The 57,671-nt window shown below is 47.6% G+C and carries 53 protein-coding genes, 1 pseudogene and 1 riboswitch (1 of these 55 running past the window's edge); of the genes and pseudogenes, 5 read left to right on the forward strand and 49 right to left on the reverse strand.

The features are described 5' to 3' along the window. Window positions 1–527: 527 nt before the first annotated feature. The 13 genes and pseudogenes from AC1DLM_RS20940 to AC1DLM_RS21000 all read right to left on the reverse strand — a co-directional run bounded on the left by AC1DLM_RS20940 (window position 528) and on the right by AC1DLM_RS21000 (window position 14,508). The gene (locus tag AC1DLM_RS20940; RefSeq protein WP_477571066.1) at window positions 528–1,928 is read right to left on the reverse strand and encodes an ABC transporter substrate-binding protein; all 1,401 of its coding nucleotides are present in this window, start codon (window positions 1,926–1,928) and stop codon (window positions 528–530) included. Between the two features lie 108 nt (window positions 1,929–2,036). Then, complete coding sequence (locus AC1DLM_RS20945) at window positions 2,037–2,990, reverse strand: DUF3048 domain-containing protein (RefSeq protein WP_441990437.1); 954 nt, start codon at window positions 2,988–2,990, stop codon at window positions 2,037–2,039. A gap of 294 nt (window positions 2,991–3,284) precedes the next feature. Continuing rightward, the gene (locus tag AC1DLM_RS20950; protein WP_477571067.1) at window positions 3,285–8,909 is read right to left on the reverse strand and encodes a fibronectin type III domain-containing protein; all 5,625 of its coding nucleotides are present in this window, start codon (window positions 8,907–8,909) and stop codon (window positions 3,285–3,287) included. 250 nt (window positions 8,910–9,159) lie between these two features. Continuing rightward, window positions 9,160–9,552 carry a DUF302 domain-containing protein gene (locus AC1DLM_RS20955; RefSeq protein ID WP_436233911.1) on the reverse strand — a complete coding sequence of 131 codons (393 nt, stop codon included), beginning with the start codon at window positions 9,550–9,552 and terminating at the stop codon, window positions 9,160–9,162. 82 nt (window positions 9,553–9,634) lie between these two features. Next, a complete protein-coding gene (locus AC1DLM_RS20960) occupies window positions 9,635–10,417 on the reverse strand; it encodes a sulfite exporter TauE/SafE family protein (protein ID WP_441990439.1) in 783 nt (260 codons plus the stop codon). Window positions 10,418–10,429: 12 nt separating this feature from the next. After that, window positions 10,430–10,669: pseudogene (locus AC1DLM_RS20965) on the reverse strand (thioredoxin family protein); the annotation flags it as partial. A gap of 15 nt (window positions 10,670–10,684) precedes the next feature. Beyond that, window positions 10,685–11,071 carry a rhodanese-like domain-containing protein gene (locus AC1DLM_RS20970; protein WP_441990440.1) on the reverse strand — a complete coding sequence of 129 codons (387 nt, stop codon included), beginning with the start codon at window positions 11,069–11,071 and terminating at the stop codon, window positions 10,685–10,687. A gap of 37 nt (window positions 11,072–11,108) precedes the next feature. After that, window positions 11,109–11,591 (reverse strand): DsrE/DsrF/DrsH-like family protein, encoded by a 483-nt coding sequence (locus AC1DLM_RS20975; protein WP_441990441.1) that lies wholly within the window; start codon window positions 11,589–11,591, stop codon window positions 11,109–11,111. A 131-nt stretch (window positions 11,592–11,722) separates the two neighbouring features. Further along, entirely contained in the window at window positions 11,723–11,947 is a 225-nt protein-coding gene (locus AC1DLM_RS20980) for a sulfurtransferase TusA family protein (protein ID WP_441990442.1), read from the reverse strand. A gap of 46 nt (window positions 11,948–11,993) precedes the next feature. Continuing rightward, entirely contained in the window at window positions 11,994–12,392 is a 399-nt protein-coding gene (locus AC1DLM_RS20985) for a DsrE/DsrF/DrsH-like family protein (protein ID WP_056612801.1), read from the reverse strand. A 23-nt stretch (window positions 12,393–12,415) separates the two neighbouring features. Then, entirely contained in the window at window positions 12,416–12,988 is a 573-nt protein-coding gene (locus AC1DLM_RS20990) for a sulfurtransferase TusA family protein (RefSeq protein ID WP_477571068.1), read from the reverse strand. A 28-nt stretch (window positions 12,989–13,016) separates the two neighbouring features. Next, the gene (locus AC1DLM_RS20995; protein ID WP_477571069.1) at window positions 13,017–13,325 is read right to left on the reverse strand and encodes a rhodanese-like domain-containing protein; all 309 of its coding nucleotides are present in this window, start codon (window positions 13,323–13,325) and stop codon (window positions 13,017–13,019) included. Between the two features lie 34 nt (window positions 13,326–13,359). Continuing rightward, a complete protein-coding gene (locus tag AC1DLM_RS21000; protein WP_477571070.1) occupies window positions 13,360–14,508 on the reverse strand; it encodes an MBL fold metallo-hydrolase in 1,149 nt (382 codons plus the stop codon). A 499-nt stretch (window positions 14,509–15,007) separates the two neighbouring features. Between AC1DLM_RS21000 and AC1DLM_RS21005 the strand changes: the two genes are divergently transcribed. Beyond that, the gene (locus AC1DLM_RS21005; RefSeq protein ID WP_441990446.1) at window positions 15,008–15,379 is read left to right on the forward strand and encodes a DUF2512 family protein; all 372 of its coding nucleotides are present in this window, start codon (window positions 15,008–15,010) and stop codon (window positions 15,377–15,379) included. Window positions 15,380–15,430: 51 nt separating this feature from the next. Here the strand turns inward: AC1DLM_RS21005 and AC1DLM_RS21010 are convergent, their stop codons facing one another. Together AC1DLM_RS21010 and AC1DLM_RS21015 are read right to left on the reverse strand one after the other, a co-directional pair. After that, a complete protein-coding gene (locus AC1DLM_RS21010) occupies window positions 15,431–15,820 on the reverse strand; it encodes a rhodanese-like domain-containing protein (protein ID WP_477571071.1) in 390 nt (129 codons plus the stop codon). 25 nt (window positions 15,821–15,845) lie between these two features. After that, window positions 15,846–16,106 (reverse strand): metal-sensitive transcriptional regulator, encoded by a 261-nt coding sequence (locus AC1DLM_RS21015; RefSeq protein ID WP_056612786.1) that lies wholly within the window; start codon window positions 16,104–16,106, stop codon window positions 15,846–15,848. A 160-nt stretch (window positions 16,107–16,266) separates the two neighbouring features. Between AC1DLM_RS21015 and AC1DLM_RS21020 the strand changes: the two genes are divergently transcribed. After that, on the forward strand, window positions 16,267–16,680 hold the full coding sequence (locus tag AC1DLM_RS21020; RefSeq protein WP_477571072.1) for a thiol-disulfide oxidoreductase DCC family protein: 414 nt from the start codon (window positions 16,267–16,269) through the stop codon (window positions 16,678–16,680). A gap of 72 nt (window positions 16,681–16,752) precedes the next feature. Here AC1DLM_RS21020 and AC1DLM_RS21025 read toward each other — a convergent pair whose 3' ends face one another. Continuing rightward, on the reverse strand, window positions 16,753–17,550 hold the full coding sequence (locus AC1DLM_RS21025) for a DODA-type extradiol aromatic ring-opening family dioxygenase (protein ID WP_477571073.1): 798 nt from the start codon (window positions 17,548–17,550) through the stop codon (window positions 16,753–16,755). Between the two features lie 92 nt (window positions 17,551–17,642). After that, window positions 17,643–18,566 carry an N-acetylmuramoyl-L-alanine amidase family protein gene (locus AC1DLM_RS21030; RefSeq protein WP_477571074.1) on the reverse strand — a complete coding sequence of 308 codons (924 nt, stop codon included), beginning with the start codon at window positions 18,564–18,566 and terminating at the stop codon, window positions 17,643–17,645. A 94-nt stretch (window positions 18,567–18,660) separates the two neighbouring features. Between AC1DLM_RS21030 and AC1DLM_RS21035 the strand changes: the two genes are divergently transcribed. Then, window positions 18,661–18,789, forward strand: a complete 129-nt coding sequence (locus AC1DLM_RS21035) for a hypothetical protein (protein WP_441990451.1) — start codon at window positions 18,661–18,663, stop codon at window positions 18,787–18,789. A gap of 129 nt (window positions 18,790–18,918) precedes the next feature. On the opposite strand, the gene AC1DLM_RS21040 is transcribed toward AC1DLM_RS21035, so the two are convergent. The 13 genes from AC1DLM_RS21040 to purE all read right to left on the reverse strand — a co-directional run bounded on the left by AC1DLM_RS21040 (window position 18,919) and on the right by purE (window position 33,254). Continuing rightward, window positions 18,919–19,107, reverse strand: coding sequence for a hypothetical protein (locus AC1DLM_RS21040; RefSeq protein WP_171637543.1), 189 nt, complete (start codon window positions 19,105–19,107; stop codon window positions 18,919–18,921). A 531-nt stretch (window positions 19,108–19,638) separates the two neighbouring features. Beyond that, on the reverse strand, window positions 19,639–20,904 hold the full coding sequence (purD, locus tag AC1DLM_RS21045; protein ID WP_477571075.1) for a phosphoribosylamine--glycine ligase: 1,266 nt from the start codon (window positions 20,902–20,904) through the stop codon (window positions 19,639–19,641). 67 nt (window positions 20,905–20,971) lie between these two features. After that, on the reverse strand, window positions 20,972–22,519 hold the full coding sequence (gene purH, locus AC1DLM_RS21050) for a bifunctional phosphoribosylaminoimidazolecarboxamide formyltransferase/IMP cyclohydrolase (RefSeq protein ID WP_477571076.1): 1,548 nt from the start codon (window positions 22,517–22,519) through the stop codon (window positions 20,972–20,974). Between the two features lie 304 nt (window positions 22,520–22,823). Beyond that, a complete protein-coding gene (purN, locus tag AC1DLM_RS21055; protein ID WP_477571077.1) occupies window positions 22,824–23,435 on the reverse strand; it encodes a phosphoribosylglycinamide formyltransferase in 612 nt (203 codons plus the stop codon). Next, entirely contained in the window at window positions 23,435–24,475 is a 1,041-nt protein-coding gene (gene purM / locus AC1DLM_RS21060; RefSeq protein WP_441990456.1) for a phosphoribosylformylglycinamidine cyclo-ligase, read from the reverse strand. The genes purN and purM overlap by 1 nt, the downstream gene beginning before the upstream one ends. A gap of 70 nt (window positions 24,476–24,545) precedes the next feature. Beyond that, window positions 24,546–26,078 carry an amidophosphoribosyltransferase gene (gene purF / locus AC1DLM_RS21065; protein ID WP_477571078.1) on the reverse strand — a complete coding sequence of 511 codons (1,533 nt, stop codon included), beginning with the start codon at window positions 26,076–26,078 and terminating at the stop codon, window positions 24,546–24,548. Then, window positions 26,063–28,306, reverse strand: a complete 2,244-nt coding sequence (purL, locus tag AC1DLM_RS21070) for a phosphoribosylformylglycinamidine synthase subunit PurL (protein ID WP_441990458.1) — start codon at window positions 28,304–28,306, stop codon at window positions 26,063–26,065. The genes purF and purL overlap by 16 nt, the downstream gene beginning before the upstream one ends. Further along, window positions 28,284–28,979: a phosphoribosylformylglycinamidine synthase subunit PurQ gene (gene purQ, locus AC1DLM_RS21075; protein ID WP_056612769.1), complete on the reverse strand. Its 696-nt coding sequence runs from the start codon at window positions 28,977–28,979 to the stop codon at window positions 28,284–28,286. The genes purL and purQ overlap by 23 nt, the downstream gene beginning before the upstream one ends. An 84-nt stretch (window positions 28,980–29,063) precedes the next feature. Next, window positions 29,064–29,303, reverse strand: coding sequence for a phosphoribosylformylglycinamidine synthase subunit PurS (gene purS, locus AC1DLM_RS21080; RefSeq protein WP_065850552.1), 240 nt, complete (start codon window positions 29,301–29,303; stop codon window positions 29,064–29,066). Window positions 29,304–29,328: 25 nt separating this feature from the next. Beyond that, window positions 29,329–30,210: a phosphoribosylaminoimidazolesuccinocarboxamide synthase gene (locus AC1DLM_RS21085; RefSeq protein WP_477571105.1), complete on the reverse strand. Its 882-nt coding sequence runs from the start codon at window positions 30,208–30,210 to the stop codon at window positions 29,329–29,331. A gap of 65 nt (window positions 30,211–30,275) precedes the next feature. Further along, window positions 30,276–31,571, reverse strand: a complete 1,296-nt coding sequence (purB, locus tag AC1DLM_RS21090) for an adenylosuccinate lyase (protein ID WP_056612767.1) — start codon at window positions 31,569–31,571, stop codon at window positions 30,276–30,278. 25 nt (window positions 31,572–31,596) lie between these two features. Beyond that, window positions 31,597–32,769 carry a 5-(carboxyamino)imidazole ribonucleotide synthase gene (gene purK, locus AC1DLM_RS21095; RefSeq protein WP_477571079.1) on the reverse strand — a complete coding sequence of 391 codons (1,173 nt, stop codon included), beginning with the start codon at window positions 32,767–32,769 and terminating at the stop codon, window positions 31,597–31,599. After that, on the reverse strand, window positions 32,766–33,254 hold the full coding sequence (gene purE, locus AC1DLM_RS21100) for a 5-(carboxyamino)imidazole ribonucleotide mutase (protein ID WP_171637560.1): 489 nt from the start codon (window positions 33,252–33,254) through the stop codon (window positions 32,766–32,768). The genes purK and purE overlap by 4 nt, the downstream gene beginning before the upstream one ends. A 114-nt stretch (window positions 33,255–33,368) precedes the next feature. After that, a riboswitch (purine riboswitch) is annotated at window positions 33,369–33,470 on the reverse strand. Window positions 33,471–33,795: 325 nt separating this feature from the next. Here purE and AC1DLM_RS21105 point away from each other — a divergent pair. Beyond that, window positions 33,796–34,356, forward strand: coding sequence for a YdeI/OmpD-associated family protein (locus AC1DLM_RS21105; protein WP_477571080.1), 561 nt, complete (start codon window positions 33,796–33,798; stop codon window positions 34,354–34,356). Between the two features lie 18 nt (window positions 34,357–34,374). Here AC1DLM_RS21105 and AC1DLM_RS21110 read toward each other — a convergent pair whose 3' ends face one another. From AC1DLM_RS21110 to AC1DLM_RS21160, 11 genes are all read right to left on the reverse strand, one after another. After that, window positions 34,375–34,647 carry a Fur family transcriptional regulator gene (locus AC1DLM_RS21110; protein WP_441990463.1) on the reverse strand — a complete coding sequence of 91 codons (273 nt, stop codon included), beginning with the start codon at window positions 34,645–34,647 and terminating at the stop codon, window positions 34,375–34,377. A gap of 717 nt (window positions 34,648–35,364) precedes the next feature. Then, the gene (locus tag AC1DLM_RS21115; protein ID WP_477571081.1) at window positions 35,365–36,336 is read right to left on the reverse strand and encodes a pectinesterase family protein; all 972 of its coding nucleotides are present in this window, start codon (window positions 36,334–36,336) and stop codon (window positions 35,365–35,367) included. Continuing rightward, entirely contained in the window at window positions 36,333–37,871 is a 1,539-nt protein-coding gene (locus AC1DLM_RS21120; RefSeq protein ID WP_477571082.1) for an ABC transporter substrate-binding protein, read from the reverse strand. The genes AC1DLM_RS21115 and AC1DLM_RS21120 overlap by 4 nt, the downstream gene beginning before the upstream one ends. Window positions 37,872–37,968: 97 nt before the next feature. Continuing rightward, window positions 37,969–39,597 carry an extracellular solute-binding protein gene (locus AC1DLM_RS21125; protein WP_477571083.1) on the reverse strand — a complete coding sequence of 543 codons (1,629 nt, stop codon included), beginning with the start codon at window positions 39,595–39,597 and terminating at the stop codon, window positions 37,969–37,971. A gap of 55 nt (window positions 39,598–39,652) precedes the next feature. After that, window positions 39,653–40,534: a carbohydrate ABC transporter permease gene (locus AC1DLM_RS21130; protein WP_477571084.1), complete on the reverse strand. Its 882-nt coding sequence runs from the start codon at window positions 40,532–40,534 to the stop codon at window positions 39,653–39,655. 25 nt (window positions 40,535–40,559) lie between these two features. Further along, window positions 40,560–41,477 carry an ABC transporter permease gene (locus AC1DLM_RS21135; RefSeq protein ID WP_056612748.1) on the reverse strand — a complete coding sequence of 306 codons (918 nt, stop codon included), beginning with the start codon at window positions 41,475–41,477 and terminating at the stop codon, window positions 40,560–40,562. A 157-nt stretch (window positions 41,478–41,634) separates the two neighbouring features. After that, entirely contained in the window at window positions 41,635–43,386 is a 1,752-nt protein-coding gene (locus AC1DLM_RS21140) for a sensor histidine kinase (RefSeq protein WP_477571085.1), read from the reverse strand. A gap of 1 nt (window position 43,387) precedes the next feature. Then, complete coding sequence (locus AC1DLM_RS21145) at window positions 43,388–44,884, reverse strand: response regulator transcription factor (RefSeq protein WP_477571086.1); 1,497 nt, start codon at window positions 44,882–44,884, stop codon at window positions 43,388–43,390. A gap of 535 nt (window positions 44,885–45,419) precedes the next feature. Next, entirely contained in the window at window positions 45,420–46,358 is a 939-nt protein-coding gene (locus AC1DLM_RS21150) for a polyprenyl synthetase family protein (protein ID WP_441990470.1), read from the reverse strand. A 15-nt stretch (window positions 46,359–46,373) separates the two neighbouring features. Continuing rightward, entirely contained in the window at window positions 46,374–47,006 is a 633-nt protein-coding gene (locus AC1DLM_RS21155; RefSeq protein ID WP_441990471.1) for a response regulator, read from the reverse strand. Then, complete coding sequence (locus AC1DLM_RS21160; RefSeq protein ID WP_441990472.1) at window positions 47,003–49,312, reverse strand: ATP-binding protein; 2,310 nt, start codon at window positions 49,310–49,312, stop codon at window positions 47,003–47,005. The genes AC1DLM_RS21155 and AC1DLM_RS21160 overlap by 4 nt, the downstream gene beginning before the upstream one ends. A gap of 77 nt (window positions 49,313–49,389) precedes the next feature. On the opposite strand from AC1DLM_RS21160, the gene AC1DLM_RS21165 reads away from it, so the two are divergent. Continuing rightward, window positions 49,390–49,590 carry a hypothetical protein gene (locus AC1DLM_RS21165; RefSeq protein ID WP_056612737.1) on the forward strand — a complete coding sequence of 67 codons (201 nt, stop codon included), beginning with the start codon at window positions 49,390–49,392 and terminating at the stop codon, window positions 49,588–49,590. A gap of 126 nt (window positions 49,591–49,716) precedes the next feature. Here the strand turns inward: AC1DLM_RS21165 and AC1DLM_RS21170 are convergent, their stop codons facing one another. From AC1DLM_RS21170 to AC1DLM_RS21205, 8 genes are all read right to left on the reverse strand, one after another. After that, window positions 49,717–50,694 (reverse strand): Rieske 2Fe-2S domain-containing protein, encoded by a 978-nt coding sequence (locus AC1DLM_RS21170; protein ID WP_477571087.1) that lies wholly within the window; start codon window positions 50,692–50,694, stop codon window positions 49,717–49,719. A 22-nt stretch (window positions 50,695–50,716) separates the two neighbouring features. Continuing rightward, window positions 50,717–51,847: a BMP family ABC transporter substrate-binding protein gene (locus AC1DLM_RS21175; protein ID WP_477571088.1), complete on the reverse strand. Its 1,131-nt coding sequence runs from the start codon at window positions 51,845–51,847 to the stop codon at window positions 50,717–50,719. A gap of 7 nt (window positions 51,848–51,854) precedes the next feature. Next, the gene (locus AC1DLM_RS21180) at window positions 51,855–52,340 is read right to left on the reverse strand and encodes a (2Fe-2S)-binding protein (protein WP_477571089.1); all 486 of its coding nucleotides are present in this window, start codon (window positions 52,338–52,340) and stop codon (window positions 51,855–51,857) included. Then, on the reverse strand, window positions 52,333–54,621 hold the full coding sequence (pucD, locus tag AC1DLM_RS21185) for a xanthine dehydrogenase subunit D (RefSeq protein ID WP_477571090.1): 2,289 nt from the start codon (window positions 54,619–54,621) through the stop codon (window positions 52,333–52,335). The genes AC1DLM_RS21180 and pucD overlap by 8 nt, the downstream gene beginning before the upstream one ends. Further along, entirely contained in the window at window positions 54,611–55,600 is a 990-nt protein-coding gene (locus AC1DLM_RS21190; RefSeq protein WP_477571091.1) for an FAD binding domain-containing protein, read from the reverse strand. The genes pucD and AC1DLM_RS21190 overlap by 11 nt, the downstream gene beginning before the upstream one ends. Before the next feature lie 55 nt (window positions 55,601–55,655). After that, window positions 55,656–55,964, reverse strand: coding sequence for a hypothetical protein (locus AC1DLM_RS21195; protein WP_477571092.1), 309 nt, complete (start codon window positions 55,962–55,964; stop codon window positions 55,656–55,658). A 173-nt stretch (window positions 55,965–56,137) separates the two neighbouring features. Next, window positions 56,138–56,941 (reverse strand): nucleotidyltransferase family protein, encoded by an 804-nt coding sequence (locus AC1DLM_RS21200; protein WP_477571093.1) that lies wholly within the window; start codon window positions 56,939–56,941, stop codon window positions 56,138–56,140. Beyond that, window positions 56,887–57,671 carry the 3' portion of an XdhC family protein gene (locus tag AC1DLM_RS21205; protein ID WP_441990479.1) on the reverse strand. 232 nt of this gene lie beyond the right edge of the window, so 785 of the gene's 1,017 nt are visible here — the last part of the coding sequence; its start codon lies off the right edge, out of view; its stop codon occupies window positions 56,887–56,889. Before AC1DLM_RS21205 ends, AC1DLM_RS21200 begins: the two co-directional genes overlap by 55 nt.

Genomic DNA, 57,671 nt, shown 5'->3' on the forward strand with positions numbered 1-57,671 from the left:
CTTGCGCACAATATTTGTGCGCTAGCGTCCGACGGACGACGGAGGTACTTCCCTTGCGCACAATATTTGTGCGCTGGCGTCCGTCGGACGACGGAGGTACCCCACTTGCGCACAATATTTGTGCGCTAGCATACGTCCGACGGCGGAGGTACTTCCCTTGCGCACAATATTTGTGCGCTGGCGTCCGTCGGACGACGGAGGTACCCCACTTGCGCACAATATTTGTRCGCTAGCGTCCGACGGACGACGGAAGTACTTCCCTTGCGCACAATATTTGTGCGCTAGCGTCCGTCGGACGACGGAGGTACCCCACTTGCGCACAATATTTGTGCGCTAGCGTCCGTCCGACGACGGAGGTACCTTAGGTTTTATCACCAATATGAAAGCAGGTTATGGTGCCCGGAAACTTATACTTTCTAATATAGTGAGAAAGAACCCGAGGCTCTGCCTCAGGTTCTTTTGTGTAGCGCACTGTAGCACGGGTGGGAGGACCCTACTAGAGCCGAATTTACCTGGCTTCCATTACTTTACTTCAACGTCCTATTATACGCATCAATTTTGGCGTTAATTTCTAAGGCTGCTGCATCGAGTGCTTCCTGCGGCGATTTCTGCCCGCTGAGTGCTTGCCCGATGGCATTCTCCGTCAGCTTTCTCGCTTCTGGATAGACTCCCAGAACACCGCCTTGTGTCGCTTGATTCTGCTTGGCAGCGTTATGCTGATCAATGGCTGTCTTGAACTGTGGAAACTGTTTCATATTATCTTGTACAATCGGCAGCTCATAAGCCTTCTCCGTAATGGGGAAGTAGCCTGTGTTGACATGGAAGAACGCCTGCTGCTCAGGCTCGGACAAATACTTCATGAATGCCCATGCCGCTTGCTGCTCCGCATCCGACTTGCTATTCATGACCCAGTTGCTAGCCCCGCCTACCACGACACCGCCGCCGCTTGCTTCGAATGACTTAGGGAAGAAGCCCGTCCCAACTTCGAACTTACCATCGACAGAATCGAGGATATCGCGCAGCGCTGCCGTCGTATCGAAGATCATAGCGACCTTCCCTTCGGCGAACATCTTCTTGGATTCATCGCCCTTACCCGCTGAGTGAATGGCAGCCTTGCTGTCAACTAACCCCTTCCACCAAGTAAGCGCCTTAACGCCCGCTTCACCATTCAACTGCCATTCTGTGGCTAAGCCATCGCGCCCGTTGCCAGAGTTGACCATCTCAGCGCCCTGATTGGCAATAAGCTGTTCCATATACCAACTGTGTGTGCCGAAGTAGGCACCATACACACTGTCTGTTGTTAACTTTTTCGCTGCTTGGGTGATATCCGCATAGAGAACCGGTGGTTTCTCGGGGTTTAATCCTGCCGCTTTGAACAGATCCTTGTTGTAATACAGAATAGGATTAGATGCGTTAAAGGGCATCGAATACAATGTATTTTCCACCCTATAGTAATTGAAAATAGCTTCATCCATTTGGGACACATCATACTTGTCCTGATCCACGAAGTTCTGAATCGGTGTGATTGCCTTAGAATCGATCATGAATCGTGTGCCGATATCGTACACCTGAACCATGGTTGGTCCTAAATTGGAACCGATAGATGCTTTCAACTTGGTCAAACTATCGAAGTAGGAGCCCTGAAATACAGCCTCCACCTTAATATCCTTATGTGCAGCATTGAAGTTGGTTACGAGCCTGTCCACCACTTGCCCGTTCTCGCCGCTCATGGAGTGCCACCAGACTACTTTCTTAACGCCATTAACCAATGGATCAGCAATTTCAGCAGCTTCAGCAGCATTCCCTGCCTCCGTGCCTTTCACCACATCATCTTGCCCCCATACCGAATAAACGCCCAATAGGCCGAACACCAGCACAATGATGATGAAATAAGCGGGTATCGAAATTTTACGTTGCAATGCCTTCATCTTATCCCTCCTATGACTTGTAATCATAGGATCTCAATGTTTGCCTGTGATTAAGGGAATGTAAAGGGATTGTTAAACATGTTAATTATGATTAAACATGACCTACTCCTACTCCACCTTCAACTTCGTCCCCTCCGGCACGATCTGCACCCACGTGTTGCCCGGCAGCAGCGGTACTTCCTGGCCATCGCTGGCATAGGCGCGGAGCATGCCGTTCTTGCGTTCCCACGTGATCGCTTGGGACATGCCCTCTTGGAAGATCATGCCCTTGTTCGGCCCGAATACGTCGACAATTCGGCGCCCCTCTTTGTCAATGATCTGATGCTTGCTCTCTAGGACAAGCAAATTCTTGGTCTGCAGCTGCTTGCCTGTTTCCTTGTCGAGATGCGGCTTCCCTTCCATAGAGCGCTTGTACACGCCGCCAGCAGCATCATAATCATACGAAGCGAAATACCCCATGAGATAGGGAATTTGAATATAATGAACAGCTGCGCCCGTGAGTTTGCCCTGCCCTGCTTTGGTGAACGTGAGCAAAGGCCCATTCCACTCGGTGCGGAACTTGCGCGCCTCGGCACCTTTTTTCATTTTATCCACAGAGGTATAGAGATTGTGCGGTGCCTTCCGGTCGGTGGAGCGCCAATAGTAGGCGCCATCGCCATACACTTCATCGAGATGGGCCAGATTGCGGCCTGCCATCATATCCATCGCATCCTGGCTCCAACCAGCATGTACAATAATCGCATCCAACGCATCGCCGATCTCCACAAAATAAGGCCGAATGCTGCGCACCGGACCAATCACGCTAGCTGCTTGACTCTGGAACACCGAGACGAATCTAGTAATCTCGCCCTCGGCAAGGATTTCATAGACGATGTCCGCCTGATCGAGGCCGGTTTGGGGCCGGGCTTGCGGCGCATTTTCGACCATAACCATATAGGGACGAGTCTTCACCTCGTGATCGGCTGGCAAACCAGTTAACGGGAATTTGAATGGGAGCTGCGCTTCGACTGTTGGCGTTGCAGGCTGCTGCGTCGCAGGTGTCGGGCTGACCGTAGTCGTCACAGGGACGGTTTCCGGAGTGGCGGTTGATATAACGGAAGTCGCATCACTACAACCAGCAAGGGTCAGGACAGAGCATCCAAGTATGAGCCATGTGCTCAGAGTTCTTTTACGGATTAAAGGCAATGTTATCAAAAGGGCTGCACCTCTTCTTCTCGTGGACTATCGATCTCTCAGAAGTATATGCTAGAAGGTTGGGGAATAGAAGTTAGCAGGGTTACTCGATCGTCTATATGTAAAATTACCCATCCAAACAAAAACTGAACCTACGCCTCAGCGTGGTCCAGTTTCCCCTTATTACATTTGAAAATTTACCGCCAAGTTCAACGAGGTGTTCCCTAAAATCTCCTTATACACACCACCATAAGACAAACCGAACGTATAGACGCCAGGCAGCAATTCCTTATGAATCTCGCCGCTAACCGTACTCCCGAGAGCCCGCCAACTTCCTGCGTAATAACTAACGGCACCGCCATCAAGCGGATTACCTAGACTATCCTTCAACTGCACGTTCACGTTGACCGTCTGGAAGACGACCGTCGGGTCCGTTCCGATATTTTGCAGCTTTTCCTTGATCCCTCCCTCATAACTCATGGAAAAGGTATAAGAGCCCGGCAGCAATTCCTTGTGAATCTCGCCGCCAACCGCATTGACGAAAGTCCGCCAATTCCCGGCATAATAACTTACGGCGCCTCCATCAAGTGTATTGCCCTGACTATCCTTCAACTGCACGTTCACGTTGACCGTCTGGAAGACGACCATCGGGTCCGTCCCGATATTTTGCAGCTTTTCCTTAATCCCTCCTTCATAAGTCATGGAAAAGGTATAAGAGCCAGGCAGCAATTCCTTATGAATCTCGCCGCCAACTGCATTGCCGAAAGTCCGCCAATTCCCTGCATAATAACTCACGGCACCTCCATTAAGCGGATTGCCCTGACTATCCTTCAACTGCACATTGACGTTAACCGTCTGGAACACGACCGTCGGGTCCGTTCCTGTGTTTTGCACTTTCTCCGTATACGTACCTTCGTAGGTCATGGCAAACGTATACGCTTTATCCGGCAAAGACTTGCTTACAGTTCCAGAAGCATTCGTGACGCCGAAATCTTTCCATCCCCCGTCATAGTAGGATACGACGCCACCACTGATGGCATTTCCGCTGCTGTCTTTCAACTGAACGCTTACCTCATCAGCCACTGGGGCCGGATCCTGCAACAAGATTTTACCGTATTGACTTACGTTTTTCGCTCCACCAATCCCGCTGGCCCATTCCAAATATCCAAGACGACCGTTGCCATTGTTATTATTAACAAGCAGCGATACAAAGATAGGTTTCGTCGTATCTAGCATGTAAGGATATAGTTCTGACCAAGCAACGTGAATCTTATATATTTTCTTTCCGCTTTGGGAACTGTCGACGAGCATACTTCCGTTTTGAACGAATTGGCCGGCAGGTGTCCAGTTGGATGGCAGATCTCCTCCAATATACGGCGCAGTCCCCTTGTAGAGTACAGGACCGTTAGCAGTCAGTGCGGCTTGGAATTCCACTTGTGCCCCGACCATGCCGACGCCTGATGTATCCAAGCCAAATTGAATACTGTCACCGATATAATAGTTACCTTTGGTCTCGTTTTGCACGAAGCTGGCGTCCGATACCTCGATGACTAGATCGAATCCATCCGTCGCCGCCCCCACTGCAGCTCGAGCCRCAAACCCTGCAGGCTGCTCGGAGGTCAAGTTTATTAAATTCCAATTATTGGTTATCCAATGAATATCCGTGCTCAAAGCTCCTGTCATACGGTCAAACAAGTTGCTCTTACTCCCTGCGGCGACAGGAATGTTCGTATTTTGTACGGCTTTCTCATAGTCGGACAAGAGGACATCCTGCGTGGAAGTCAGTCCAGCTAGATAAGCGGCATTTACATGGCTGATGTAATACATTTTGTTCGGTTTCACTTGCAGCGTAGGAGCTGCTGCCTCTGTACCGCCGGTCCAATCCCGAACTACGGTGTTACTTGTAAAAGCATTGGCAAGTGCTGGAGCGATTGTATCCGCATTCGCATCCTCGGACCATACGACGAGAATCGGTGATCCGTCACTTTCGAAATAGACAGCTTTCTGATTTCCGCTTAGCGCATACTCACCTTTGTAGACAATATCATTCCCCAGTGTCTCGATAAATCGATGCATGACCACAGAACCTAATCTCGGTTCAAGCTGCGGTTTCTTGCGGAATAATCCAGAAGATTCCGTAAACCAACCTTCGGCATGGGCGAATGGGATGGCTTCGATTTCCGTATTATTAACCATGTCAAAATAGGCGATTTGTTCGACCCCATTCTTCATCTGGTACATATAATCGTACAGCATCTTTCTTGCAATCACGGGTTCTGATTGGATAGATGATGATTCTGAAGCATTCACAAGACCAGCATGACTTTCCGAACTCACCCACGGCTTTGATGGTACATTATACCTTTGATCATAAGCTTGATACTCTTTGGGATCGGGTAACTTCCCATGAAGCGCCAACTTATCATAGTAGTTCGCTCCGCCAAGACGCAGCAGCTCATTATAAAAAGGCAAATATCGATGACCGCCCATGCCTCCAATCCAAATTTCAGAATTCGGCTGAACACTTTTAATCGTCTCATAGCCGGTACGCAGCAATTCCACGAACTTCTCTGGTGTATCATTCCAAAAAATACTTCCGCCTTTCAAATGAGGTTCATTCCATATCTCCCATTTGGTAATCCGATCGCCATACCGCGCGACAAGCGCCCGCAGGAAATTAGCAAAATCATTCAGGTCGGTTGGGGCATAAGCAGCATAACCAGGAACGCCGATATAAATAGTTGTATCTTCCGGGTGCGAAGACGCCCATAGCGGTGTAAATACAATATTTCCGATGATGTCCATGCCATAGCTTTGCAATTTGTTGACATGTTCATCAAGTCCTGCCCAATTAAACACACCACGACTCTTTTCAATAGCCATGTTCGTATCGCCGAATTGTCCTCCCCATGGGATCGTATGAATTCTCGCAAAGTCAAAACCAATTAAATCTGCGAGTTCTATCGCTCTTAAATCACTGAAACCATTACTAAAACCAAATAGCGGATTACGATCCGCTTTGCTTATGGACTGACTTTCTACGACAGCCACGGACGTTCGATTACGTACAAATTCTGCTGCTGTTTTCTTCGGATTAGAAAAGATCCGGTACGATTGTTGGAGCGGAAGCGTTCCCGCAATCCCTTGTTTCGTATAGTCAAAAGCGATTTCGTAGTAACCTTCGTGACTAGGTGTCCAACTCCAACCCGATGTCAGTAACGTTGACCGATCTACCGTAACTTGCCCAACAACCTGATTATCCGTATCATAAACCGTCCCCGTCAACGTTTGCACGGAAAGAGGCAACTGATCTACGACCGCCTTGAACACCACATTCTGTCCGATCTTCCACCAGTTTGCAAAGACGTCTGCCTTCAGCGGGAAATATTCAACGGACTGCATGCTGGCGTCGTCGTAATAAATTGTTCCTGTATTCGGGACGCTCTGTAATTTCGTTGTCGCTACATTCAACTGAACTTGATTCGTTCCTGCTGGAAACTGACTATTATCAATCGTAAATGAAATATCCGTCCACACCGTGCTGCTCAAAGTTGGCGTATTAGCCTCAGCCGTGCCCAGGAAGGTACCATCCTTAAAGTAGCTGATGAACACCCAAGAGCCATTCCCTGCGTAATCAGCCGATTTCTTGGCTTTTACCGAAATCTTAATGGTTTGCATTCCGCTGTCAATCGGGATCATTTTGGATGAAAACCCTGCGGCTCCGGTACTTGTCGAGTTGATATATACCGCATTCGTGCCGCTATTGACCGTTGCTGAAGTACTGCCCATATCGACTCCGCTTGCCCCGCTCCATAAAGAAGAATTCCAACTAACAGGAACAAGTTTCATTCCACTTGACTTCGTTTCCTCGAAACCAGGGTTCGCTACATCATAATAGCTCGAAGTAAGCACATCGACAGGATTGCTCGCAGGGGATAGATTACCCGAACCATCTCTCGCTTTCACTGTAAATGCATATCCGCTGTATGCTTCAAGACCTGTTACCGTATAGGTCACCCCGGTGACTGTCGCTACTAGCTTCGTACCATCGTTAATCTCATAGCCAGTTACGCCCCCATTGTCGGTTGACGGGTCCCAGGTGAGGGTGACACTTTTCATCTTAATGTCGGATGCGGCTAAGTTTGTTGGTGTTGAAGGCGCTTGTGTGTCGTTGGTCACATATGCCTGGCTTGCTGGGGATACATTTCCCGCCGCATCGACGGCTTTCACGGTAAAGGTATAGCTTTGAGTTGCGATCAGACCGCTTGCTGTAAAGGTTAAACCTGTCACAGTCCCTACCAACACGGCATCTTTATAAACATTGTATCCCGTCACCCCGATATTATCGGTCGAGGCATTCCAAGCCAAATCAACACTGCCTGCCGTCTGTCCTAGGGCGTGGAGATTCGTTGGCGCGCTTGGCGCCACCGTATCCGGAATCAATTCGATCGTAGCATCATCATAGTACAGTGTTCCTTGCTGGCTACTACTACCTCCACGGAGTGTCGCCAAATTCAACTGCAAGTTATTCGTGCCGGCCGGCAGGTTAGCCGTATTAACAGTGACGGAAATCTCTCTCCATTCACTGCTGCTCAGCGCAACACTTGGCGCAACTACAGTGCCGAGAAAGGAACCATTTTTCGCATAACTAAAGAAAACCCACGCGTCATTGCCGACATAATCAGCCGACTTCTTGACCTTCACCGTCGCTTTGATTTGCATGTTATTATCGATTTGCATCGTCTTAGAAACCCAACCTGCGGCTCCTGCATCCACTGCGCTAATATATAGGGCATTGGTTCCGCTATTGGCCTCAATTGTCGTGACCCCCGTATCAACCGGTGTCGTTCGCGACCATAGGGCAGAATTCCAATTGACCGGAACAAGCTTGCTTCCACTGGATGTCGTGATCTCAAACCCAGGATTGGTGATGCTCAATATATTTGGCGTGGTCAGACTTACAGCATTACTGGCCGCAGATAGATTGCCCGCCGCATCCTTCGCTTTTACAGTAAACGTATAACTGGCACCCGCATTGAGAGCGCTTACGGAATAAGTTAATCCTGTCGTGGTTCCAATCAACGTTGTTCCATTGTAAACATCGTACCCTAGCACGCCAACGTTATCCGTTGAGGCATTCCATGTAAGGTTAACATTGGTTGCTGTCTGGCTAGCAATGGCAAGATTCGTCGGAGCTGTTGGCGTCTCCGTATCCAGCAGTTCCATCGTAACATCGTCATAATAGAGTGTCCCGGCGCTGCTTCCGCTGCCTGCTTTCGATGTCGCCAAGTTCAACCAGAGCATATTCGTTCCCGCTGGAAACTGACTGCTGTTGACGGTTAACGTGATCTCTGTCCACTCCGAGCTGCTTACCGTGGTCATATTGGATGAGCTTATCCCCAGGAAACTACCGCTATTTCCATAACTGATGAAAACCCAAGGATTATTGCCGGCATAATCCCCCGACTTCTTCACTTTCACCGTAGTTTTAATCGTTTGGGGACTCGTATCCACCGGTATCGCTTTGGACGTCCAGCCAGCAGCCCCCACATCCGTTGCACTGATCGCTAGTGATTTTGCCCCGCTGTTGTACACGGCTGTCGTTACGCTCGTATCTACCGGCGTCGTTCTGCTCCATAAGGATGTCGTCCAGTTGGTCGGTAACAGTTTCGTTTGACTCATCGTTGTTTCCTCGAACCCAGGATTGAGCACATGAATAAAACTAGCTGCCTGAACGCGTGCTGACATCGATGGAAACAGTGCAACCAACATTGTGCAAAGTAACAACCATATAACGGTTTTCCTCATAAATAAATCCTCCTCGATTTCATTTCGCCTAACAACTACGCTTCCCGTTACTCACTTCCCTTACTTGATGGATTACAAGGATAAATATAGGACGAATCCGGTGGTCAAAGATAGGAGACGATTTATACATCGTTATCCGATTTTATCTATTTTGACAAAAAAAAGCCGACAACGAGATGATCGCTGCCAGCTTTACCCTACGCTATTCTTTTTAAGCCCCACCGCTGCTTTGCTGCGTCAAACTACTAGCTTATATACTCCTATCCAGACAGTTGATAAGACGTTTTTCCACATCTTGAGCAATCTCCAACAGCTGGTCATAAGCATCCATTTCAACCATCCCGATCAAGTTCGTTGGCCGAGGCATTCCGATTTTAGTTGTACCCTTTTCCACATATACAGCAATTTTACAAGGCAAAAAGTAACCCGCTACTGCATGTTCGCTTAATACGCGTTTTGCTTCGAAAGGATTGCAAACCTCCAAAATAATATATGGCTCATCAAACTCGAGGCCTTTCTCTTGGAGCTTTTCTTGGATGTTAAATTTCCACAGTATACCGAAATGCTCTTTATATAAATTGGTTGTCAACGCCTCGATCACTTCATCCACGGACTTATCCGTTTCAATGGTATAATGGAACATCTCCTTCATCCTCCTTGTTTAGCCTAGTATTCTAACCCATAAGTACTAGGGTATCCAAAGAGTAGAAAAAAAACAGGGGTCTCTATTTGCTTAAAATATCCATCCATATTTTAACCGTTGTTGCCACAATGAGTGCAGCCAAAATCCATTGAAGCAGCTTGGCGTTCAATTTCTTGCTGATTTTAGCTCCAATTGGAGCTGCGATGATACTTGCAATAACCATAACAACCGACGGAACAAGAAGTATATGTCCTCCCGCTACTTTTCCAGCAGTTGAGCCTATCGAAGAGATAAATGTAATGGCTAGGGAAGAAGCAATAGCTACACGTGTCGGAATTTTCAGAATGACCAGCATGACAGGTACGGTAATAAATGCGCCAGCCGCTCCAACAATACCTGAAACAACTCCGATAATAGCCGCGAAGATCGCAGCAACTGGTTTATTAAACTTCAGCTTGTCAAAGTCCATGTCTTCCTGTCCTTTTTTGGGAAGAAACATCATAATCGCTGCGATCAGAGCCAGAACTGCATAGGTGATATTAATGAAGGAGTCGGATAGAAACTTGGAACCATACCCCCCGATAAAGCTGCCAATAACGATGGTTCCCCCCATGATGAATACAAGGGATTTATTGATATACCCTCCTTTTCGAAAGGCTAACATGCCTGAAAGTGTCGCAAAAAAGACTTGAACCGCGCTGATTGCCGATACTTCATGGGCCGTCAATGCTGCAAAACCCAAGGCTGGCGGAATATACAAGAGCATCGGATACTTGATGATGGAACCTCCAATTCCAACCATACCAGAGATTAGGGATCCAATAAAACCAATACCGAACAATAGAATAATCCACCCATAATCCATAGCTTACTCCTCCTATCTGTGATCTCCATCCTGCATGAGATCATGAATCATTTTTGTAAGTTCATTTTTGGGCTGCAATCCAATCATCATGGCTGCCATCTTGCCATCTTTAAAAAGCTTCATTGTMGGAATACTCATGATATGCTGCTCGCTTGCTGTCATTGGATTATCATCCACATTTACTTTTACAATCACCGCACGATCATGTAGTTCCTCGCTCAATTCCTGCAGCATGGGGGCGACTAGTCGGCAGGGTCCACACCAAAATTATTTGGTTATTTTCCCTCTCCAAGACATGATGCCCCCTTGCAAGTGTGCTAGATCTCGGAAACCATGCTTGTGTAGAATTCGAGCCCCTTGTTTGCTTCTCATTCCGCTGCGACAATACAAAAACACACTTTTATCTATGGGGATCTCCCCGAGTCGTTGTTTCATTTGAGATAAGGGAATATTTTTCGCTCCCGCAATATATCCTTGTTTTACTTCACTAGGTTCACGGACATCAATTAATACTCTGTTAAGGTTTAGCTTCAATTCATCTTGAAATTGCACGGACGTTAAACTCCTAAGTCCCTTGATTCCAGCGAGTCGGGTATACACAAACCAGACGAGAAGAATCCCTATCACGATATTAATGATGGCATTAGTAGACATATTTAAAACCTCATTTCTAAGTTCTTATCTTTTACTCTTAAATAAATAAGTTCACTTTGGCATCTGCCGCGTCACCTAAATAAGCTGCTACCCCTGCATACTCAATACCATCAAGAAGTTCTTCCTTTTGCAATCCAAGCAGATCCATTGTCATTGTACAAGCCACTAGCTTAACACCTTGCTCTTGTGCTAATTCAATGAGCTGTGGCAATGCCAGCGCATTATGCTTTTTCATCACATGCTTAATCATCTTGGGACCTAGTCCTCCGAAATTCATTTTGGATAACCCTAACTTGTTCGCACCGCGCGGCATCATTTTGCCGAACATGGATTCCAGCCATCCTTTTTTGATCAGAACGGATTCATCCTTACGCAGTGCATTAAGTCCCCAAAAGGTAAAGAACATCGTAACTTCGTGGTCATAAGCAGCTGCACCGTTGGCAATAATAAATGCTGCTATAGCCTTATCTAATTCGCCGCTAAAAAGTACAATCGTCGATTTTTCCTTATTTTCTATCATTAAAATCATCCCCCTTTTATTCATGCATACCCATACGGGTATTTAATAAGGCAAAAAAAATACTGCTTTCTCCTATTAAGGACTTTAAGAGGGCTACCACTGCATGAAGTGATAGCCCTCTTCAACTTTCCTTACCCCTTCTTAACAATAAAGGTGAATACACCGTTGTCTTCTTTGGATTCAAGGAGTTCATGCTTCGTTTGGTTTACCCACGCTTGAAAGTCCTTCATAGAACCTTTATCGGTTGTTTGAAGCTCCATAATCTGTCCAGATTCCAGAGAATCCATCCCTTTTTTTGCTTTAACAATCGGCATTGGACAAGCAAGTCCTTTTGCATCTACAACTAAGTTTGCCATTATGATAATCTCTCCTTATTATTTAAAATGTAAGTGCTAATTTCTCTTAGAAGTTCAAGCTCACTTGTGCATCAAAAGCAAAGTCTAGGAATGTCGCGGCGCCCCCAAGTTCAATGCCTTCGATGAAATGTTCTTTATCCAGACCCATGACGTCGATTGTCATCTGACAACCGATCAGACGTACCCCAGATTCTTTGGCGATATCCATAAGCTCTTTCACGGATGGCACATTTGCTTTCTTAAAGCCTTCTACCATTCCTTCATTACCTGGCTTCAGCTGCAGCATGTGTTCCGACTCCTTATGAATAATGGACAAGCCTTCGAAAGTAAAGAAAATGGCTACCTCCGCATCCAATGCTGCCGCCGCTGTTGCGATGTTCAATACTTTATAGGCTGTCTCCAGACCACCTGATGATGCAATAAGAGCTACTTTTTTAGTTGTCATGTTAATTCGTCTCCTTTTTATAATTAGTCTTGTTCTTGATCATAGGTCCATTCCGTCATGCCAGGCGTTACATTCCGAACATGATGGAACCCCTTATCGTATAGGATTTGACAGGCCATATCACTTCGAGTTCCAGTACGGCAAACTACATAGTAGGCTTGGCTTGGATCAAGCTCCGTTATTTTTTCTTCCAATTCACCTAGAGGGATCGAGATGGCACCCGGAATACGTCCAAATGCATATTCAGCGGGTTCCCGAACATCGATAATATGTGTCGCTTCCCCTGAAGAAATCTTGGTTTGGACCTCATCATTTGTAGCTATATGGGGATATTTTTTCTCTGCTTTAGTGTCCACCGGCTCGGCTTTGCGAATAAAGTGATGAAAAACTCCGTTTTCTTCTTTTATGCCCAGGTACTGATGTCCTGTACGGCTGGACCAACTCTTAAGGTCGGCTACAGAGCCTTTATCTGTAGCACGTACTTCCAATACTTCGCCTGCGTTCATTTCATCCATCGCCTTTTTGGTTCGAACGACTGGCAGCGGACAAGCAAGCCCTTCACATTCGATTACTCTATTCACTTGCAGTGTTGTCATGAACATTACCTCCATTTATTTAAAATACTTATTTACCGTAAACGATTTCCCCAGTCCACTTCGACATGCCGCCTGGCATGTTGAGCACGTTATAACCCATTGAAGAGAGAAAATCACATGCTTGTCCACTTCGGTTTCCGCTGCGACAGACGACGATTGTTTCTTGCTGTTGATCCATTTCATTGAGTGCTCTTGCGATTTGCCCTAGCGGAATATGTCTGGCACCTGGAATGTGACCGGACTCCCACTCATCCTGTTCCCTCACATCAAGAATAACTACATTTTCCTTCGTATTGATCCGACCCAAAACTTCTTCTGGCACTTGCTCCTTATACATCGTCGTTTCCTCCTATTTATGGTGTAGTGGTGGTTTAAGCATCATGAACTGCACAACGATTAGGTCCAATCTCCATCTCTCGTTGTTCCTCGACCGTTGGCGTAATCTTTCCCATATTCGTCTGACGTATTTCTTGGTAAGCATTCGGCTGCGGTGGTAAATTCTCAGTAACAGTACGACGGAAGGCTGTTTCCTCTCCAATATTCAACCCTGGATTTTCCTTATATAAATCTCCAAGGCGGGCAGAGACTTGACCTCCTTCTCCCAGCTCCGTAAATTTGCCAAAATGGGCAGGAAGCACGATTAAGTCATGAGGCAATTGCTTATAACGCTCATACAACGTCGTTCTAAGGTCGGTTACCCAATCCTCTGCTTTACCCGCGAGATCAGGACGACCAATTGATTTCACGAATAAAATGTCTCCCGAAAGCAAGAATTGATTGTCAACGATTAAAGAAGTGCTTCCGATTGTATGCCCAGGCGAATAAATAGGTTGTATGTGAATCTCGGTATCGCCAACTACAATACGGTTTCCTTCCTCAAGCTTCGCGTAGTTAAATACGACTTCTTCTGCATCTTTAGGCGGCAACCAATACGTGCCTCCTGTTTGTTCAGCTAATTGTCGTCCACCAGAGATGTGGTCTGCATGAAGATGCGTATCAATCGTATGTTTAATGGTTACGTTTTTTTCTTGGGCAAAGTTTTCAAAAACCTCTGTCATTCGAACACCATCAATGATGGCCGCTTCACCGTTCGAGATGACCATGTAGGACAAGCAGCCTTTACCAATGCGGATAAATTGAAATATTTCTCCGCCATCTTGCAAATCACCAACTTTAACCGGCTCAAGATGTTCACTCCAGGATTTCATACCTCCCACCAAGTAAGAAACATGTTGTTTCCCTTGCTCGATCAATTGTTCCCCAACAAATTTCGAAGAGCCTTCTTTGGCACACACGACCAAGATTTCCTTATCATCTGGAAGTTGATCTACAATAGATTCCACCCCATCGATCAAATCAAAATAGGGTGTGTTTAGGATATGAACATGATGACCTTCGATTTTCCAATCTTTAAAATCGCTGTCGTTACGCACGTCTAAGATGAAAATCGGGTCGTTGTTTAAAATCTTTCTTGCTAATTCAGCCGCGCTCATTCCTTGCAATTGAACTCCATTTTCCATTGTTTATTTCCTCCCTAGAATGAGATTGAAATCCAAAACCAAGCACTCATATACCCTATGGGGTATAAATTCGAGCAAAAAAAATGCCCATTACCTCCATGTATTAGACCATCAGTTCATGATCTCCTTTGAAACTATATACATATACCCGTTGGGGTATATGTATACTATAGTAAAACTTTTTCTTTTCGTCAACACCTTTCTCTGAATATACCTTTTGAACCCCTTTAGCCTCTCACACATATGCTGAGCTAAAGCCTAGTCAATGGAGGAGCCTATATGTATTGGACATATTCGACGCAGTCATAATGCCATGTTTCGCAGCATGTATCGAGAGATGACTGGTCATGATGTCTATGGGGTTATCCTCGATGAGCTCAAGCATGCAAGCAAATATAATTATTTGTTTACTTTGAATCGGTAGAACAAGCATAGTTCAAGCATGCAGAAGCCATATTAAGATCAGTACTGCATACCTTGAATGAAAGAAGGCGAGACCATGTTGGCCATGTTAGGGAAGTTATTCTTAAAACTTTTGATAAATGGCATCATCATTGTTCCCATCTTGATGTACCTTACGGATGCTACATTTATGGGAGCACTTAGTGCTACTTATACGTTTTCGCTCCTTACCTACGTCGTTGTTGATCAACTGTTTTTAAGACTCACGAATAATATTTCCGCTGTACTAGCGGATATGTTATTAACTTATGCCTACTTCTGGCTCGTGGAAAGGCACTTCTACGATTGGTCCCTAACTTTTACGGATATGACGATCGTAGCTGTATTTTATGGTGTAATGGAGTTCTTTCTGCATATTTATTTTCAAAAAGACAAAGGTCGAATCGGGCGGACTAGCTTCCATGAATAACGACAAAAAGTCATTAACCCCATGGTTAATGACTTTTTCGTTTTGTGGACCTTATTGCGTTTGCTTACCCCGCCAGGACATGATGCCGCCCTTCAGATGGGACAGCTCGCTAAAGCCATTTTTCCGCAGCATTCTCGCAGCTTGTTTACTCCTCATGCCGCTCCGACAGTATAGGTAGATCTGACGATCCTTAGGTATCTCGCTTAATCTCTTACCCATTGAGGACAAAGGGATATTCACCGCCCCTGGGATGTACCCTTGCTTCATTTCGCCAGGCTCACGCACATCGATGAGAACAGACTTGTCCTTGTCAGCAGCCATAGCCTCTTGAAATTGTTCGGATGAAAGATTGCGCAGCCCTTTGACTCCTGCAAAACGTGAGTAGAAGAACCAAACGATAAAACCTAATGCTACGATATTGAAAATCATATTACTATCCATATGTTGCCTCTTTTCTTAGCACACATTAACGGCTTTTAACTAACAATTCTACAGCCTGCTTGACCAGCTTACTTGTGTCTCTACCCGCTTCTTTTTCCTCCATAATGCAATTCTCCAAATTGACAGCAACAACGGTGGCAATCGTTTTATCAGCAGCACTGCGAACAGCAGAGATTTGGCTTACGACATCTTTACAATCCTGTTCTTCTTCCATCATCCGTAAAATCCCACGAATTTGGCCTTCCATACGCTTTAAACGCTTCTTCACATCATCATCGTATTTCATAGACACCCTTCCTTCCCTATACCTGTATAGGTATATTATTGCCCATGTTGCGCATAAAAACAATATGAAATCTTTGAGAAAGAGCCAGTGTTGCTATATAGTGACACCAACGTATAATAGAGATGGTTACATTCAAAATGTGCAGCCAAAAGGAGGCACCATGTCGAATCTCACTCCTCATTCATCTATCATTTTGTTCGACGGGGTTTGCCTGCTCTGCAGCAGCGCGGTGCAATTCATCCTGCGAAACGACCCGAAGGGCATGTTTCACTTCGCTTCTCTGCAGTCGGAGACAGGACAACGACTGCTCGCCGAGCATAAGCTGCCGCTAGATCGACTCAGCACCATTGTGCTGATCGAAGGCAACCGCGCTTATACGCGCAGCTCAGCCGCTTTGCGCATTGCGAGGCGCTTGCGCGGTGCATGGCCGCTCGCCTACGCGGCGATAGTGATCCCAGCTCCGATCCGCAATCTCGGATACAGCTTCATCGCACGCAACCGCTATCGCTGGTTCGGCAAGACCGAGCATTGCATGCTGCCGAATCCGGAGCATAAGGGGCGGTTTCTGGATTGAGCTGGCCTCATGCCATCAACCATAACGACAAAAAAACCTGCAGCATTCGCAGGCCTTCGAACAACAACGAACCTATGTCTCTTGCTTACGTATACGTAGACTGCCGAACATCCAACAGCATAGGCTCAGGGTGCCCATCTGTAAGCTATGATGCAACAGCTTCGCGTTCCGTGTAGCATCACCTGCTCCCATCGCGATGAGCAATGGCGCAAAATGCTCCGGCGTCGGCACAGCCTCCCGCGCATGCGGCGCTCGCTCGTCGTAGCGAATCAGCGCCTCCAAATTCCACGTTTCGAGCTGCTCCTCTAGCCACTCATCGAACTCCACGGCCCAAAGCTGCGGCACCGGATTGTTATAATCCAGCTTACGTAGATTGTGAACCGTTCCGCCACTGCCAATAATCAGCACCTGCTCATCCCGCAAAGAGCCTAAAGCGGCACCAATTCGGTAATGCTCCTCGGGTGTTAATCGCGGGTTAACCGAAAGTGTCACAACAGGGATCTGTGCATGGGGGTACATAATGGAGAGCGGCGCCCAAACTCCGTGATCCAAACCTCTCCTGTCATTCAACTCACAGCGTATACCCTCCTGTTGAAATAACTGCTGGATATGGAGGCTTAAGGTCAGATCCCCCTTGGCCGGATAGTTAATGTCATAAAGTTCTTCCGAGAAACCTGAGAAATCGTACATCATCTCCGGCTCGACGGCCGAGCTGATCTTCTGAACAGCGCTTTCCCAGTGTGCACTGAACACAACGATGGCTTTCGGCTTAGGAAGCGACAACGCAAGCCTTTGCAGAAACTCTGTATACGCATGCTGCTCAATCGCCAAACTCGGTGAGCCATGCGCAATAAAAAATGCCGGCAGCACAGCAACACCCCCTCCCACAACCAAATCAGTGCCAATTATCTACATTATTCACGAATCTGTGAAAATAAAACCATGTTGCGATCCGTCCCCCCTCACTTACCATTCACAAACTGCTCAATCCCATCTGCAATGCCTATCGCAAGCTTCTGCTGATACGCCGCTTCCGACATGAGCTCGTCCTCTTCGGGATTCGTCATGAACCCGATCTCTACGAGCGCGACGGGTACCTTCGACCAGTTGAAGCCGCTCAGATCGTCTCGCGCCGATAGGCCACGTCCCTTCTGACCCGTTGCTTGCTGCATGCCAGCTAGGAGCAAACCAGCGGCCTGCTTACTTTCCTCTGCGATGGGCTTAACAGCTGGCTGCGTCGCTGACGGGTACAGAACCGAAAATCCCTTCGTGCTTGCCGAAGCGTCACCATCTGAATGGATCCGTACAACTAGTGCCGCTCCCGCCTCATTCGCCATATCTGCACGCTGCTTGTTGCTAATATCCACGTCATGCGTCTCCCGTGTCATCGTAACGTTGATCCCCCGTCGAACTAGCTCCGCTTTGAGCAGTAAGGATACTTCCAGATTGAGCATATACTCTGGTTTCTTCGTGCGTACACCTACCGTACCGGAGCTAACCTTGGGCTTCGTTTCCCGCGTATCTGGCCCGACCTGCTCAGGTGCATTATTACCAACCCGTTGATGTCCAGGATCGATCATAACAAGCTTATTGCTCTTAGGAACACTCGGCAGCGTGGTTGGAGCAGCCGTCTTCGTTGGTGTTGGCTTCGTTTCTGGCGTTGCGACAGGCGTCGGAGCCGCTGTTGGGGCAGGCGTAATTGTAGCTGCGGCCTGCACAACTGGCGGCTTAGCCGTTGCCTGCGCTACTGTGGCCAGCAGCGAAGCACTCTGTACAGCCTCCGTCGTAGGCAACGCCACGGGTACTGGCTGCTTATCTCCACAACCAGCCATCACACCAACAAGCGATATAATCGCGGAGAGTATAAGCATTCTTTTATCAAACATCGGCAATTCCCCTTCTTCTCTAGCTCTGTATAAAAACAGCCTCCATTCGCGAAACTAACCTTACCATGCTTCTCCACATTTGGGAGGTTCCGCTATGCAGGCACTTTGGCATTATTTCACTGATCACTGGCTGTCCATTTCATTAATTGTTCTTGCCTTATTGGCGTGCTATTTCGTCTACAAGAACAGAAGTAAATATATTCGCGGCTGGGATAAAAAGTAATCCAAAAAAACTCGCTCCTTCATCGGCTGTTAACCAGTGATGGAACGAGTTTATCACTTCAATCAACGTCGATTTCCTGCGCCATTACAACCCGCAAAAACCGTCATTTCAGGCATTCTGGCCACCTCTTTACAGTTTATAATCGGTCAGATTGCCATCAGAATCTATAACTTGGATATAGCGCTCCCCTGTTGGCTCTTGCCGGATGCGCTTGCCATTTTCAATATAAAAAATAGGAGCACCAGCTTTTCTTGCCTTGTCCTGTACGGATTGTTCAATTTTCTTGAAGATTTCATTTAATTCCTTTTCTGTCTTCATCCCGAACCACCACCTATGATTAACTCTCTTGCCATTATATCACACTACGACCTGAAGCAATCTCGACAGCTAAGACTATTAGCTAAGCAGTTAAAAACCCTTCTGACGAAGTCCTTAGAGGAAAAACAAAAAAAAAGTGAAGATACGCATCGGGATAACTTCCGTCTGCAACGAGTGGTAACTCGTTTTTACCCTAATTAGCTTTGATGAGAGGGCAATCACCACCAGCTACCTCTCCTTCTGCTGAGAAATGCAATAGAGCAACCTTTCTCAATCAAATACACGATTTCAGCTAAAATTGATGCAAATAGGCATCAATTTTAGCATTTTCTCCTTTGTTTAGACATTTTCGACCCAAATAGATGCCTTTTTGCATTTATTTAAAATGTTGAAGTGAATTCCTTTGAAAAAGACGCCTTTTTGCATTTTTAGCACCTGTGATACGAACATTAATCAGGCGTCCCCTCCGCCTCCCCCAAACCTCAACAAAAAAACACAGCCCCTCACCCAAGAGGCTGCGTTTCTCTCCATCTATTTCAATGCCTTCATCGCAATATCCGTCCGGTAATGCTTACCCTCAAAATGGATCCGATCCGCATCCGCATAAGCCTTCTGACGAGCTTCAATGATATCTTTGCCAAGGCCTGTGATACCTAGCACACGTCCACCGTTCGTGACGATTTGTCCGTTCTCATCAACTGCCGTACCGGCGTGGAACACGAGTGACTCCTGCACTTGATCTAAGCCAGTAATCGGCAATCCTTTCGGATACGGTCCAGGGTATCCTGGCGAAGCCACGATTACGCATACTGCGGCTTGATCGCTCCACTCGATCGGCTGCTCAGCCAACGTGCCATTGTTGATCGCTAGGAAAATATCCAGCAAATCAGTTTTTAATCGCGGCAAAATCACCTGCGTCTCCGGATCACCGAAGCGCGCGTTGAACTCAATCGTTTTCACACCGTTCGGAGTCAAAATCAGACCCGCATACAGCACGCCTTTGAACGGACGGCCTTCTGCTACCATCGCATCCGCCGTTGGTTGGACGATGTTCACAAGTGCTTCTTGCACGATGGACTCGGGAATATGTGGAAGTGGGGAGTACGTCCCCATTCCGCCTGTATTCGGTCCTTTATCGTTATCAAAAACCGGCTTATGATCCTGCGAAGGCACCATCAAACGCACTGTCGAACCATCAACGAAGGCCAGTAAGGACATTTCTTGTCCTGTAAGGAACTCCTCAATCACGACGCTTGCGCCTGCGGATTTACCAAACACCTGACCCACCATGATGTCTTTCAGCGCTGCTTCCGCTTCTTCCATCGTTTGCGCAACCGTAACGCCTTTACCAGCGGCTAAGCCGTCTGCTTTGATAACGATTGGCGCTGTTTGCGAGCGCAAGTAAGCAAGTGCTGGCTCATACGCATCAAAAGACTCGTAAGCCGCCGTAGGGATGCTGTATTTTTTGAGCAGCTGCTTCATGAACACTTTGCTGCCTTCAATGATCGCTGCGTTAGCGCGAGGGCCGAATGCTGCGATCCCTTTTGACTCCAAATGATCAACCAATCCTGCCGCTAACGGATCATCAGGCGCAACCATAACCAGGTCAATCGCTTGCTCCTTGGCAAATGTGCTGATTTCTTCAAACTGAAGCTCCGTAATCGGCACACATTCCGCTAAGCCGGCAATCCCGCCGTTTCCTGGTGCGCAGAACAGTTTGCTGATTTTCGGGCTTTTGCTCAGTGCCCATACAATGGCATGCTCACGTCCGCCACGTCCAATAACTAATACACGCATTTGCTGGAACCCCTCTCATGGGGAATGCCCACGGTCCACTTACGAATCGTGAGCATTCTCAATTGTTTTAGTGTTTAAAGTGACGAACGCCTGTCATAACCATCGCAATGCCGTTTTCGTTAGCAACGCGAATGGATTCTTCGTCTTTGATGGAGCCGCCTGGCTGAATCACCGCAGTGATGCCTGCTTTTGCTGCCATTTCAAGTGTATCGCCCATCGGGAAGAACGCATCGGACGAAAGGACGGAGCCTTTCGATTTGTCGCCAGCTTGCTCGATTGCAATTTTCGCTGCGCCGACACGGTTCATTTGACCAGYGCCTACGCCAACTGTCATATCGTCAGCCACAAGTACGATGGCGTTAGATTTAACGTGCTTAACTACTTTCCATGCAAAAAGTAATTGCTTCATTTCTTCCGCTGTCGGTTGACGCTCGGAAACGACTTTCAGATCTGCTTCTGTCAGTTGGTAAGCGTCGCTCGCTTGTACAAGCATGCCGCCTTCAACGGTTGTAATCACTGGCTGGGACTCACGTCCAGCAATTGTATCCAAACCGGCTACTTTGAGTAGGCGGATGTTTTTCTTTTTAGCCAGAATCTCAAGTGCTTCTGGTGTAAAATCTGGCGCGATGACGATCTCCAAGAAGATCTCATGCAGCAATTGTGCAGTCGCTTCGTCGATCGCACGGTTCGCAGCCACGATACCACCGAAGATGGACGTCGGGTCAGCATTGTATGCTTTTGTGTAAGCTTCCAGCACGTTCGTACCGATACCCACGCCGCAAGGGTTCATGTGCTTAACGGCAACAACTGCAGGCTCGCTGAACTCTTTGACAATTTGAAGAGCTGTATTCGCGTCATTGATATTGTTGTACGATAATTCCTTACCGTGTAATTGTTCAGCCGTTGTGATGTTGCCAGCTGCTGCATTCGGCGTGCGGTAGAACGCTGCGCTTTGGTGCGGGTTCTCGCCGTAGCGAAGCTCTTGCATTTTCTCATACGTTACTGTGTAACGCTCTGGGTAAGGCTCGCCTTGAAGACCAGTCAAATAGTCGCCAATCAAAGCATCGTAAGCACCTGTGTGACGGAAGACTTTTGCCGCCAAACGTTTACGTGTTGCTAGTGTCGTGTCGCCCGTCTCTTGCACTTCTTCCAACACTTTCGCATAGTCAGTCGTGTCGACGATAACGGATACGAAAGCATGGTTTTTCGCTGCGGAACGAAGCATGGTAGGTCCACCGATATCGATGTTCTCGATCGCATCTTCGTAAGTCACGTCAGGCTTTGCAATCGTTTCTGCAAAAGGATACAAATTCACGACAACCAGATCAATGTACTCAAGGCCAAGCTCTTTCATACTTGCTTGGTGCTCTGCGTTGTCACGAACAGCCAAAAGTCCGCCATGTACGTTCGGGTGAAGTGTCTTCACGCGGCCGTCCATGATTTCTGGGAACCCTGTAACCTCGGAAATACCGATAACCGGTACCCCTTTATCCTTTAACAAACTAAGCGTACCACCTGTGGAAATGATTTCAACGCCCAGCTTCGACAGCTCACTCGCGAATTCTACGATGCCCGTTTTATCGAAAACGGAAATCAGTGCTCTTTTGATTGCCACTATGCTTCCTCCTTAGGGAATGGAATTGTATGTGAATGGGTACTTAGTGATGTTAAACATCACTACTGCGAATATATTTCGCGGGAAGCCATGCGTAGTGATGAAAATCATCACTAACGCACCTGTTACGCCAACTTTCGGGGCATAATCGGCTCCGTAACGTTATAAATCATCACTAAAGCAGCTTTTTCTCCCTCCACGCCTCATATAGTGATGAAAAACATCACTACAGTGCGCCAAGCCCCAAATCTGAATAAAATAAATAAGTGCCACACACGCACGCAAGCGCGTGTTAATCTCTAACCTACTTCCGCACGCTAACCCTGCGGCCGTCCAAGCTCACGCGGCCCTCGCGCAGCCACCGCACAACCTGCGGCAGCAGCACGTGCTCAGCCGCGTGGATTCGCTCCGTGAGCGAATCAGCCGTCTCGTGCTCGTGGATTTCCACGGCACGCTGGGCAATGATCGGGCCGGAATCCAGCCCGCCATCAACGAAATGCACCGTGACGCCTGTCTGCTTCACGCCATACTCAACCGCCTGTTCCACAGCGCGCACGCCCGGGAACGAAGGCAACAATGACGGATGAATGTTAATCATCCGCCCGAAGTAAGGCACAACCAGCACATTCGTAATAATCCGCATGTACCCCGCCATCACCACCAAATCGACCTGGCGATCCTGCAGCTCTTTCAAGATCAGCGTCTCATACGCCTCACGGCTTTCGTATTCCTTCGGGTTGAAGGCAAAAACAGGCACTTTCGCTTCCTTGGCACGCTCAACTACGAATGCTTTTGGGCGGTCACAGACAAGAAGCTCGATGCTGACATCAAGCTTCCCCTTCTGTACCTGATCCACAATAGCCTGGAAGTTCGAACCGCTGCCTGAAGCCATAACCGCGATGCGATAAGGCTGCATTACACGTCAGCTCCTTGGAACGTAACAACACGCTCGCCTTCTGAAACAACACCTAAACGGTAAGCTTTCTCGCCTTGTGCTTCTGCTGCAGCAATCGCTTTCTCTGCATCGTCAGCTGCTACGATGACAACCATCCCGATTCCCATGTTGAACGTGCGGAACATATCATTGTTTGTGATGTTACCTACACGCTGCATCAAAGAGAAAATCGGAAGGATCGGCCATGAGCCGTATTGGATATCCACGTTCACGCCATCAGGCAGAACCCGCGGAATATTTTCGATGAAACCGCCGCCTGTGATATGCGCCATACCTTTGATCGCTACGTCTTCCAACATAGCTAGAACTGGCTTCACATACAGCTTCGTTGGCTCAAGCAACACGTTACCAAGCTTGTCGCCAAGCTCTTCCACATGCCCTTGAAGGGTATATCCGTTATCTTCTAGCAAAAGCTTACGCACAAGCGAGAACCCGTTACTGTGCACACCGCTTGAAGCTAGTCCTAGCACGACATCTCCAGGACGGATCGTTGTTCCGTCGATGATCTTTTTCTTGTCGACGATTCCAACCGTAAAGCCGGCAATGTCATACTCCCCTTGTGCATACATGCCCGGCATTTCCGCCGTTTCACCACCGATTAGTGAGCAACCAGATTGCGCACAACCGTCGGCGATCCCTTTAATAATCGCTTCAATTTTCTCTGGAATGACTTTGTCACAAGCGAGATAGTCTAGGAAGAACAATGGCTCTGCGCCTTGAACGATAATATCATTCACACACATCGCAACCGCGTCAATCCCAATCGTATCATGCTTATCCATGGCAAAAGCGATCTTCAGCTTCGTGCCCACGCCGTCCGTACCCGATACGAGTACAGGCTCCTCATACTTGTCTTTGTTCAAGCTGAACAGCCCGCCGAAGCCACCGAGATCTGTTAACACTTCAGGACGGAATGTCCGTTTAACGTGCTTTTTCATCCGTTCTACTGCTTCGTTCCCCGCCGCGATATCGACGCCAGCCTTTTTATAAGCATCCGACACTGACCAACACTCCTTAGTTTGTCTATATATGGGGGAGGTCGCTAGACCCCCGTTTTCTCTCTTTTACTTACTAGTCACACGCACAGCCAACCTTCGTCACATCAACGATTTCCGTCGGATAGCTGTTATCGAAACAAGCTGTACAATATCCGCTTTCTTTGCCTGCGGAACCTTGACCGATTGAATCCAACAAGCCATCCTTCGTCAGAAAATGAAGCGAATCCGCGTTGATCGCCTTGCGAATCTCTTCGATCGAATTCATCGCCGCGATAAGCTCTTTGCGGTCCGGTGTATCAATTCCGTAGTAACAAGGGTTCATAAAAGGCGGCGAAGAAATCCGCACATGAACTTCCGTTGCTCCTGCTTCACGAAGCAGGTTGACGATGCGTAAGGACGTTGTCCCACGAACGATGGAGTCATCGATCATGACGACACGCTTGCCTTCGACCACCTTGCGAACGGCGCTCAGCTTCATTTTGACACCTTGCTCACGAAGCTCTTGGCTTGGAATGATGAACGTACGGCCTGTGTAGCGGTTCTTGATCAGACCCAGCTCATAAGGAATCCCCGTTTGTTCCGCAAAACCAATGGCAGCTGAAATACTTGAATCCGGCACGCCAGTAACAATATCCGCATCCACGAAAGCTTCCATCGCTAGTCGTTTACCCATCCGTTTACGAGCGGAGTGAATATTGACTGTGTCAATGTCGCTGTCTGGACGAGCGAAGTAAATGTACTCCATCGCACAAATTGCACGCTTGCCGCTCTCTGCAAAACGTTCCGAACGGAAGCCATCACGATCAATCACAATGATCTCGCCAGGCTGTACATCACGGAAATAGGTTGCTCCAACCGCATCAAATGCACATGTTTCCGACGCGAACAAATAGGAATCACCAAGACGACCGATCATGAACGGACGTAAGCCGTTCGGATCAAGCGCAGCAATCAATTTATCTTTCGTAATAATAAGGAAGGCAAAGCCGCCGATGACTTGATTCATTGCATCTTTCACAGCATCAACGATATCATCATGCTCCGAGCGAGCAATCAGATGCGCCATAACCTCAGTATCACTTGTTGTTTGGAAAATGGAACCCTTCCGCTCCAGCTCACGCTTGATAATGTTGGCATTATCAAGGTTTCCGTTCGTCGCAATCGCTAGATCGCCCTCGCGGTATTTGAACACGAGCGGTTGCGCATTCGCCAGTTTGCTTTCACCTGCTGTTGAATAGCGAACATGCGCGATAGCTGTAGAACCTGTAAGTGGATGCAAATTATCATTTGTAAAAACTTCCTTTGCAAGTCCCATCCCACGGTAATAGTTGAATTTGCCTTCATCGACTGTACAGATGCCCGCACTTTCCTGTCCACGATGCTGAAGGGCGTGCAGCCCATAATAGCATAGGGAGGAAGCGTCGGGATGACCGTACACCCCGAACACCCCGCACTCTTCATTCAGCTTGTCGAACAATCCGCCTTGGCCGCCAATACCTTCGTTGTAATAGTCGCCTGTCCAAAGCTCATGCTGCCCATTCTCAAGTTGTTCAAATGGTGCTACAGGAAGCTTTAGGGCCTTGGATTGTTTCACGCCATTAGACATGGAATCGCATCCTTCCAGACTTTCGCCAGCTCGTTTACAGGAGACTGGAGACGCTGTTCGTCATTGATTTTCACAGTGAGGTAAGAACCTGTTACTTTTCCGATTTCTTGATATGGTACACCTTGAGAAGCGATCCAATGCTTAAGCGCATCGGCTTTTTCTGGTGTAGCGCTAAGTACGATACGAGATTGTGTTTCACTGAACAATGCGAAATCTGGACGAAGATCCGACGCTACATTAACCTCTGCGCCGATATTCCCGCTGATACAGCTTTCTGCTAGTGCTACAGCCAAGCCGCCTTCAGACAAGTCATGTGCGGATGCAACTAGACCTTCTTGAATCGCTTTGAGTACTGCGTTTTGCAGGCGTTTCTCAGTAGCCAAGTCCAACTCAGGAGGACGGCCTTCTGTTACACCGTGAATCACATATTGGAATTCGCTGCCGCCGAGCTCAGCTTTCGTCTCGCCTAGCAGGATAATGATGTCGCCTTCGTTTTTGAAGTTTTGTGTCGTGATGTGGTCGATGTCATGAACAAGACCAACCATTCCGATAACCGGAGTTGGGTAGATTGCGCCTTTGGAGTTCTCGTTGTAAAGCGAGACGTTACCGCCGATAACCGGCGTATCCAAGAAGCGGCAAGCTTCTGCCATACCATCCGTGGATTTCTCCAACTGCCAGAAGATTTCCGGCTTGTCAGGGGAACCAAAGTTCAGGTTGTCCGTCACAGCAAGCGGCTCAGCACCGGAACAAACTACGTTACGTGCTGCTTCGGAAACCGCGATACGTCCGCCCACTTCTGGATCCAGGTACACGTAGCGTCCGTTACAATCCGTTGTCATCGCAAGACCTTTGCGCGTGCCGCGGATTGTTACTACTGCTGCGTCTGAACCTGGACGCACAGCTGTTTCTGTACGAACCATGTAGTCATACTGGTTATAAACCCACTCTTTGCTCGCTACCGTCGGGGACGCGAGTACGGATTTCAGCGCTTCCGTCAACTTCGTTACCTCTGGGTAACGTGTTGTATCGATCGCTGCGCTTGCTTCGTAATAAGCCGGCACTTTGCTTGGCTTATTGTAAACCGGGCACTCGTCAACGAGTGCGCCAACAGGCATGTTCGCCACGACTTCACCGTGGTGGATTAGCTTCAAGAAACCGTCGTCAGTAACCTTACCGACTTTCGCGCAGTGCAAGCCCCAACGTTCGAAGATGCCTTTCGCTTGCGCTTCATCCTTCGGCTCAACAACGAATAGCATACGCTCTTGGGACTCCGACAACATCATTTCATATGCTGTCATGCCTTCTTCGCGTTGTGGAACTTCATCCAGGTACAGCTCCATGCCGTTACCTGCTTTACTTGCCATCTCAGCGCTGGAACAAGTTAGTCCCGCTGCGCCCATATCTTGAATTCCAAGCACGATGCCGGAATCGATTAACTCTAAGCAAGCTTCTAGAACTAGCTTTTCCATGAACGGATCGCCAACTTGTACCGCTGGGCGCTTCGCTTCGGATTCAGCTGTTAATTCCTCGGATGCGAATGTCGCACCGTGGATACCATCGCGGCCTGTTGCTGGGCCGACGTAGAAGACTGGGTTGCCTACACCTTTGGCAACACCGCGTTGGATCATGTCGTGGTCGATGAGGCCCACGCACATTGCATTAACGAGCGGGTTCCCCTCGTAGCTCTCGTCAAACATCACTTCGCCGCCAACTGTCGGGATCCCGATACAGTTACCGTAGCCAGCGATACCGGAGACAACGTGCTCGAACAAGTACTTCACGCGATCATTTTCCAATTTACCGAAACGCAAGGAGTTAAGTAGAGCAACTGGGCGTGCGCCCATGGAGAAAATATCACGAATAATACCGCCCACACCTGTCGCCGCGCCTTGGTAAGGCTCGATTGCGGAAGGGTGGTTATGACTTTCAATTTTGAAAACAACCGCTTGGTTGTCCCCGATATCTACAATCCCTGCACCTTCGCCAGGTCCCATAAGAACGCGAGGTCCTGTCACTGGGAATTTGCGAAGAACAGGTTTGGAATTTTTGTAAGAACAATGCTCGGACCACATTACGCTGAATACGCCGATTTCTACATAGTTCGGAGTACGTCCAAGGAAACCACAAATCTTAGCAAACTCCTCGTCGGTTACACCCATTTGCTTGTAAATCTTCTGTTCCGCGATTTGTTCCGGAGATGGTTCCTTAGCGGATAGCTGCTGCGTCATGTTTTTCCCTCCAAGCACTTAGAATAGATGTGAACATTTTCTTACCGTCTGCGGAGCCTAGAATCTCATGAATGGCACGCTCTGGATGGGGCATCATACCCACTACGTTCCCTGCTTTGTTGCTGATTCCAGCGATATCATCAAGTGATCCGTTCGGGTTGTTGCCCGCTTCATAACGGAACACGATTTGGTTGTTTTCTTGCAATTCTTTGAGTGTAGCATCGTCACAGTAGTAGTTGCCTTCACCGTGTGCGATTGGAATGTTGATTAATTCACCTTCAGCATAATCACGTGTGAACGCCGTTGTGTTGTTCTCAACTTTCAGAACCGCTTGGTGACAGCGGAATTTCATGCCGTTATTGCGCAGTAACGCGCCTGGCAGCAAACGAGCTTCCGTCAACACTTGGAATCCGTTACAAATACCTAGAATATATTTGCCTTCTTCCGCAGCCTTCACGACAGCTTTCATTACGTTCGTAAACTGAGCAATCGCTCCACAACGCAGGTAATCCCCGTAAGAGAATCCGCCTGGTACTAGGATACAATCGTATTTGGACAAGTCGCCGTCCGTATGCCATACATAGTCAACAGGTTGACCAATCGTGTCTTCAATCGCTTTGTACAAGTCGATATCGCAATTCGATCCCGGGAACACAAGAACCGCAAAATTCATGGTTTTTCCTCCTAAAAGTTTTACTCTAGTAAAACTATCTTCGTAAGCGTGGGCTAGGTTTTGCTTTTGATTAACTTGTGTCTATTAAACCAATTCGTAGCGGTAGTCTTCGATAACTGTGTTTGCTAGCAACTTCTCGCACATTGCTTTAACGCGTGTTTCTGCTTCAGCTCTGTCTGTTGTACCAAGCTCAAGCTCCAAATATTTACCGATGCGCACTTTGCCAACTTCTTCGAAGCCCATGGAGTGAAGCGCTCCTTGTACTGCCGTTCCTTGCACGTCCAATACGTTCTGTTTGATCGTTACATATACTGTTGCTTTCATCGTGAAATCGCTCCTCAGCGTTATTTTAGTCAACCAAGCGGTGCAAAATTTCTTTATATCGGTTCGAAGTCTCTTCCACAACAGGGGCTGGAAGCTCGTCCGGTTCACTGTTTTTATCCCAACCTGATCCCGCTAAATACGTGCGAACAGGCTCTTTGTCCATGGAATCGATCTCGATATCCAAGGCATATTTCTCTTGTGACCAATAACGGGAAGAATCCGGTGTAAAGATCTCATCAATAATAATAAGTTCACCTGCATAAAAACCGAATTCAAACTTCGTATCAGCCAAAATAATGCCTTTTTGCTCGCACATGCTATGCGCCAGTGTGTACAGCATGATGCTGCGCTCTTGCAAGGCATACGTCAACTCTTCGCCAACAAGTTCGATCATTTGTTCAATGGAAATGTCCTCATCGTGACCTACATCATTTTTCGCCGCAGGTGTGAAAATCGGATCGTTCAAACGCTCGTTCTTGCGCAAGCCTTCAGGCAATTTGCGGCCATTGATTTCGCCAGTACTTGCGTACTGTCTCCAGCCATTCCCCGTAATGTAGCCACGTACCACGCACTCGATGGAGATGCGCTCTGCCTTTTTCGCCACGATAATACGCTCTTTCAAAAGCTCACGATCCGCAGCACTTGGAATAATCGCATGAAGCTTCTCAACATCCGTGTGAATGATGTGATTGTTCATATATCCGCTAGTAATGCCGAACCAGTACTTGCTCAAAGCATTGAGCACATACCCCTTATCTGGAACGCCAGGCTTCAAGATGTAATCAAAAGCCGAAATCCGATCCGTTACTACGATCAAAAAGCTATCGCCAAGATCATACAACTCACGTACTTTGCCTTTGTGCACCAGAGGTGCATTAATCATTTCCTCGGCTGTATCTACGATCACGCTTGCGTTTGCCACGAATTCCACACCCTTTCCCCTTCACAATCTATCTATTCGTTCACTATCTTTTAGTTCAAACCAAGACGATCAAAGATCGTGCTTACATGTTTCAAATGCCAGCTCGGATCGAAGCAATCTGCGATTTCTTCTGGGCTTAATACTTCTGTGATCACCGATGCATTCTCAACGATTTCGCGGAAGGAGCGTTGCTCTTCCCATGCTTGCATCGCTCTCGGCTGTACCGTATCGTACGCTTGCTCACGAGCAAAGCCTTTGTCGATCAGTTTCGTCATTACGCGGCCGGAGAAAGGAACATCGTACGTGCTGCGCATGTTGCGTTTCATGTTCTCTGGGAACACCGTTAGGTTCTTGATGATGTTGCCAAGACGGTTCAACATGTAGTTCAACAATTGCGTCGCATCTGGCAAAATAATACGTTCAACAGAGGAGTGCGAAATGTCGCGCTCATGCCAAAGTGTTACGTTCTCGTAAGCGGACACCATGTGTCCACGAATGACACGGGATAGACCGGAAATGCTCTCGCAACCGATTGGGTTACGTTTGTGCGGCATTGCGGAGGAACCTTTTTGACCTTTAGCAAACGGCTCTTCAACTTCGCGGAACTCACTCTTCTGAAGTGCACGAATTTCCGTAGCGAATTTGTCTAGGGATGTTGCTACCAATGCTAATGTAGCCATGTATTCAGCGTGACGGTCACGTTGCAATGTTTGTGTGGAGATTGGAGCTGCTTTCGTACCTAACTTGCCGCAAACATATTCTTCAACGAAAGGATCGATGTTCGCGTACGTGCCAACTGCTCCTGAGATTTTACCGAATTGCACGCCATCAGCGGCAAAGCGGAAACGCTCCAGATTACGCTTCATTTCCTCGTACCATAGCGCCATTTTCAAACCAAACGTCGTTGGCTCTGCGTGAACACCATGCGTTCTGCCCATCATCGCTGTATCTCTATGTTCGATCGCTTTATTGCGAAGGATTTCGATGAAGTTCTGGATGTCTTTGTCCAAAATTTCGTTCGCTTGGCGCAGCAAGTAACCAAGTGCTGTATCCACAACGTCTGTGGACGTTAAGCCGTAGTGAACCCATTTGCGCTCAGGCCCTAATGTCTCGGAAACCGCTCTTGTGAAGGCAATCACGTCATGGCGCGTCTCTTGCTCGATTTCATAAATACGATCGATGTTGAAGCTTGCTTTCTCGCGCAATACCTTAACATCTTCTTTCGGAATGACACCTAGTTCTGACCAAGCTTCGCAAGAAAGAATTTCAACTTCCAGCCAAGCGTTAAATTTATTTTCTTCTGTCCAAATGCGTGCCATTTCGGGGCGTGTATAACGTTCAATCATTTTCCGTTCCTCCAATGAGTTTCATTTACTTACTTTTCCAAATGCCTGTCTGTTCTATCCAAGTCAAAGCTTTCTCAACATCGTCTGTTAAAAGGTTGATATGACCCATCTTGCGTTTCTCTTTCGCTTCCTTCTTGCCGTACAAATGAAGCTTGGCAGAGACGCCTAGTTGTTCATTCTCCAAGAAGCCTGGCTCAGCAAGCTGATCAAGTAGGGGAGCTATGTGCTCACCGAGCAAATTGACCATGACCACTGGTGTTATTAATTCCGTTGAACCAAGAGGCAAGTTGCAAATCGCGCGTACGTGCTGCTCGAACTGCGAGGTCCGGCAAGCTTCCATCGTGTAATGCCCGGAATTATGCGGGCGCGGCGCAAGCTCATTAACATAGAGCCCACCATCCTTGGTTAGGAATAACTCAACCGCGATGAGCCCGATGACACCGAGCGACTCTGCGATGCGAATCGCGAGTTCTTCGGCTGCCTTCTGCACGGGCACAGGAATACGTGCCGGCACGATGGATTCGTGCAGAATATTATGTACATGTATATTTTCAGCAGCAGGAAATGCCTTTACCTCGCCGCGTGGACTTCTAGCTGCAATAACGGATAATTCCTTGTCAAAATGAATGAATTGTTCGAGAACCAGCTCGGTTTTGGCGCGGCTTAACGTTTCATAAGCTTCGGCGACTTCATCTAAAGAGCGAAGCACCCACTGCCCTTTGCCGTCATAACCGCCGGTAGCGGTTTTGAGGACGCATGGCGTACCGAAGCGCTCGGCTGCTTCCCGCAGCTCCGCCTCGCTCGTGATCTCCACATAAGGCGCTACTGGAACGCCTGCCGATTCAATCGCTCTTTTTTCGCGAAGACGGTGCTGGGTCGTGTATAAAAGATGACTGCCTTGTGGAACATAGGACTCTTCCATCAAGATGTTGGTGACGTGTGCGTCAACGTTTTCGAATTCGTACGTGATCACGTCCGATCGTGCGGCAAGCCTTCTAGCTGCCTCCACGTCGTCGAAATTCGCTTGAATCTGATCCGCGACTTGGCCGCAAGGCGCGTCCTCTGTCGGATCAAGCGTTACGAAGCGATACCCCATGTTGCGTCCGGCTAGTGTAAGCATGCGTCCTAATTGCCCGCCGCCAAGGATGCCGATTGTGCCTCCTGGCTGGATGACCTTACCGCTGGAAGTGTCACTCATAGGTTGTCACTGCTTTCTAGCACCGTTTGCGTGATACGCGCGCGGCGTGCTTTCACTCTCGCTTGGATCTCTGGATCAAAAGCGCCCAGAATCTGCGCAGCGAGCAAGCCTGCATTCGTTGCACCAGCATGGCCGATAGCCACTGTAGCAACTGGAATGCCGCCTGGCATTTGCACAATAGAGAGCAATGAGTCCATACCATTCAACGTGGACGTTTTGACTGGAACACCAATAACCGGAAGCTCAGTTTTGGCTGCTACCATTCCTGGTAAATGCGCCGCACCGCCTGCTCCGGCAATAATGACTTGTAGCCCACGTTCGATAGCCGATGCTGCATATTCGAACATCAGATCCGGCGTTCTATGCGCGGAGACAACCTTCTTCTCATACGCCACACCTAGTTCGTCCAACATATCACAAGCATGCTTCATCGTTTCCCAATCCGACTGGCTTCCCATAATTACACCAACACGTACCGTCGTCATCTTAAACCCACTTTCGTCACCTTTATAATAAAAAATGCCCAGAGCTAGAATTCACGATTCTATACGCTGGACAGCAAAAGAACCGAATGCAAAAAGACCATCATTTCCTATGGTTCCCCTCATTCGCTTCCTCGTAGTCCAAAAATTCATGGTTTTTGGGTAGATACTTCCAGGCCTTATCCCTGATTTTATACGAGTTGATTCGACATTTTCAATTAGTGCGGCTTCATTTCCCGCTTTCCTAGTTTACTACCAACTAACGTGCCATGTCAATTTGAAAAAACGAACGATTTTCTCATATTTCTTTTAAATAGTTCGCTTTTAAGGCACATTTTCTAGCTATTACCTGTTCGTGAGGAAAGATGAGTTTCTCAACATCGGTATATGAGATCTCCGTTATTCTTTCATTTCAAAATCACTTATATGACGAACATACATATTTTTCGACATGACTTCATTCTTATGTAAAAACAACAAACGCACTGACATACAGCTGTCAGTGCGTTTGGTTATAATGATAATCAGAGGTGACTAGAAATTTATGATCATAGATAAAATCGTGAAAGTACACACAAGACAAGACTGGCGAAATTGGCTAAGTGATCATCACAACACGGAAGATTATTGTTGGTTAGTTCCTACAGGGCGACATTCCGAAAGTTACTTAGATGCTGTTGAAGAAGCCTTATGTTTCGGCTGGATTGATAGCACCATTAAAAAAATAGATGACACACAAACAGCGCACCGATATTCGCCAAGGAAAAAGAAGAGTAACTGGACAGAGCTCAACAAGGAACGCGTCAGAAGGTTAGATAAATTAGGCCTCATGACAGATGCAGGATATCGTGTATTACCAGATATGAACACCGCATCTTTCACCATACATGAAGATATCTTAGCGCAATTACGTCAGGACGATGTGCTATATCGCCATTTTCAATCCTTGCCAGAGCTCTATGTTAGAGTCAAAATCGACAATATTCAGTCTGTACGCCACGATGAAACGTTGTATCAGAATCGATTAACCAAGTTTATTGAACAGACCCGTTTGAATACCTTATATGGACAATGGCATGATAACGGCCGACTGATTGCGTACTAAATCCATACGGGAATTCACTTACGAGCAAATAGCCGCTTCATATCGTAAAGAAGTTCCGCCAACCGTCAACTCATTCACTAATCCCAGCAGTTTAAAAACGTGCAGAGTGCTGTTGACTGTCATTGCATTCAGATGCGGATACTCACCGACCATTGCCTCGCATATGTCTTTCACCGCCACGTAACTTTCCTGCGCATATAGATACGTTAGTAACGCTTGCCGCTGCGGGGTTAACGTGATATTCCTTGCCCGCATCCGCTGTAAAGCTTGATTCAGATCATGTTTGACCATTAGGGTAACCTCCTCTTTCATTGGTGGGGACTATGGCTTACTTTTCAAATGCTGTAATTAACTCGAAGAATCCACATCTACTATTTATAATTATTATAATATAATATTAATTATAATTTTATTGATAATGATTGTCAACAACGTCAAGATCAACATTCCATCAATCACATTATTCGGCGCAGGCGTACAGCTATCGAGTATGAAAAATGCAAAAGTGCAACCTTTATTGGCGAAGTCATCTGCCCTAATGAAATAAGTGCAAAAGTGCAACTATTTCGACCTCCCTCCTCATTTCGGTCAATATTCGGCCCAAAAGGTTGCCTTTTCGCATCAATTTACCATTTTATAGCCCATTCCCCCGAAAATAAGTGTACTTTTGCATCTTTGAGCATCTATTTCAGGGTTACAGTCGGAGGTGAGCGGTGGAACGGGGATTTCGGACGCACTAAGCGTGTTTTTCATCACTACAGTGCGGTAAGGTCGGCTTGGCGCACTCTTTTCCACGCTGTAAGCGTGTTTTCATCACTACAGTGCGGTAAGGTCGGCTTGGCACACTCTTTTCCACGCTGTAAGCGTGTTTTCATCACTACTGCGCATGAGGTCGGCAGAGCGCCGCACTCTTTCCACACTGTAAGCGTGTTTTTCATCGATGCTTCGCCCCTCTGCACGCTTACAAAGAAAAACCGCCAGGAGATATCCTCCAGACGGCCACAAGCTTTATTCACCTATTCGCGTTGGATCCCATCCATCGTCACCTGCAAGAACTTGCCGAGCTGTCAGCTCCCCTGCCTCACTTGCCGTCAACTCCTGTGCCCACTCCGCGCGCCCGCGAGTTACGGCTCCAGGGCCTACGCTCCCAAACTCTATGTACCTTACTTCATCTATTGGTTCCTGTTCATTCCATCGATCCCAGCCCGCAGCCTTTATATGCGGCCCTACCCAGCAATCGACGAACGCCGCCTTCGCATAATTCCGCCACGGCCTCCCTAGACCAACAGACTGCTCAGGCGCATCACCCGTTAGCTTACACCTCAGAAATACATAGCCATATGGAACCTCCTCTGGGGTAGAGGCAGCTGTGATCCAGCCGCGTCCCAAGGAGACAACCTCACACTCCTGAAACACAGCTGTCGCCGAGCCAAAGATAAAATCAACATCCCCCTCCACATAGCAGCGTTCGTAATACTGCCTCACCGGACGTTTCGGCGCATCTTCCCTTGGACCGCCAAAGGTGCCTCGATCTCGCGGTTTCGGTGGCAACGGCCCTGTGAACAGCGTGTCCTGATGCCCGAGGAATCGGCAATCGCGAAAGACAACGCAGTCCCCATCGACATAGGCAGCCAAGGCTTGCCCCACGATGTCCCCGCTCCCCGCTGTATTCTCGAAGGTGATCCCCTCCACCGTAATATGATCCCCGCCTATGTAAGCCGTGTAAGAATGAAACGTGTGATAAGGTTCTCCGCTTGGAAATACCTTTTTCGCATAATCATCATAAGAGATAACGGTCGTTTCCGCTCCTTCGCCAACCAGCGTTATCCAAGGCTTATCAATATATAACTTCTCTTTATAAACACCACTTTTGATATGGATGGTTGTCGGCTCTCTTCTCCCTGCGGGAATACGATCAACTGCCTCTTGTATGCAAATGAAGTCGCCGCTCCCATCTGCTGCAACGGTAACTGTAATCATCGTCTTTCACMCTTTCTACTAGCGCGGTAAGCATCAAATTGACGTTGAATTTCCGATATAACATGATTCATGCCAGCATCTTTTAATTTGGCTCTGAAGCTAGCCATTGTAGGTGTCCAGTCCACTTTCGCATCATACAGAATCGGTAAATACTCCGTAATGATGACATTCAGCTGGGCAATCTCCGATTTAATTGGCGCCAGATCAGGCACAAAGCCGAGCGTTGGGGACGCGATCGCTTCCTTATCCCAGTCCCGCAGCTCTTTGCTATAGGCAGGTGAGATATAGGTACTAAACCGAGCAAACCGAATATCATTCCAGGTCCAGCTGATCGGGTTATACTGATGCTCGGGCGCGATCCCGTCATAAACGATGGCCTCGTCCTTCAGAATGTAATTCACATCCTTGATCCCATACGTGAAGAGATCGTAGTTCTCCTGGCTGCTTCTCAGCCAATTGAGGAAAGCAACAGACTCATTCACATGCTGACTTGTCGAAAATACCGAAAGAATATTATCAGCACCGGTATATAAATACTTCGGCTTCTCTGGATGCAAATACACATTCTCCAGCTCTCCCGCTGGAAGCATGGCTTTGAACGCATCAATGCGCTCAGTTTGCTTCATAACAACGCTCCATGTTGCCGCCACTTTACCTGAGTTAAAAGCAAGCTCTGGATCTGGATACTTCGAGGTGTCCGACGGCCCATAGGGAATGTAACCCTTCTTTTGCCATTCATGCATCTTATCCATGATATGAAAGAAAAAATCTGACTCATAGGTATCTCTGACCTTCAGCTGTGGATCCGCCGGATCAATATACACAGGAGCATTCAAGTAACCTCCCGCAAAAAAAGCGACATCCCCATATTCTCGAAGCAAGAAACGGCCTGTATCGTAAAAATAGGGCGTAATCGTCGGTTCTTTTTGATGAATCGTCTCCAAGTACGTATCCATATCGGCCACCGTCTTAATTTCCGGTAAACCGTATTTTTTTCTCAGATCGCCTCTAATCTGCACGAAGCTCTGAAACTCAGCAATCGGCATCACACGAGGAATCCCATAGATATGTCCGTTAATCGTTACGCCTTGAAAAGCGTAATCCGGTGTACTCGCAACAATTGCTTGACCATAATCGCGAAGCGCATCATCCAAGGGCGCTAGTACTTTCTTCGAAACTAAATCTGCGATATTCGAATACGCCGATAAAGCAATATCATAAGGCTCCCCGCTTGCCGCATTTAGCCACAGCTTATTCCAGTACTGATCATACGGAATATACGTAAATTCGAGCTTGATCGGCAAGCCATCCTTGGCAAGCTTGTTCTCAACGGCTTGGATAACTTCATCTTGGGCGGCTGGCTTCTCCAAAGGAAATAAGAGATGTAAGGTGGTTGGCGCTAGGCCTTGCCCCGCCTTGTTCGTGTGTGACGTTGTTGGTGTCAGACCAGAATCTCCTCCCTTGCAAACTATCATGAGCACAACAATCGACGTACAAATCACGATGAACAGCAGCATATAGGTGGATCTTTTCATCCTGAAACCGCCCTTTTGGATTCGTCGCCGCAAATGGATAAACACAGCAGCCATTTCCGCGGCTGCTGTGTTGGTTACCCGAACGACAAATCGTTATTTATTTCTTACTGGCTGCGAGATAACGGTCATATTGCGCTTGTCTGCCTTTAATAACATCCTCAACACCCATACTTTTCAACGACTTGATATAGCTATCGAATTTATCCAGGCTTTCCTTGCCGGTAATAAACTTAATATTCATTTCATTCACGTACGTCGTGATATCCGGCATCACCGTATTCTCTTTGTCAGCCTCAGCTTTCAGGGCGTATACGAATGGGAACGGTGCTTTGATATATTTCTCCATCTCTTTATCAATCTTAGCATGCCACGGTGCTACCAGTACATCCGTTGCATCGACGGATTGCTCAATCGGCAAATTCGTTGGATTGATACCGAATTTCTGAATGAAATCATTATCTTTACCTTTCTCCGTAAATTGCTTTTTACCGTCAACCACATCATACGTTTGTCCTTTCAGTCCCCACACATACATCTCTTTGGATTCTTCACTGCTCGCATAATCCAAAAATTTGAACGCCAGCTCAGGATCCTTGGCATTCTTGGAAACGCCGAATATACCTGTAATCGGGTTCCGTCCAATATAGAATTGATCACCATGCGGCCCTTTGAATGGGGCGATCCCTTTAATTAACGGCTTTGAAGGATCGTAATCCTTGAACAGCTTACTATATACCATCGAGGTATACCAACTAAAGTTAAACGTAGCGCCTGTTATGTTTTGCGAGAATTTCGAAGTAATCTGATCCGCGGTGACGCTGGCGAAATCCGACTCTAACAATCCCTCTTTGTACAAACTATTTAAGTAGGTTAAATATTCCTTATAGTTCGGTTCGTAGTACGAATAATGCACCTTGCCGTCCTTGTCTGCATAGAAGTTATTGGCTAAATCCAAGCCGAATACCGGTCCAAAGGCATTCGCTAGTTGATTAGGCGCTACCGAGAATGGGATTTCATCCTGCTTGCCATTGCCATTCGGGTCATTCGCTTTGAACTTACGAAGCATATCCGTGAATTCATCCAGCGTCTTTGGATCCTGTAATCCCAGCTTATCTAACCATCTCTGGTTAACCATAAAAGTTGGCATATAGTTCTTCGTTACAGCCAGCTGCGGCAGATAGTAAATCTTCCCGTCTGGCGTCGTTAAGCTTGCTTTCAGCGCAGGGTATTTCTCGAACAACTTCTTGATGTTTACGCCATATTTATCGATATAATCGTTCAGAGGTTTGAACAAGCCGCCTTGAATGTTTTTCATCGTCTGATCCTGATCCAGCTGATAGATCACATCGGGGAGATCAGCCCCAGCCGCAAGTCGCGGGCTAATCGCATCTTGATAGGTCGATGGTGGAAGCAGTTCCCAATTGACCGTAATACCTGCCCGTTTACTCAACTCTTGGACGATCGGAGCTTGGTTTAAATCAACATTGTTCGTCCATGCGTTCGTGGCTAAAATTTTGAGCGATCCCGCTTTATCGGTGATTGGCCCTGTGCCTGTGTAATTGAAGCCCGCTGGCGCTGCCGCAGCACTCGCATCTGGTTTTACCGTCGCCGCTCCTGAACTAGCCGTAGGTTCTGAGCTCCCTTCACTTGTACAACCTGCAGCTACCATCGCGAATAAAGCCGTAATCAGAGACAGACTTGCTGTTGTTTTGAGTGTTTTTTTCATATACGAAACCCTCCCTCAATGTATAAAGCCCACTTATCTATCAGCAAGAGTATCGCTACCCTTTGACTGCACCTAGCGTGATACCACGTACGAAATACTTTTGAATGAACGGATAAATCGTAATAATCGGTAAAATGCTGACTACAATCGAAACATAACGAACTTGCAGTGTCGAAACAGCCAGTGCTTTGGCCGCTGTCTCGCCGCCCATTTTCTGCATAATTTCAGGGGAAGCCATAATGAGTACCCTTCGGAGGAAGATCTGCAAGGGCTGCAGTTCCGACTTCCCGAGATACAGCAGCGCATTGAAGAAATCATTCCAATGGGCAACGGCATAGTACAAAGTCAGCACCGCTAAGGTTGGCTTGGTAAGTGGGATCGCGATGCGAAACAGCAAGGTGAAATCCTTTGCCCCATCCATGCTAGCGCTCTCAAATATTTCATTCGGAATCGCCTCGAAAGCTGATCGCAAGATCATGACGTTAAAGGTGCTTACCAGTACGGGCAGAATCATCGCCCACCTGGTGTTATAGAGTCCTAATTCCGTAATTACCATATAAAGAGGAATCAACCCGCCAGAGAAATACATCGTGAAGGCGATGTAGAAGTTAAGCTTTCTTCGAAGGAAGAACGTCTTTCTCGAAAGTGGATAGGCCGCCAAGCACGTGGCCACCAGATTAAAGATCGTCCCCACAACGGTGTACCAAATCGTGTTGTAGTACGACTTCCATAATTCGGAATACCCGAGCACCATTTTGTACCCATCAAAATTTAGATCTACCGGTAAGAACGTGACTAACTTATTGTCTATGGCTTCTACCGAGCTCATGGAGATGCTCACCAAATAAATAAATGGATATAGGGTCACAACAATCGCAAGTGCGACAAGACTGTAAACGATTACATAAAAACTCCGGTCCGTCCATGATTTAACCATGAAGGCCTCCTTTCTTGAGGCGCTGCTACCACAAAGACATATCGTTCACACGACGACTCGCTTGGTTGGCGGCATATACTAAGATGAAACTGATTATGGAATTGAATAGCCCCACTGCTGTAGCAAAGCCAAAGTTCTGTGACTCAATCCCTTGCCTATATACATAGGTCGAGATCACATCAGCCGTTTCGTACGTGGCACCGTTGTAGAGCAGATATACCTTCTCGAAATTCACACTCATAATGCCGCCGATGGAGAGTAGAAACAGAATCACAATCGTTGGCTTCAAGCTTGGCAGTGTGAGATGCCATACTTCTTGAAATTTGTTAACGCCATCAATTTTGCCAGAGTCGTACATTTCCTGATCGATCCCCATAATAGCCGCGATGTAGATAATGGAGCTAAAACCGAAGCTTTGCCAGATTCCTGACGCCGTGAAAATAGATCGGAACCATTCGGGCGCCATCATGAAATTAATTTTGGCCATGCCCATCGAAGCCAAGAACGTATTCACAATACCGTCTGTCGGAGACAGGAAATTAATGATCATCCCCGCGATGACAACCGTTGAGATAAAGTGCGGCAGGTAGGTCACCGTTTGGGCAAAACGCTTGAAGAGACCATTCTTAATTTCAACTACGCATATGGCAAAAAGGATCGGGATCGAGAATCCGATGACTAGCGGATAGAACGCAAGCAGGAAGGTATTCCTCAGCAGTCGCCAGAAATAACGAGAATGGACGAACTGGTCCAGCCACTTAAGCCCTACCCAATCGCCTCCAAAAACACCATGTCCTGGTGTAAAGTTTTTGAATGCAATGAGGATCCCCGGCATCGGCAAGTAACAAAATATGAAATAATACAGAAACACCGGTAAAAACATCAGCAGCAGCAGTTTATCTCTGCGTATCAGCTTGATGAGCAGCGGTTTCTTATCCCCCAATAACTCCAACTCCTTTCAATCAATCATCCAATAAGGTAATTTTAGCGCATGACTGACTTTGCAAATATCCAACATTTTTGCGATATGTAACACTTTTTTACGTAAAAAAACACCCATTCAGCCCGGACGTCTTCACGCCGACTTCATAGGTGTTTCCTCATCTAGTACTATCATCTTCCCTGGAATACCCCTCCGCCGTATAGGCGGGAAAGTTCAGAAATACGCTGGTGCCGTGCCCCAGTTCACTTTCAATTCGCAAGCCATAGCTCTGACCAAAGCGAATCTGGATGCGATCATGCACATTTTTCAACCCGTACCCGATCGAGCTCAATTGAATAACCTCTTCGGCAAGCTCCTTACTCATCCCTGGTCCGTTATCTGCGATGCAGAACGCCAGATCATCTCCCGACCTATACCCTCGCAGGGTGATACAGCCGCGCCCACTCCCCTTACGGAGCTTATCAATACCGTGCTCTAGCGCATTTTCCAATATCGGTTGAAAAATAAGATTAATCATGTCATATCGCAATAGCGCTTCATCTACTTCACAAATGAAATCAAAGCGATAATTGTGCATGATACTTTGGATATGCATATAATCCTTGGCATTCTCCAATTCATTTCGAACAGGGATGAAATCTCTCCCCTTATTGRGAACCGTTCGATAGAAACGTGAAACGGTATTCGTGATCTGACTAATTTCCATCGCGTCAATCTCTAAAGCCTTCCAATTAATAATCGACAAGGTGTTATATAGAAAGTGTGGATTGATCTGCGTTTGCAGCGCCTTGAGCTCCGCTTCTTTCTGCGTGATCTTACTTTGATACACTTCTTCGATCAAGGTGTTAATGTTCACAAGCATATTACCGAATCGATTAGTCAATTGACCAATTTCATCTCTAGACTGACTCGATACGTCAATCTTCAGGTTCCCATTTTCGACGATCATCATCTTCTTATTGAGCTTAATAATACGTTTGACGAAGGTGTTGGAGAACATCCAGATAATGAGCAGCAAGCCCGCCAAACAAACCAAGACAATCAAGGCTGTCGCACTGACAATGCTCCTTGCATCCACCGAGATCCCGCTCTTAGGCGTAAAATAAACAAGCTTCCAGCCCGGCTCCGCCATATCCGCTGTGATGTACATGTAATCCGTTGCATGCATCGAAAATGAACCGATTCGCTCCATCAACTGGGAGGACGGCAGCGAGGAGATTGGCAGCTCTGCACTCATCTTCATGTTTTTAGATAGAATTTGCTTACCTTCTTTATCTAAAATCAAAATTCCATAGGCTTTCGTTTTGATATCATCCAAGCCTTGAAACAAACTATCGGCATCGATGCTCAGGAACAACACCGCGGGTGTCTTCCCTACCTGCACGCCCTCTTCACTTACGAACGGTCTTGTAGCGAAGAGTTTACCATTCTTAATGTTCCATTGTGTTTCTTTCGAATGCGTCTGCTGATTCGCCCACTTCAGATCTGATGTCAATTCCAGCGGCAGAATATATTCGCCACGCAGAATAGACTGATTCTCGGTAAACACCGATATTTGTAAGATATCATGATTAAAATCAAGAATATTACTGAAGAACGGATCCACATAATCCCGATACAAAACAGGAAAATCACCGTCATTACTAATAAAAATGCGCTTAAATACAACATTCTGTGTGATCGAATTAATGATCGCTTCATGCTGCTTCGCGCGATAGTTAATCGTCTCGGCGATTTGACTAATCGAACCATCCAAATTCTGTTTCGCCTGTTGAAGCAGGAAAGAGCTGGCTTGGTGATAGGAAAACATCCCCAATACGACAACCGGAATAATGGAAACGACCATATAAGAGATAAAAAGCTTCTGCTTAAATCTTAAGTTTTGGAAATAAGCTAGGAAAGTTCTCATATCAGCTCGTTCCTTCTCGGAATTTGGCTGGACTTTGCCCATGAACTTGTTTAAATGTTTTGCAGAAATACGACGTATTCATATAGCCAACTTGTTGACTAATGTCCGCAATCGTTAGATGTGTATCCCGCAGCAGCTCCTCCGCCTTATGCATCCGAATGGTTGTTAGATATTTAACAAACGTTTGCCCTACTTCCCGCTTAAACAGGTAGCTCACATAGGTCTGTGTAAGGAACACCTTCTCCGCAATCCATTGCAAGCTGATATCCGATGTGTAGTTATCTTCAATCAGTTTCCGGATATCCTTGATCACTTTCTTACTGAATTCCGGATTATGAACATCCGTATTGCCGTCCAGCAAACCCAGAACAGTTTGAATTTGCGCTTTCAGCTCGGCTAAGGACCTACACCCGAATATGGCCTCAACAATCGACTTAAAAGCGTGGACGTCCGTTTTACCTGCCTTTTCCCCTATTTTCTTAGCCAACTCCGTACACATGTACTTCACGTAAATCGCGGAATGCTGCCCGCTCCCGTCAATCGTCTTAAAGAATAGCTCAACACCTTGGCGTAGGCCGAACTCATCCTTGACTTCCAAGTGCCAATAGATAGTTTCCATCAGCTTAGGGATGGTGCTCGCTATTTCTTCTTGCCCTTGGCTTTCATCTGTATACAGCACTGTGCTTTCATGAAAGAAAAATTTATAGTCCAGCACATTCTCMATGAGCTTAAACTCGGGTGCCAACTCATCTCCCTTATTGATTAGCCTGGAAATGACCATTGTAAAGGTTTCGTTGTAGATGTCCGCAATGCTTGCTTTCAACTTGCTGCCTAGCGACTCCAGATCTTCCTTACGCACCGTGTAATCCCATCGCACACAAACTAAGCTCTGACTTTCATTCACATTCACATAATCGAATGGCGCACGAATGACGGTCTGAAGCCTCTCTGGAAGCAAGTCATGCTCTACATCAAAGACCGATGAACTGTAGTCTATTAGAATCAATTGAATGGACATCTGATTAAAATGTAGCCCGATAAGATCTAACTTGCGAGAGAGCGATGAAGAAGCTTGCGCAGCATGAAGGATCTCTAAGAACAGTTCTTCCTTCTCTTGTTCCTGATCCTTATGACAGAGGGCAATGACCTCATGAAAGGCTCTTTGGAAATCACTCACATCGATGGGCTTGAGCAGATACGAGGAGATTTGATAGTGAATCGCCCGCTGTGCATACTCAAACTCCCCATATGCGCTGAAAATAATAATTTTCAACTCCGGGAACTGCGCCCGTGCCCGCTCACACAACGTAAGGCCATCCATAAATGGCATCTTTATGTCGGTTAAAACAATATCGATGGGATGCGAAGCTAGCATCTCTAAGGCTTCTTCACCATTCTCAGCTTCCAACACAGCTAAGGGCAATTTATATTTATGGATTAATCGCTTAATCCCTTCTCTTTCAATATGCTCGTCATCCACGATGAGGATCTGAAACATGCGCTTCCTCCATTCCAAGMTCACCCGTATGAACGGAACACATCCTTTCGGATCATCTCTTCGCACAGGCACGCTCCTATAATACGAAACCAACTCCATCTAAATTCTATCAGAAGACCGCTTCCGATTAAAATTCAACATTTTTGCGTTCCATATCATTTTTTTATGGTGTACTTGTATCCACGAATGCCTTTGTAATACTTAGGATATATCGCACCTATACAGTTCTCACATGCATACTCGAGATCTCGGCGCTCGGGCGTTGATGGGGGTTGGGGGGGAGTTTGTTGGTTTTGAGAGGCTAGAGGTTTGTATGAACTGGAAAATGTACAGCTATTTACGAGAAATCTCCTCGAAAACTGGATTTAACTGTAAAATATGTAGTTAAAATCACTTCTTTCGTTTATATCCGTAAAAATGTATAAAATTAACTGTATATTTTCCATCTAATCTGCGTTTGACTGGAGAATCCAAATATTTAACTACATAAAATCCATTTATTTCCTGGGGCTCAGGAGATATTAAAGAGCAGGCGCTATGCCTGCTCCACTTCTACACCCAGCTTGATGAAATCGCCCCATGTGAGCGTCCGGAACTCTTCCTTCCATGGCGACAACGCCGGCAGCTCTGCCCATAACTCCTCCGCTTTCTGCGTGCACACCGATTGCACGATGCGTGCATATTCCAAGCAGCCCGAGTCCTGAATCAACTGTTTCACTTCGTCTTCCTTTTCTGCAAAACGTTCAGCCGTGATCTCGCCCCTGAAATAGGCCTTCACAGGTGAGAACTCTTCATCTTCGATGGAGAGGAGATACAGGATGGGCAGCGTTCGCTTCTTCGCCATGAGGTCACTTTTCTCATCATAGCGAACGAGATCCCGCACATCATTCTGTATCTGGTGGAGAAGTCCCACACAATCGGCGATCTGATGCAGCTGCTCTATTGTTCCTTCTGCACAGGCTGTATCCGAATAGCCTAGGAAGCAAGCAAGACGGAATAACGAACCCGACTTCTCTTGGGTCATCCATAAATATTCATCGACAGTGGAAACCGCATTAATCACATCTTTATGCTGGCCATTAATCGATCTAGCAATGATTTTGCTAATTTCAACCAGCATCGTTCCGCTGGCATTTATCCTGCCCAATTCACCTATCACACCCATCAGAAGCGCCAATACAGCATTCAACGCACTCGCCGTGTCCACGCGCATCCAAGGCTTACTTTCGCTGTCCTGATCCTGCAGATCATCGACGATATCCAGGATAAGAACAACTAGCTCCGTCAAAGCCGCTCGTCGATAGATATCAGGCGAACCCCCACCAAACATAGCGTGTGTGCACAACGTGACTTTGGACCAAGACAGACTCGAGGTCTCGTTATCTGACATACATGATCTCAGCAGCATTTTCAAATCCTCATCAAACATATAATCATCCATCATCCGTGCCATGTGCTGCTGAATGTCCTGCATGCGAAGCGCCTACTTTCAGGTGTAATATTTACTTTTGATAAACTTCTCCAAAGCCTCTGTCCTTGATTTCGCGCCCCATTTATCATAAATTTTACGCAAATAATTATCAACCGTACGTTTGCTCATGAAAATTCGTTCAGCAATTTGTTCGTGTGTAGCCCCTTTAACCAGCATGTTCATCATGAGCACTTCTTCCTCTTGCAGTTCACATTCTTCGCCTGCATCGGCCTCATTTAATTGCATCTGGTTGAAAACGGACAGCGGAATCATCGTATATCCATCCAAAATACAATACACCATATTCTTGATCGTCCGCTCCGTCGACTCTTTCGATAGGACACCGCTTACTTTCATTTCAATCAATTTATTGTAAATACCTGCCAACTCAATACCAGTGAAAATGATAATATGGATGTGCGGATATAGCTGCTTCAGCTGTGCGGCAACTTCTGTGCCCGTCTGATCGGGAAGCTGATAGTCTAGAAATATGAGTCCAGGCTGATGCAACTTTACATACTCCAAGCATTCCTTCGCATTACTAACAACGCCAACTACCTCGATACGATCTATCTCATCAAGCAACGTCTTCGTCGCTCTTGCAAATAAGGGATGGTCATCGACCACTAATGTTTTGACGATTTCGCTCATGCTGACATCACTTCCTCAGTTGGTATTGTGATCAAAATATGGGTCCCTTCCCCCTCAGCGGTCTCCAGTTCAAAGCTCCCGCCTACATGCAGCACACGGCTTCTCATATAAGCAAGCCCCATACCACCCGATGCGGCGATTTCAACGGCGACCTCTTCCTTCACATGAAACCCTACGCCATCATCCCGATAACTTAAATAAAAGAAATGATCTTCTTCCCACAAATGAAAGCTGACATTAGCCGCCTGCGAATGTTTCTTCGCGTTGTTAAGTAATTCTTGTACAATCCGGAAGATATGCCGTTTGGCCGGTAAATCCTTGCCTTCGATTTCGGAAATTTGCTCGGCTCGGAAGGAAATCTCGAACGGCGTCGTATACGATTCCTTCTCAACGAACGTCTTCAAGGTTTGCTTCAACCCTACCTCTTTCAACAGATGAGGATTCAATTCGAAGCAGCTCTGACGCAAGCTGGCATTGATCATTTCCACGAAGTTGTTCATGCTGTTCAGCTGTTCACGATCCTCTTGACGCATCGAAGGTTTCTCGGCCAATGAGGTTAATCTTCGCTTGAGGAAAAATAAATCCTGCATCGTCGTATCATGAAGATCCGTGGCAATTCGAACACGTTCCTCCTCCTGCAGCTCGAACATCACCTTCCGTAACCAGAGATGTTCTTCCTGCGGAAGATGGGAAACCATTTGCTGAAGTCTGCCCGTTAACTTACGAATCAGATACACATTTTCCATACTTACTTCCAAGTAGGAAGTGATTAACTGCAGCCACTGCAGCTCCTCCTTCGATATCCGTGTGTTCGTCTTCTTCCGAGTTACGATGAGATAGCTGGTGTATTCCTCATGGCAGTTCATTTCCATGAACGTGAAGTATGGATGATCGAGCATGGCAGATGAATTCACCAAACGCTGGATTTCTGCCGTATCGACTTCACCTTCACAGAAAATCTCCATATCGTTTTTATGCCGAAAAACAATCGCGCCACCTGTCACTTGCAGCGTGCCCACAATATCCACTAGGATGATATCCTTCAGATCACGAAAACTGGAGATAGTTCCCAGATTTTTGGAAATCTTTTTTAGCGCTGACTTCAATACATACTTCCTCGGGAACAAATAGGGCTCTAATCTCGTCGTCCAATATTCGGCTGCATACAACATGGCAGAAAGCAGGAAGATCGAGCCTAGGAATACGAATAAAATTTGCTTTCCGTTGGTTTCCCCATGAAAAATAATAGCAAAAGCGCCAGTAAACAAGCTGACAGGTACTACGGCCATCAGGCAAGCAAATAAAACACGCCGTACGACAAGACCAATATCGTATAACTGATCGGAAGCGATTAAATAAGAGAACGTGATGGGAAATATTAATAATAGCCAACTTGTATAAATAGGATCGAATATCCAATCTCCGATAATGAGCTGCGGGAGGAACGAGAGACAGATAATAGGTAGAAACGAAATGAGCAAGGAGTAGAACACACTTTTGATAATACCAGCCAGCGGCGTCTGCGCTTTCCTAATCTTTACAAACAACGTTGCCAATAGGGAAATATTTAAGGAAATAACAATGATGAAGAATCCCATCGTGACCGATCCGTCATACCGATACACGAACGCCATCGAAGGAAATAAGTATAGACCTCTCAAAACAAAAGCTAGGAAGGCAATCCCGTACAAATATTTAAAATGACCCTTGGGCAGCTCCATGTCTCCCTTTTCTTTGAAGAACACCACAAGGAAATGTAGAAAGACAATAGGCAGCACCATCATCGAACTAGCAATCATCAACTTGCCTATTAAATCTCCCCGCATGGATGCGCCTAAGCTCATGAAGATGAGGGCAGCGCTAAGGAACGAGAAAGCGAGCAAGCGTGCCGAAGGCGAACGACTTTCCCTTACTAATAAGAGTACGCACATGAATAGACAGACGAATTCCTCGGCGAGCGAAATGATATCGAACAGGGCTGGTCGGCTTGTCCTCAAATCGATAGAATCTACGACGCCATCTCGCCCAATCACAACCGTGTTCGCCTTCTCAACCACATTCCACCGCTTGACGGTTGACCATTCACCTGGTGGTTTACCATCAATCGCAATGACTTTATCGCCGATATGAATCTTATCATTCGTGCTATTCGCCTCAAGTTTACTGACGATCCACTCATCTGTACGAGCTGTGTCCAAGTAGATACCATTATAGGGAAAATGGAAGGTTACAAACGAGCACCAGATTTGCAAGGCAATGAAGAGCACCATATACATACTCACAGAAATTTTCACTACTATTTTCAATTACCTCTCCCCTAAATTCCATTATTTTGCTATAATCACTCTTGTAACCTATTCTTAAAAAAGAGGGAGCTAAACCAATGGCGATTATTCAATTGAACCCAGAATTGCAACGTTCCGTACAAGCAGTGAAACGCGCAGAACTGCGCAAGCAAGCAGATTCCTTTATGGTGGCTCAACCTTTATCTGCTGAAGAAACAGCTGCACTTATCAAAACATTTACAACGCCTTCAGACACAAGAAAACAAAATGCCAATGAGCCTTCTAACTATTGGTGGTAATCTAGTAGTCTTATTTTACCAAATATAAAAAAGGATTGCATATTAGCCACATGCTAATTATACAATCCTTTTTTTATTTCGTATGCATGTCATTCGCACTACTCTTCCCTAATCCGACAAATCTCGCTAGGCCGTCCCGAAGGTGACACCTAACTCGCGAAGGCGTTTGCGGTAAGCGATGCTCAAACGATCACACTTCAGATGCAGCTCAGCTTGCAAATCTAGCGGCAGCAGCTCCGGCTTCTGGTTCTCAACCATGATCCGATCCTGCTCAATGAGCCTGTCTTGGAATTGGATGAATACCTCATCGCGCTCGTCATACGCATAGTTCCTTTGCTTCAGCATGTAAGCCACGCTAGTCTGCTCCGTAACCGGCAACACCATCAGAAACAACCGAAAGATATGATCGGATACGTCATCTCTCTTAGTAAAAGCTACACATAAAGGACCGAACACCTCATATACATAACGGCTATTTACACCGCGCCCTGTCCCATCCGCGTCCGGCTGATACACGATGATTTCTTCAGAACGCAGAACGCCGTCCTCTTCTAACACGTGATAATCATTGATTTCAGCGAACTCACTATCGCCCAGCAGTCCCTCATGCACGAACATAAGGTGGGATACATCGAGGAAATTCTCAATAATGCGAGGACCTGCTGCTTGCAGGGTATAAGGCCCCATGAATACTTCCTTGAAGCCCTCTGGCACATAGGCACTCACTTTAGGCAGAGGTCCTGCAGGTGTCCCTAGGCACACCCAGATTAGTCCATGTGCTTCTACGCAGGAGTAAACGAAAGCCTTGGCTTTCGGAGGAATGACCTGTTCCTTCGGTAAGGAAGGAATCTTGGTACATGTACCACAGCCATTGTAAGACCAGCCATGGTACGCGCAAACCAACTCATCGCCGCTTACTTTCCCCAGTGAGAGCGGCACACCGCGATGAATACATAAGTCTTTGAAAGCGTGGACGCCTTGCGTGGTGCGGAATACCGCCACTTTCTCCCCTAGTACTACAACAGCCTCCGGCTTATCCGTGAGTGCTGACGACAACAACACCGGGTGCCACTCGTGAATTAATGCGATATCTTGTATTGTCATCGCCAGTCACATCCTTCGTCCTTTATTTAGGTATGACACCTTTAATCCCCTTAACAAACCAAGTCGTGCCAAGGATTTCTTCGTCCGTCATCTTCTTTCCGGATTCGAAGCGTGTTTTGCCTTCTTGATCGACGATAGGCCCTTGGAATACTTCGAACGTACCGTTCAGAATTTCCGCTTTTTTCTTCTCCACGAGCGCTTTAACATCCCCTGGCACATTTTTGCCAAGCGGCGCGATGTCTGTGATGCCCTCTTTCATACTGCCGAAGTAGCTATCTGCTTTCCACGTACCATCCATGATACTTTTCACCGTTTTCACGTAGTAAGGGCCCCAGTTCCATTTCGGGTTCGATATGTACGTATCCGGTGCGAATCTGCCCATATCGGAATCGTTCCCGATGCCCCATACTTTGCGTTCAGCAGCCGCTTGAATGCTTGCCGGTGAATCTTGGTACGCCGCCAACACGTCTACGCCTTTATCCAACAAGGAAATAGCCGCTTGCTTCTCTGTAGCAGGATCAAACCATGTGTTACTCCACACTACAGAGACATCAATATTCGGATTCACACTTTGCGCACCTAACGTGAACGCATTAATCGTATAAATAACCTCTGGAATCGGGAACGCGCCGACATAGCCCAAATGGTTGTTTTTCGTCATTTTCCCTGCAGCCATACCAACCAGGTAAGCACTTTGATATTCACGTCCCATGTACGTGCCTAGGTTCGGCGCTGTTTTGTAGCCAGTGGCGTGCAGGAATTTCACATTCGGATGCTTCGCCGCCACCGCTACCATGGGGTCCATGTACCCGAAGGAGGTTCCGAAAATAATATCATTTTTCTGAGCCAACTCCTCAAATACACGCTCAGCGTCAGGGCCTTCTGGAATATTTTCAACCGTCGTTGCTTTAATCCCTAGTTCTTTCTCCATCATCAGACGACCTTGGTCATGCTCGAACGTCCATCCGCCATCCCCCGGCACACCGATATAGACAAAAGCAACTCTTGGCAACTTCTTCTCTGTTGTTGCTGCCGTAGAAGCAGCTGTGGTGGAAGCAGGTGCGGTACTCGATTCTGTTGTGGTACTTGTCGTGGAGCAGGCACTTAAGATCACTAGCATAATAGCAGTAATAGACAGCATGGTTTTTCTCATATCGCTTCTACCCCTCTCTTTTGATGGACAATCCGCATTTCTCTACTGCTCTGAAAATCCCCTCATACCCTGTGCACCGGCATATGTTCCCGCACAGTGCTTTCTCAGCCTCAGCCCTCGTTGGAGCAGGGTTCGATTCCCACAACGCGGTTAAGGTTACAACCATGCCAGCGGTACAGTAACCGCACTGCAATCCCCCCTCCTCTAACATGGCTTGTTGAATCGGATGCAGCTCTTTCCCTGCCGATATCCCCTCAATGGTCGTAAGCTCCTTGCCCGATGCTTGATATGCCATCAGTAAACAGGAATTCACAGGTTGACCATCGAGCAGAATCATGCATGCGCCGCAGCGCCCAATTTCACAAGAAACCTTGGTACCGGTCATTAGCAGATCATCCCGCAAAATCGCTGACATCCTTTTGGACGCAGGTACTGGGATCGAAACTGCTTTCCCGTTAATGGTGCAATCAAGCACAAAAGATGTATTAATCACTGGCCTCCACCCCTTCTAACCAATCGATGGATTGCACGATGTCTTCTGGTGATATGGGCAACTTATTTACCCAAATGCCTGTCGCTTGCCGTACTGCCGCCGTAATGGCAGGAGCCAAGCCGACAGAACCGATTTCTCCAACGCCACGAGGGCCAAATGTATCTCCCTCCGGCAGCTCTTCAATCGCTTCAACTTGAATACGAAGTGGGCTGTCGCTGAACGTGGGAACGAGGTACGTATCGAGATTATGCCTGAGATAACGACCTTCCTTCATCACTGCATCCTCAGTCAATGTGTAACCCAATGCCATTACACTGCCGCCCTCAATTTGTCCTAAAAAGCCCATCGGATTAATCACTGGTCCTGCGGCGATGACATGATCCGTCTGGAGCACCTTGACCCGTCCGGTCAGCATATTGACTTCTACCTCTACGATAGCGGCCGCGTAAGAGTACAGGTAATGCGCCCCGACCCGCCCTTCGGGCGTCGTCGGGTAGTCGAACTCCGTATGCGCGAGGATCGGCTTCACTGCTGCCGCAGCGGCCTCCGCATACGTGACAACCGGCTCCCCCGATTCATCACCTTTGTGATGAATCCCGCCTGCGCCGGTTGCGAGCTCTGCGGCCGGAACGCCGCAGCACAGCGAAGCCTGCTCCAGCAGCGCCAGCACGAAGGCTGGCTTCAGCTGCTGGAGCGCGCGCCACATCATCGTGGTGGCGCGTGAGGCCGTGCTCGAACCGCTGCTCGGCACGCGGTCGGTATCGCCGATGACGATGCTGATGTCATCGGCGGCGCAGCCGAAGCAGTCCTGCAGCATCAACGTGAGTGCTGCATAGAGCCCTTGGCCGAACTCCTCGAAGCCGAAGGAGGCCTGGATCTTGCCCTCCGGCGTGAGCTCGATGCGGCCGCCGGAGTGATCGGGGATACCGAGGCCTAGCCCGGCACCGTGCATCACCAGCGCAGCGCCGACGCCTCGGCGCAGCCACAGCTCTTGCTCTGGATGGCGCGCGCTGCTGGCGCGCTTCGCCCAGAGCGGCGACTCCTGCGCCTTCGCCCACACCTGGACGGCGCCTTCGGTGGCCACGATCTGTTGGCCCATCGGGCCAGGATCGGTTGGCTGGCGCAAGTTGAGCTTGCGCAGCGCCCACGCGTCCATGCCGAGCTTCTCGGCGAGGCGCTCGATTTGGCTCTCCACCGCAAAAATCACCTGATTGCCGCCAAATCCCCGAAACTCACCGGATACACCGTTATTCGTGTAGACGCTCTTGCCTTCTACATCGACATGCGGGATCGTGTACGGACCAATCGCATGCTCGGTTGCAAAATTCAACACCTCACATCCTAGTGTCGCGTACGCCCCTGTATCTGCAAGGATGCGAACCTGATGTGCGATCAGCTTTCCGTGTGCATCTGTGCCTGTTTTCATCGTGATCCGCATCGGATGACGTTTAATGCCGGAGATCACAGACTCGCGGCGGGAATTGTGCATTTTGATCGGCTTGCCTGTCATTCGTGCCATCAGTGCGCCGAAAGGCTGCACATTAAGCTCATCTTTCCCGCCAAACGAACCACCGATTGGGCTGGAAACGACTCTGATTTGATCCTCTGGGATACCAAGGATTCGCGCCAGCTGAAAGCGATCCTTATAGCCATGCTGGGTCGGCGAGTACACAGTCAGCCTCCCATTATCTTCAGGGATAAAGAGACCGCCTTCCGTTTCCATATACGTGTGCATTTGTCGAGGCGTTAGATAGGTTTCTTCCACGACGTGTACACATGTTGCGAAAACTGCGTCAATGTTCGTGTCCCCATGCTGTAGAGAGGTTTGATGTAGCAGATTCCCTTCGGGATGCAGCATAATCGTACCCGTTTCCAGCGCTGTTTCTGGGTTATCTACAAGTGGAAGCGGCTCATACACGACTTCAATGAGGCTTAGTGCATATTCCGCTAGTTCCTCTGTATCTGCCGCAACAGATGCCAACGCATCCCCGATATATCGAACACGATCCTGACAAAACACCGGCTGATGAGGAAAAGCAATTCCGAATAGGTTCAATCCTGGTACGTCGTCAGCCGTTAAGACCACGCGCACGCCAGGTAATTGTTTGGCTTTGCTTGTATCAATGGAAAGAATCCAAGCATGCGGGTATTGACTCCTCAGCACTTTTCCGTGCAGCATGCCAGGGGCGGTTAAATCGGTGAGATACCGGAGCTCCCCTGTTACCTTCTCCTTGCCATCAGGTCTAATGATCCATTTCTTCGCATTCCGATTAAGGAGCATAGGCTCCGCCCCCTTTGTGCCAAGCCTTGAAACACTCCGAAATGATCAAATTCGCTGCCGTCTGTTTGCGGTAAGCTACCCCAGCATAATCATCTGCCACAGCGTTGAAATCAGCCATAACCCCTTTGTGAAGTATCTGCAAAGCTGCCTTGGTTAACGGTTTCCCGATCATTCCCGCTTCCAGAGCCGAGAACCTCGCAGGAACCGCGTTGCCTCCGCCTGCCGCTAAGGCGATGTCGGTAACCATCCCATCTGCGTGGAGGGAAAGCCTGCCCGCGACGGTGACGACCGATGGTGTGAATGCCTCTCTGCGCCCAACCTTGAGGTAGAACTCATGGATGAACTCCTTTTCTATCGCAGCAGCTAACTGCCCATCCTTCGGCTTACCATCTTCAAGGTTCTTGGCGGCGATCTCCGTACTGTCCCTACTTTCCAATCCCGCCGTTGTCTGCACAATAATCCCCGTCATGATCTCGTCAGGAACCCCATGTGGAGCAGCCAGCCAATCCTTCAACGCAATCATTCGCTCGTTCTGTCCATCTGTACACATGATCTGTGCATCCATCACAAGCAGTGCGGGAATTAGATCTCCTGTACGTGTCATCACATTGCCTCCGATCGAGGCTAAATTCCGAATCGACGGGGCTGCAATCTCCGAACAGGCTTGCACGAGAAGTCCGCATTTCTGCTGAACCAGCTCGTTTTTCATCAAATCTGCAATGCTTAGGGCAGGGCCTATATGAACTTGACCTTGGGAATTAACCGTTAATCCCGAGAGGACAAGAATTCGTCCAAGACTAATGAAATGCTGCGGTATCGGGGAGAGCCCATTTTCCCAGCGCGTGCGAAGCCAAGTACCTCCAGCAACAAGGACAGCATCTTTACCCCATTTATGTTTCAATTGAATTGCTTCCTCTACACTTGTCGGCTGCCATACGGAAGGCTGCTGCTCGGGCAGCTGATGCATCGGAACTGACATATTCAACCCTCCTCAGAGATTCTGAATGACCACGTGCTCGTTATGCGTTCTGAGTTTACCGCGTGAAGCCGGCTTGCTGCGTGGTGACCATGTTCGTGGGGTGCCATCTAACGGAACCTGGTTCCACTAATTCGGCGAAATCTGCCATTTTCAAAAAGTTGCGGAACGACGTTCCGATAATCTCCCTCAGATACCCATTTTCGGCAACTAAATTGCCAAATAAGGGATCCTCGTTCCGTATCTCCAATCCACAATCTGTTATGGCACAAATAGCGGAACGTCGTTCCGTTTCGATGAGCCCACTTCCGGTAGCGCCTACCTTTTTCGTTTCTGCTTCTTCGTCGTTCACGTTACTTCTTCGCATTCCCCAACGTTCTTCAATCTCAATCGTTCCGATAAATTAGATCTACTATAAACAATATTCGAATTTAACGTCAACTAACATAACATCATTTTGTTTTTTTATATAAAAAAATAGCGCATCATTCGTATCAATGCACTCCATAGCTAATTATATGTCATATAATCTAACGTATTTTACGGCTTGTAGATCGTTTTTGCCTCTTCATATTGCTGGGCGGTATCAATATCCATAAATGTCAGCGCTGCTTCCTCAATAATCTGCCCGCGAAATGCTGGCAAATGAAACAGTGCTCGCGCACCAGCATCACCTTCCAACGAAGCGATAGCTGGCCACATTCCGCTCCCTAGAATGACTGGCGGCTTCGGGACCCCCTGATCACCACTAGCAACATAATCGTAGTCCGCATCCGCCTCGTAAGCATCAATCAGCCCATCCAACATAGCTTCCTCGATGAAAGGCTGATCAGCCAGCATAACCATCGCACCATCAGCCGCCAGCTCCTCTGCCACTTGGATACCCGTGCGAAGCGAGTGTGCCATACCAAGACCAGCATCCCTGCACACCACCGTGCGGCATCTGCCACTCGCGAGATGACCACGAGCCTTTTCCGGCAACCATGCCAACGTATCCCCTTCCTGTACAACGACAATCACCTGCTCTAACTCCGCACAGGCAAGCGCCTTCAGCAGGGCGATACCTCCAAGGCTGACGCCCACAGCCAACTCGAGGGACTGCTTCACAGTCCCCATACGCCGACTACTTCCAGCCGCCAAGTAGACGCCAACGATGTTCTTCTTCCCCGAACTCACCAGCTTTTCCGGTTTCATCATCTCCCCTGGTTCCACCATCGTTTCCCCTTTCGCCCTCTTCCCTAGTTCCACCATCTTCTCCGGCTTCATCAGCTCCACCCTCTCCCCCGACTTCACCACGAGCAGAAGCTTTGAACATCCCGTCCATGAGTTAGAGATGATGACCATACACCCGCTCCATATTTGCTCCGCTTGATCGCAATCAGCTCAGCCGCAATGCTAATCGCGTTCTCGAACGCGCCTTCCGAGCCGATGTTTAAGCCAATTGGCGCATGCAGCCAGTCTGGGCGCTCGAAACCTTCCAGCATTTTCGCCGTGCGCTCCTTGGAGCCCATAATGCCTAAATAGTGTAAGTTATAAGCCATAATGCCCCGAAAAAAGGCGGTGTCCTTCTCGAACTGATGACTCATGATTACGACGTAGTCTCGCTCATTCAGCGCAAGCTTTTCGACTAACGACTCTGGAAAAGCGACCATCGTTTCAACCCCTGGGAACCGCTCTGCGTTGCAGAACGATTCCCGCCAATCCGTGACCACCACACGAAAGCCGCTGCTTGCAGCCATTTGCACGAGCGGGACCGCATCAGGGTTCGCACCGAAAACAATGACTCTTGGCTTTGGCATAAATAGCGTACTCGTCACTAAGCGAAACGGCTCTCTCACAGCTGAAGTAGCAGAAAGCCCCTCCTCCTCTACACCAGAGCCGCGCAACGCGTACCTAATATTCGAATACCCATCGGTATAGGTGCGAATAAGCTCCACAACTTCACCATGATCCAATCTGTCTTTCACAACCAGCAGGTTAACCAACAGCTCTCCAGCAAGTGGCTCAAGCAAAATACGGATCAACCCGCCGCACCCAATCGTCTCCCCCCAACCAAAGTCATCGGCAGGCCTCA

Source organism: Paenibacillus sp. 01T442 (assembly GCF_056398345.1).

What these genes read in the sequence shown, in the direction of transcription:
- AC1DLM_RS20940 (WP_477571066.1), bottom strand. Translation starts at nt 1,928, where the DNA reads ATGAAGGCATTGCAACGTAAAATTTCGATACCCGCTTATTTCATCATC.
- AC1DLM_RS20955 (WP_436233911.1), bottom strand. Translation starts at nt 9,552, where the DNA reads ATGTTCCATTATACCATTGAAACGGATAAGTCCGTGGATGAAGTGATC.
- AC1DLM_RS20960 (WP_441990439.1), bottom strand. Translation starts at nt 10,417, where the DNA reads ATGGATTATGGGTGGATTATTCTATTGTTCGGTATTGGTTTTATTGGA.
- AC1DLM_RS20970 (WP_441990440.1), bottom strand. Translation starts at nt 11,071, where the DNA reads ATGTCTACTAATGCCATCATTAATATCGTGATAGGGATTCTTCTCGTC.
- AC1DLM_RS20975 (WP_441990441.1), bottom strand. Translation starts at nt 11,591, where the DNA reads ATGATAGAAAATAAGGAAAAATCGACGATTGTACTTTTTAGCGGCGAA.
- AC1DLM_RS20980 (WP_441990442.1), bottom strand. Translation starts at nt 11,947, where the DNA reads ATGGCAAACTTAGTTGTAGATGCAAAAGGACTTGCTTGTCCAATGCCG.
- AC1DLM_RS20985 (WP_056612801.1), bottom strand. Translation starts at nt 12,392, where the DNA reads ATGACAACTAAAAAAGTAGCTCTTATTGCATCATCAGGTGGTCTGGAG.
- AC1DLM_RS20990 (WP_477571068.1), bottom strand. Translation starts at nt 12,988, where the DNA reads ATGACAACACTGCAAGTGAATAGAGTAATCGAATGTGAAGGGCTTGCT.
- AC1DLM_RS20995 (WP_477571069.1), bottom strand. Translation starts at nt 13,325, where the DNA reads ATGTATAAGGAGCAAGTGCCAGAAGAAGTTTTGGGTCGGATCAATACG.
- AC1DLM_RS21000 (WP_477571070.1), bottom strand. Translation starts at nt 14,508, where the DNA reads ATGGAAAATGGAGTTCAATTGCAAGGAATGAGCGCGGCTGAATTAGCA.
- AC1DLM_RS21005 (WP_441990446.1), top strand. Translation starts at nt 15,008, where the DNA reads ATGTTGGCCATGTTAGGGAAGTTATTCTTAAAACTTTTGATAAATGGC.
- AC1DLM_RS21010 (WP_477571071.1), bottom strand. Translation starts at nt 15,820, where the DNA reads ATGGATAGTAATATGATTTTCAATATCGTAGCATTAGGTTTTATCGTT.
- AC1DLM_RS21015 (WP_056612786.1), bottom strand. Translation starts at nt 16,106, where the DNA reads ATGAAATACGATGATGATGTGAAGAAGCGTTTAAAGCGTATGGAAGGC.
- AC1DLM_RS21020 (WP_477571072.1), top strand. Translation starts at nt 16,267, where the DNA reads ATGTCGAATCTCACTCCTCATTCATCTATCATTTTGTTCGACGGGGTT.
- AC1DLM_RS21030 (WP_477571074.1), bottom strand. Translation starts at nt 18,566, where the DNA reads ATGTTTGATAAAAGAATGCTTATACTCTCCGCGATTATATCGCTTGTT.
- AC1DLM_RS21035 (WP_441990451.1), top strand. Translation starts at nt 18,661, where the DNA reads ATGCAGGCACTTTGGCATTATTTCACTGATCACTGGCTGTCCATTTCA.
- AC1DLM_RS21040 (WP_171637543.1), bottom strand. Translation starts at nt 19,107, where the DNA reads ATGAAGACAGAAAAGGAATTAAATGAAATCTTCAAGAAAATTGAACAA.
- purD (WP_477571075.1), bottom strand. Translation starts at nt 20,904, where the DNA reads ATGCGTGTATTAGTTATTGGACGTGGCGGACGTGAGCATGCCATTGTA.
- purN (WP_477571077.1), bottom strand. Translation starts at nt 23,435, where the DNA reads ATGCAGCCTTATCGCATCGCGGTTATGGCTTCAGGCAGCGGTTCGAAC.
- purF (WP_477571078.1), bottom strand. Translation starts at nt 26,078, where the DNA reads ATGTCTAATGGCGTGAAACAATCCAAGGCCCTAAAGCTTCCTGTAGCA.
- purL (WP_441990458.1), bottom strand. Translation starts at nt 28,306, where the DNA reads ATGACGCAGCAGCTATCCGCTAAGGAACCATCTCCGGAACAAATCGCG.
- purQ (WP_056612769.1), bottom strand. Translation starts at nt 28,979, where the DNA reads ATGAATTTTGCGGTTCTTGTGTTCCCGGGATCGAATTGCGATATCGAC.
- purS (WP_065850552.1), bottom strand. Translation starts at nt 29,303, where the DNA reads ATGAAAGCAACAGTATATGTAACGATCAAACAGAACGTATTGGACGTG.
- purB (WP_056612767.1), bottom strand. Translation starts at nt 31,571, where the DNA reads ATGATTGAACGTTATACACGCCCCGAAATGGCACGCATTTGGACAGAA.
- purK (WP_477571079.1), bottom strand. Translation starts at nt 32,769, where the DNA reads ATGAGTGACACTTCCAGCGGTAAGGTCATCCAGCCAGGAGGCACAATC.
- purE (WP_171637560.1), bottom strand. Translation starts at nt 33,254, where the DNA reads ATGACGACGGTACGTGTTGGTGTAATTATGGGAAGCCAGTCGGATTGG.
- AC1DLM_RS21105 (WP_477571080.1), top strand. Translation starts at nt 33,796, where the DNA reads ATGATCATAGATAAAATCGTGAAAGTACACACAAGACAAGACTGGCGA.
- AC1DLM_RS21110 (WP_441990463.1), bottom strand. Translation starts at nt 34,647, where the DNA reads ATGGTCAAACATGATCTGAATCAAGCTTTACAGCGGATGCGGGCAAGG.
- AC1DLM_RS21115 (WP_477571081.1), bottom strand. Translation starts at nt 36,336, where the DNA reads ATGATTACAGTTACCGTTGCAGCAGATGGGAGCGGCGACTTCATTTGC.
- AC1DLM_RS21125 (WP_477571083.1), bottom strand. Translation starts at nt 39,597, where the DNA reads ATGAAAAAAACACTCAAAACAACAGCAAGTCTGTCTCTGATTACGGCT.
- AC1DLM_RS21130 (WP_477571084.1), bottom strand. Translation starts at nt 40,534, where the DNA reads ATGGTTAAATCATGGACGGACCGGAGTTTTTATGTAATCGTTTACAGT.
- AC1DLM_RS21150 (WP_441990470.1), bottom strand. Translation starts at nt 46,358, where the DNA reads ATGCAGGACATTCAGCAGCACATGGCACGGATGATGGATGATTATATG.
- AC1DLM_RS21155 (WP_441990471.1), bottom strand. Translation starts at nt 47,006, where the DNA reads ATGAGCGAAATCGTCAAAACATTAGTGGTCGATGACCATCCCTTATTT.
- AC1DLM_RS21165 (WP_056612737.1), top strand. Translation starts at nt 49,390, where the DNA reads ATGGCGATTATTCAATTGAACCCAGAATTGCAACGTTCCGTACAAGCA.
- AC1DLM_RS21170 (WP_477571087.1), bottom strand. Translation starts at nt 50,694, where the DNA reads ATGACAATACAAGATATCGCATTAATTCACGAGTGGCACCCGGTGTTG.
- AC1DLM_RS21175 (WP_477571088.1), bottom strand. Translation starts at nt 51,847, where the DNA reads ATGAGAAAAACCATGCTGTCTATTACTGCTATTATGCTAGTGATCTTA.
- pucD (WP_477571090.1), bottom strand. Translation starts at nt 54,621, where the DNA reads ATGCTCCTTAATCGGAATGCGAAGAAATGGATCATTAGACCTGATGGC.
- AC1DLM_RS21190 (WP_477571091.1), bottom strand. Translation starts at nt 55,600, where the DNA reads ATGTCAGTTCCGATGCATCAGCTGCCCGAGCAGCAGCCTTCCGTATGG.
- AC1DLM_RS21195 (WP_477571092.1), bottom strand. Translation starts at nt 55,964, where the DNA reads ATGCGAAGAAGTAACGTGAACGACGAAGAAGCAGAAACGAAAAAGGTA.
- AC1DLM_RS21200 (WP_477571093.1), bottom strand. Translation starts at nt 56,941, where the DNA reads ATGGTCATCATCTCTAACTCATGGACGGGATGTTCAAAGCTTCTGCTC.